The following is a 57,671-nucleotide window of genomic DNA, read 5'->3' on the forward strand; positions in this document are numbered from 1 at the left end:
TCATTCAAGCGCTGGTGGACCGGGATCATTCCGGCGCCGATTGAACGGGCAACCTATCTGTATATGACTGTGGCTATGACGGCATTGCTTGTCTTGTTCTGGCAGCCCATTCCGATTACGATATGGCATGTGGAGCCCAGGCTGGCGGCCAGTTTCATCTATGCCGGATATGCCGGCATATGGACGATGATGGTCGCGGCGACGTTTCACTTTGGCCATTTCGGTTTTCTGGGGCTCGCGCAAGCCTGGCAGAATTTTCGAAATACCAAACCCGCGCCATCCAACATGACCGCGCGTTATCTCTATGCGCTGGTCCGTCATCCGATCAGTCTCGGCTGGATGCTTGCGCCTTTCATGACGCCACATTTCACGGTCGGTCATCTGGTTTTTGCAGGGGCTACCTTTGCTTACATCCTGTTGGCGACACCGTTTGAGGAAGCGGACCTGATTGAGGAGATAGGAGAACCCTATCGCGATTATCGTGATCGTGTCCCGACTTTTGTCCCGTTTGCCAAGCGCAGATTGTTCAAAGCAGTTCCGGAGCATAGATCCCGACCGCCTGGCCGGTAAACAATTATTGGTCGGTGGAATCTGAAGTATAATAACCCATGACCGGCTCAACCTTCAAAAGACTTTTGATATGGCCCCAATCCCCCGATGCAACAATCCGATCATAATGTTCACCATGAAGTTCTTTTGATGCCCACACTTCCTGAAGCACGAAGACATTGGGTGTTTCAACATTCCGATAAACGATTGCGGAGACAAATCCCGGCTCCGAAGCCATGGCCTCGGACACACCGGCCATTATTTCTGAAAATTCCTTTAACCCCTCATTGCTCGCCTCGAAGTTAATGATGAGTGTTACGGGCGCTTCAGTATCAGAGGTTGCCGGTGCGTTTGCACAAGCTGGGAGTGTGGCGATGGAAAAGATTATCAAGAGGTATTTCAATAAGTTGAATGCTTGATTCTGAATCATTGGGGAGACTCCTTTTCTGTGGACCAGAGCGCCTGCGAAGCTTCGTCGGGTGCGGGACCTAAGCCAGCTACCGCAAGCAGCTCCTTGATAAAGTCTTCGTCCGGGCGGGCCTTGAGCGTGCCCGAGCTATGCAGCCCAACCCCGCCATGAACGAGCATCCAGTAACGCATCACAGCCCTGCGTTTGTCATCGTCGCTGCCTTGGTCGGGCGCAAGCACGGCTATCGACGTAGCGATCATTGCATCAGCACCGGTGCGTAACTCGGGCACATTTTCAAACTGTGCGTAGCTGCGGTTCATCATGATGGTGTAAAGGTGACCGTGGTTTAGTGCGAATGTCGCATAGGTACGGACAAATTCCGCCGCATTCCTGGTCTTTGCGAGAAGACCGGAAAGCTCATGATAACCACCAGCAGCTACTGCTGACAGCAATGCGTCCTTGTCGGCAAAGTGATTGTAAATCGCGCGGTGCGCCACGCCGATCTTGGTCGCCAGAGATCGCATACTAAGCTTCTCTGCGTCGCCTTTGTCAATGCGCCTGCGTGCAAGGTCCAGCACCGCCTGGCGCAAGTCCCCATGATGATAGTTATCGCGGGTTTTTTTGGTCAAGCTGCCGCCTTCGAGACATGCCAGTCGACTTGCATGGCGGTAACTTCTTCTTCTGCCTCATCACGCATGGAGACTTCCACTGCAAACTGGACCTTGCCAGCTTCATCCAGCACGCTCAGCAAATCTCCAGCGGGTTGAGACAGTTTTGCGAACGCGCGGATCGGACCCTTGGCCACTTTTACATATCGGATGGAGGCATTGGCAGCCACTGGTCTGACCGTCATCAGCACCGATACAAAACCCCCTGCCATCGCGGCACCAGATGCCGCTTCGCCGAGCGTGAACAACGCACCGGCATGTTGACTGCCAATATGGTTGAGCGTCACGTCCTGCGCAGGCAGCAATGCTTCGCCCACGCCGTCTTCTATTGAAATCAGCTCAACCCCGGTATGGTTGGCAAATGGAACGGTTTGGGAAATGCTTTCCCGGATCATGTCATATGGTGTCATAGCGGCCCTTATATATCCAGTGGATATATTTATTGCAAGCAGATGTTCGCTTGTCAATTGAAGACTTTTTAAAGGCCGGAACGAGAGAGGGCTACTCCAATTTCCTGACTTGGTGAATCAAGCCGCACTTACCCGCACTGGAATCGCGCTTTGCACCGCCTGACCGGTAATCGGATCGAGATGATCATTGTCGACAATCAACCGGTTGGTCGATCCGCCCTTGGTCATCACATCATCCTTGCCTGCCTCACTGTCGCCAAAGGCATGACTCATAGAGATGACGCCGGGGCGGACTTTTTCGTCTGCTTTGGCCATGCCGAAGATGGATGCAGTGGGGGAGGTGATTTCGATGATCGCGCCGTCGCTGATCCCCGCCTTCGCCATGTCGTCGGGATTGATAAAGGCCGGATTAGTCGGCATTTTTTCAACCAGTTTCGGGAAGGGGTGTCCGTTGCTGTTATAGCGATGTTTCGACCGGCGGGAAATCAGGCGGAAGTCGAAGCCGTCTTTTGCGGGGTCATTGGCGGCATAGTCGATCAGCTCACTTGGCATGGCTCCGGCATTGAGATCAAAACGGTTTTCGCTGTCCGGGTCAGCGGGACCAACGACCGGGTGCAGCTCGTCATATGTGATCGCCGCGCCCTTGCGCTCCAGCGCCGCTGCATCCGCTTTCGCCTTGCTGGGTTTCAGGAGCGAGCCTTCTGTTATCAGGTCAAGAACGGTCGCCTTGTCGGGGCATTCGTCCATCGATACCGCGCCGCCGGGATAGTTCATTTCTATGCCCATGTGCTTGGCGAGCCACCAGAGCATTTCATACTCATCCATCGTGTCGCCGGGCGCCGGAACCATCGCTTCGGTATAGTGGGCATAGGCTTCCTCCGTGAATGCATCGGAGACATTGTTGATGTCCTCGCGCTCCAGGCACATACTGGGTGCCAGGATGATATCAGAGCGCTTGGCGCTGGCGGACATCCACGGGTCAATCTGGATGAACAGCTCAACTTCATCGAGCGCGCGGCGGACCTTTTGCTGATCGGGGAAGGCGATCTCGGGATTGCCGCCGATGGAGATTAGCGCCTTGATCTGGCCTTCACCGGGGGTGAGGATTTCATCGGCCAGCACGTTACAAGGCATTTCCTTGCCCAACATGCCCAAGCCACGAATACGGGATTTGGCAAAGCCTTCGCCGAACATAGGGGTGGGGGGCGCGACTTGCGCTTTTTTGGGCATGCCGCTGAGCGGATTGAAAACCATCGGGGCGGAAACACGATCGCCTTCCTGATTGAAACGCGCGCACAGGATATTGAGTGAGGCTACGAGATATTCGGTCAATGTGCCATTGCCCGCCATTTCCGGGCCTGTCCCTGTGACAACGCGGCCTTTATTGGCACCGGCAAACATGCGGGCGGCCTTGACCAGCTCTTCCTTGTCCACACCGGCACGCTGTGCCGCGACATCAGGCGTCATCGGTTTGACGGCGGCTTCCAGTTCCTCGACGCCATCAACATGGGCGGCGACGAAATTCCGGTCATAGAGTTTTTCGGCAAAGATGACATTGAGCATGCCAGCGAGCAGGGCAGGGTCTTCGCCCGGTTTCACGGGCAGGTAAACGTCTGCCAGCCGCCCCATGTCGCTGACCCGCGGATCGGCAACGATCACCTTCAGACCACGTTCCTTGGCATCGCGCAGGCCGCGAGACGGCGAGGATGTCGGCATGCCCCCGGAATAGTGGGAGACGATCGGATTGTTACCAACAAACATCGCAACATCTGATTCCGTAAAGGCATTACCGCCACCCATCCACATGCCATAGCGGGCCGTGGTGAACACTTTGGCGGGTTGGTCAACCGTAACACTGGTATACCAGTTGCGAGAGCCAATGCCCTGCGCAAAGGCGTAAGATGTACCAAGCACAGCGCTATTCTGAAACGCATTGGTGCCGCAATAGACCGCTATGCTGTGGGGGCCGTGTTCCTCGACCATCTTTTTCATCTGCGCGCCGGCCAGTGCCAAGGCGTCTGCCGTTGCAATGTCCTTGAAAGTACCGTCTTCCTGACGAATTTTGCTGGTGATCATCCGGTCTGGCAGGTTGTGCATGTCGGTAAGCTGGCGGCCCTTGATGCAGGTATAGCCGTTGAATAGATGATCGTCCTTGTCACCGCGCACGGCAACGACCTTTTCATCCTCAACATCCACCAGCATTGCGCAGCTGGCATGACAAAAACGGCAAAAACTTCTCTTGGTCTCGACGGCCATAGTAACTCTCCTACAACCGCGAGTTTATCATGGGTTGCGATAGGAGCGACTGACAAAACTGTTTGGATCATCCGGCAGGAAAACCGCCGGTGTCGGTGCGCCTGTTTTCCCGATATCATATATGTTAGATGACGGACGGGAGATGGGAGCCGACAATGTCATTGATAAGCGACTTTATCGCGGGACGAACACCGCCGGATCTATATGAAAGCTATCTATCGGAGGGGCTGTTCATGCCTTGGGCCGATCCGCTTATCGAGGCTGTTGCGGCCTCGGGCACCTGTCTCGATATTGCCTGTGGTACGGGTGTTGTTTCCCGCAAGTTTTCTGATTTGCCTGAGGTAGCAACAATATCGTCAATAGATGTCGCACCACCAATGATCGCCAAGGCGAAAGCCCTGCAACGGGAAAAAGATTATGCGCCGCGTGCGAAGTTTCAGGTCGCGAGTGCTCTCGAATTACCCTTTGATGAGGACATTTTTGATGTGGCACTATGTCAGCAGGGGTTGCAGTTCTTCCCTGATAAAGTGCTTGCATTGCGTGAAGCGGCACGGGTGCTAAAGCCCGGGGGCCGTTTGGGAGCTGCTGTCTGGACTTCGGCGCATGATGGTAATCCGGTCTTTGGCGCTTTCGAAGACATATTGGCGCGCAACATCGGTAGTGATATCGTTCCGATCGCGCCGTTCTCTTATGGCGATCCGGAAGAAATCCGGTCGGTCGCCGAGCAAGCCGGACTGGATGTAAAAGCGGTTGAGCGCCGGGAGATGATCACGACTTTGCCAGCGGTGCGGGACTTTGTGCTGTTCGATGTAATCTTTCTTGGCCGTCCAGATGCCGATGGCGCGTTACAACCGGTCATCGATCCGGAAGATGATGCGGCGGACGAACTGATCGAGACGATTATCGCCGAGTTAACCGATGCGGTCCGCCAATATGTGCAGGATGATGGAACGTTAAAATCGCCAACCACCACTCATTTTCTTTTGGCGAAAAGTGCCTAAAACTCCACGCCCATGGCATCGGCGACAAAACCCATAAGCGGCGCAACCTTTTTAAACTGCGCCTCAACCGAGTCCTCAAACCTGGCTGATGTCGCGAGCTTCTCATCGGCGTCCTGCATGCTGAAAAAGCTTTTGCGGCGCAGGTCGTCGATCAAGGGATGGTCGGGATCGAAACCTTTGGGTGCGCGCACCAATTGATCACCGCGAAGATCAAGGTCTTCGATCGCTTCCTCCCAGCGGGCAGGCTTGTCGATGATACGCTGACGGATATTGCGTAGCGCTTCACCCTGTGGGCCCCAGACACCGCCGCCAAAGAAAACTTCCCCCGGGCCGAGATGGACATAAAAGCCAGGCGCATGAGCATCCTTGCCTGCTTCGTGGCGAAACTGGCAGCCGACATGGGTTTTATAGGGGCTCTTGTCTTTCGAGAAACGCGTGTCGCGATAAATGCGAAAACGGCTGCCGCCATTGGGACGGGGATCAACTGCTATATGGGGGCTGATCGCGGCGACACGTGGTGCCATGTTGACGATGAAATCGGTGACCGGATCGACGACTTCCGCTTCATAGCGTTTCTTGCGCGCCTTGAACCACTCGCGGTCATTATTTTGTTCCAGTTCCCGCAGGAAGTCAAAAAGTTCCGGGCCAATCATCACAGTCTCCCATTGGAAAACTAGTCTGTCAGCCCGGAAGGGGGGAGTCAATTCAGGTGGCTATCCCATTTTTCAAATTGTCGGTTTCCGACAAATCCAATTGCCTGAACACCGGATCGTTTGACGGTGGCTATGGTGTGATCAAATACCTCATAGCGCGCATTGGCATCGGTCTGCATATGGAGCTGTGGCTTGTCGGGATCCTTGATCATCCCCGCAAGTCGCGATTTAAGCTGCGTTTCATTTACAGCTTGGCCATTCCAAAGAGTTAGTCCTGCATTGTTTATGCGCAGAACATTAACCTTCGGCGGCTCACCGGTACCAGGGATCGGCGGTGGCAAGGCGATCTCGACTTTGTGGGTAGCGATGGGAATGGAGAGCATCAGCATGACCAAGAGGACCAGAAGCACGTCAATGAGCGGTGTGATATTCAGTTGCGACATCGGCTGGCTGTCGGAAGCGCGGATACCATGTTGGCGAAACTTTGGTCGATAAGTTGGCATTTTATCTCTCTCCCGTTTTGATTATTACTCCGATAAATTTTTGTAATGATATAACATCATACTTAAATTTATGAGTTATGCAAGTTTATCGGGCGATCGACTATCTTCCGGCCTAATGTTGTTCTAACGAGACACCTGTCGCAGGTTGCTATGCGTTCGGGTTGTCTTTTCGTCGAAACTCTTGCCGAGTGCGGAGCCCGAAACCGCGACTTTAGAGCTTTTTACATAGGTCCGCCCGTCTGGCGCTCTGGCGCAACTTGTTTGTAGATTAAACTGATTAATACGGGCAAAAATGACTGGCTTGAAAGATTTCGAGGCCGTCAGGCTGTAGGTTAATATTGCAGGAGCCTTTTTGTCCACTGTGACCCGTCCGGTCAGATGCTTGACAAATTTCTTGCTGGCCTTTTCTTCCGGGTCCGGTAGCGGCTTGAAGGCGTAGGTCGCAGTCGTGGCGGTTTGACTGACGAGCCGCGCGCTTGCCGGAATACTTTTTGCCATCTCGTTGCACCAAAAGCCCTTATAACCGTTATTTTCGATTTCCTTGACGGCTTTTTTGAACTTATCGGTCCAGGTGGATTTTGCCGGTCGGGACACTTTTACCCGCTGGCCGGCTGGCCGGCTGGGATTGATCCGCCCAGCTGCATTCATTTCGCGCGTCACATAGCTGATATCATAGGAATAGGCTGGACCGTTTTCTGCTGCGTTCAGCGCGCGCTTTAACGGTGTTTGAGCTGTGGCAGGGGCGGATGCAAACAAGCAGGATGAAATCAGCGCAAGATGCAGCGATACAGAGCGGAGAGAGAGTTTCATTGTGGCTTTTCCGTTTTTCAACTTGCAGATTTTGACCGCATATCAATAGAAACAGGACGAACCTGTAATGTCAAAACCGCAATGCGTTTGTCTAGAGTTATCTATTCCGGCTTGGTACCAGAGTGTTTGGTCGCGACAATGGTGCAATAAAACAGCTCAGATCGGCCTGTCGGGGTTTTCAATGGTTATGAAGTCCCTGATCTCTACCGAGCTGGGACCAAGAGTTATGGGGTTCTTCACACCGGGTAAGACGCAGATGTCGAACAGCTCCGTAATCGCACCGTCGAAACGCAACCATTGAGCAATATTGCCGCTGCCCAAGGATATCATTTGAATGCCGCACCACGGGTCAGCGCCCTTTTCTTTCATCCTGTTGTCGAGCTCCAGGCCTTCGAAACGTTCATGGCGTGGTTTGGATAATGTCACAAAGGCATGCTCATTGTGAAACGCCAGCCCTCTCAAAAAACCGGGGAAGAAAGCAAAGGGCGTGAAGCTGTTATCGATGGGATCCAGCCACCCCAGTTCACCCGTGCCTGAGTTTAACAGCCAGACCTTGCCATCATATACGCGCGGGCTATGCGGCATGGACAGCCCATCGGTCAGGATTTTGTTACTGCCAACATCAATGATAACTCCACCATCATGCCGGCGATCGCGCCAGCCATCAACCACATCGGATTGGCAAACAGCGCTCACATATTTGGGTTCGCCTTCGACCATCGCCAATCCATTGAGATGGCAGCGGTCCTCTGGCACCAGTTTAGAGATGAAATCCGGTTTCCAGATGGGTTTGAAACTGTGCGTTACACTGGGTTCGCACAGGCAGCTATGCCGCGTGTTTACGAAGATAATATGACCGTTTTTGCGGATACCGATTTCGTGAATATCAACATTGCCCGTGGTCTGCATATTCCGCGGAACATAGACTTTGTCATGTGTATTATTTGCCAACTGATCGGACGCCAGCACATTTTCCAGGCGAACCACCTGAGTCAGCGTGCCCAGATAAATGCGGTCGGCATTACCGGTTAATCCCATGGCTTGGGGGTAGAGGGCTTCGTGCAACGCCAGCCTTCCATTTGCCCCGTGACCGGCCAGATAAAGCCGACCGGTCTGGTAAGAGGTAAAACCTATCGAGATATTATTAGCCGCCAGAAATGCGGCCAGACCTTGCGAAAAACTAATGTCAATCTTACCGGCTTCCTCTGCCGGTGTGGGCGGTGCCTGGGTCGGTTTGTTGGTGCAGCCTGGCTCAAAGGTTTTTGTATCATTCACGCCAAGCCTCCGATCCCCAATCGCTTTCAGTTGGCAATGTGGTTAGGCAATAACCCCCATTAGGCAAGCCAAATTTCACTACCTAGCCACGGGCAGAGGAAAGGGAGTCCGGCGTCTGCATTGTCAATCGACATCCCGCCACCATTTTTTGTTCACATGCGGTTGATCTGCCTCAACCACCTCACCAATAGTCGGCGTCAGTATTTCAACTTTCTGTTCGGTGGCAGCTTTCAGGGCGCGGTCGATAGGCTCATCCCAATCATGAAGAGCCAGATTAAACGTCATCCAATGCACCGGAAGAAGACGTTTGCCACCCACATCCAAATGGACCTGGATAGCGTCTTCTGGCGTCATGTGAATATCTCTCCACGACTGACCGGGGCCGTAAGCGCCCACTTTTATAATATTCAAATCAAATGGACCCAGCCGCTTTCCTATTTTGGCGAAAAGTGTAGAATAACCACTATCACCGCTGTAGAAAACTTTGTGAGCTCCTCCCGAAATTACCCAAGAACTCCAGTGCGTCGCTTTATTGTCCAGCAGCCCGCGACTTGAATAATGTCTATTGGGCGTAGCAATAACTGTCAGTTCACCGATATTGGCACTTTGCCACCACTCCATCTCCACCACCTGGGGTGCTGGAATGTCCCAATCTTCAAGATATTGTCCCACCCCCAGTGGAACAAAAAATTTCGTACCTTGAGTCGCCAAATGCCGGACTGTCGCTTCATCCAGATGATCATAGTGATTGTGGGAAATTACCACCGCATCAATACCGGTCAGTTGTTCCAGCTCAAGCGGTGCTTTGTGCGTTCGTTTGGGCCCGATAAACTGGAAAGGTGAGACTCGTTGCGACAGCACCGGGTCGGTCAAAATGCGATAACCATCAATTTCCACCAATACGCTGGCATGCCCAAGCCAGGTAGATCGAAGACCCGGTCGAGGACTATTCTGCAAATCGCTGACATCTATAGGAGTTACCGGAACGGAACCTTCCGGTTCTCGCTGCTGCTCGCCAAAAAACTGTTCCCCAAGGAAATCCATGCCAAGCTCGTTTTCGGCCTGACGTTCCTCATTTACAAATGCACCATCGACATAATGCTCTGAATCTTGGAGTCGGGTTTTTCGTTCTTTTGAAATATCGGTGTGAAGATACCATGCCAATATTCCAACGAAGACCGCGATACCAAGAAACAGGAATGCGATCCATTTTAGAACATTCAGCAATTTTTTCATTTTCGGTTTCCTGCCCCCGCTTGATCTTGCGTTGTTCGAGCAAGATTTAGTGTTTCTAGCACGGTGATCACCATCTCCAAACACCGATGTTCCGTTTTGCGCCCGCAATTAGAAGCTCCGAAAGCAAAATGCTGCAGGGCTCCTGCCACATGCAAATTTCCACAAATTTCCTGTTCTGCAGGGCTGCTTTTGTGCAACCATGGAGCATGCCTGTGATGCGCCTATCTGATTCCCGAGTTCCATTCATCATCGAGATCGCTCGACTCAATCGAATTTCAGCCCCATATCGCGTATAATTTGTCTCCTTTCTGTGTGGAGTAACCTGCAATGATCGACCTTTATTTTGCTCCCACGCCCAATGGCTGGAAAATCAGCGTTATGCTGGAGGAATGTGAGCTCGATTATAATGTCAGATGGGTGAATATTGGCGCTGGCGAGCAGTTTGAACCGGAGTTTCTGGCAATCAGCCCCAATAACCGGATACCGGCGATAGTCGATCATGATCCGATCGAAGGCGATGAACCGGTCAGTGTTTTCGAGACGGGGGCGATTCTGCTCTATCTGGCGAACAAGGCAGAGAAATTCCTGCCGGCCGATCTGCACGGCCAGATTGCTGCAACCGAATGGTTGATGTGGCAGATGGGTGGGCTCGGCCCGATGATGGGGCAGCATGGGCATTTCAAACTCTACGCACCGGATCGTATTGCCTATGCCACCGAGCGCTATCGCAATGAAGTGCTACGGTTGTTCGGTGTGATGGATGGTCGGCTCGCGGGTCATGATTATCTGGCGGGAGAGGATTACAGCATTGCGGACATGGCCTGTTTCCCGTGGGTGCAAACGTACAAGCGGCAGGAAATCGATCTGGCAGATTTTCCGAGCGTGAAGCGCTGGTACGAGACGCTGAAACAACGTGAGGGATTGCGGCGCGGTATGGCGCTGGGTCGCGACAAGATTAATCGCAATCCACAGGATGATGCCGAAGTGCGCAAGACATTATTCGGAATAAAGGAATGAGCATGAATACTGTTGAATTTTACTTCGATCTTTCGTCCCCATGGACCTGTCTGGCCTTCCACAATATCCAACCGATCATCAAAGAAAACGGCGCAGACATTATCTGGAAGCCGTTTCTCGTCGGCGGAGTGTTCAACGCCGTGAACCAGAGCGTCTATGCCGCGCGCGAAAATCCCGATGATCCGAAATTCGTGCACAGCTTTCGGGTGATGAAAGACTGGGCGGCATTGGCCGGTGTGCCGATGAATTTTCCTAGCGAACATCATCCGGTGAAATCCGTGCACGCGATGCGCGCATGTTGCGCGCTGGAAGACGATCAACCGGCGCTGCATGAATTCGCGACTGCGGCTTTCAATGCTTATTATACCGATCAGCGCAATCTGGATGACCCGGCGGTATTGGCGGCAATTGCCAATGAAATCGGTATGGACGGTGAGGCGCTGGTTGCGCGAACGCAGGAACAGGCGGTGAAGGACAGGTTGCGCGCCAATACCGAGGAAGCAATTGCTCGCGGCGCCTATGGCTCGCCCAGCATTTTTGTGCCTTATCAAGGTGGCGAACGGATGTATTTTGGCAATGATCAGTTGCCGTTGGTTAATCGAGCGATTAAACTGGCGATTGAATAACTGAACGAATCCAATCATAGCCCAGAAATACGGGAGCCTAATCATGTCAGAACGCGTCACCATTTCGGTTGAAAATCATATTGCCGATGTCCGGTTTAACCGGCCGGACAAGATGAACGCGCTCGATCCCGAGCAGATTGATGCGATCATCGATGCGACCGACAAGCTTGCCGAGATGAAGGATGTGCGGGCGATTGTGCTGTCGGGCAATGGCAAAGGCTTTTGTGCGGGGCTGGACATGGCCAGCTTCACGCAGTCGAGCACGACCGGCAGTCTGGTTGACCGCAGCTATGGAAATGCGAATATATATCAGCATGTCGTGCTGCAATGGCGGCGGCTTCCCGCGCCGGTAATCGTGGCCATTCATGGCGCCTGTGTCGGCGGCGGCCTGCAATTTGCCTCGGCTGCGGATGTCCGGATTGCCACGCCGGATTCCAAATTGTCGATTATGGAAATGCGCTGGGGCCTGATCCCGGATATGGGCAGCTACTCGACCTGGCGCAGCTTTGTGCGGGACGATATCTTGCGCGAGCTAACCTACACCAACCGGATTTTCTCTGGCGAAGAGGGCAAGGAGCTGGGCTTTGTCTCGCATCTTGCCGATGATCCGCATGCAAAGGCAATGGAACTGGCGGCGGAAATCGCGGGCAAGAATCCCGATGCGATCAAGGCCGCCAAGCGGTTGATGAACCAGCTGCCGGACATGAACGAAGACGAGATCCTGATGATGGAAAGCGTCGAGCAGGACAAGGTGGGCAGGGCGCCCAATCAGAAAGAAGCGGTCATGGCCTTCATGCAGAAACGCGCGGCCAACTTTAACGACTAGAGCCTAGCCGCGCCGTACCATCTGGGCTTCGAGCACCGCCCGGAATTCGCCGTCAATCACCTTGGCACCCTCCGGGTTGGTCAGCACCAATGTCGTGGTGCAGGTGGCAACGCAGTGATTGCCTTGGAACGCGGCCGACAAGATATCCCAGGACGAATTGCCAATTCGGCCAATGCCGCTGCAAATCTCTGCATCCTCAGGAAAATGGGCCTCGCGCAGATAGTTGATCTGAACCGCAGCGATCAGCCAGCGGTCGCCCTCTGTGCGGTTTTCCATGCCCATGGACCGGTTGAAACGGACCCGGCCATTCTCGAACAGTTCGGCCATCGCGACATTGTTGATATGGCCGAGCAGGTCCATATCGCCAAAGCGCGTCTGGGTGACATTGGAAAAGGGATAGCTCGCCTTTGACAGCTGCCAGGGTTCAGGCTTGGACATAGGGTACTCTTTTGAATTTTACTCTGGACGCTTAGCTCATCTTGGCGAGCAGGTCTTTTTGCAGATGCTTGCAGAGCCATAGATAGGCAAGGCCGGAAAGCCCGTAAATCATGGCTGTGAAGCGCAATGCATCGCGCACCCCTTCGCCCGTGACCTGACGACATGCTTCCAGAACGGCCTGGCTACCAGCGGCCAATATGTCTGCATCGGTACCCTTGCAAAGTTCCAATGTCATCTGGCTGCCCAAGGCGGCATTGCTACTGACATAGGATGCTGACAAATAGTCACTTATCGCACCAACAAACAGAGGACCAAGACCATATCCGATCAGGTTGACCACGAATAGCAATATGGCGATTGCAGTCGCTCTTGCTTTCACATCGACCACGCCTTGCGCAATCGTATATTGTGAACCCAGATAGGTATAGTGCAGGAATGCCGCAACGATGAGCATCACCAAGGCGGTTGCCTGGCTGTCTGTTGAAAAGCCAATCCAATAGAGCGGCAGCGACAGGATAAGCGACCAGCCCGGGACCCATGCCACGGCGTTGACGAAGCGACCACTCAGCTTCTCGATCGCATATCCTCCTCCAAAGGTTCCGGCCGCTGCTGCGAGCGATACGGGAAGAACCAGCTGGAGGGCGGCATCGGCGATACTCAATTCATGCACGCGAACGAAGAACGACACCTGGAAACTGGAAACCCCGTAACCAACAAAGGCGACAATCGTCGCAGCCAAGGCGTTGATCCAGTAGCTGCGGTTTCCGCTCAGTCTTTTCAGTGTTTCACCAAAACCCAGTTTCTCAACCTGCGGTGTGCCCGGCGGGTCAGAATAGCCCCGCGGTGGCTCCTTAATCGTGAACAATACGATCAGGCCAATGACTACCCCGGGAAGGCCCAATATTATGAACGCTTCGCGCCAAGAAAAAGCTTCTGCAATAGGGCCGCCAAAAGCAGCAGCCAACGCGCTGCCCAGCGTCACGCCCATTGCGTAAATCGCGAGTGCCCGTGCCCGGCTTCGCGGCGGAAAATAGTCTGCGATGATTGAATTGGCTGGCGGTGTGCAGCCTGCTTCACCAATCCCTACACCAATACGAAATACCAAAAGCGCAAGAAAACTTCCTGCGAGCCCGCATAGCGCGGTCATGACTGACCACAAGATGACGCTGAATGCGATAATGCGAACGCGGTTATATTGTTCTGCAAACCGCGCGATCGGAATTCCGAAAAGCGTATAGGTCAGGGCAAATCCAAAGCCCGAAAGCAAGCCGAACTGCAAGTCCGTGAGCTGAAATTCCTGAATGATTGGTTCTGAGATAACGCCAATCAAGGCGCGATCGATAAAGTTGAGCGTGTAAACAACAAGCAATGAAAACAGAACGTAGTTTCGATAACCACTCGTACCAAATGCCTGTCCGGTATTTGTGGTGGGCGAGCCCTGGGCCTGGGTTGCGCTCATATCATCTCCTAAATCTGTTTTTTGAGATGATGGCCTGATCCGTCTTGCAAGTCCAGCACGCATTGTCTGGTTTTTCAATAAATTGCTTTGAATTATGTTACATTATGTTACATAAAGATATATCTCGGTAGGCTCATTTCCGCAGGCAGCGGTTGCAGCATTGTTGTTTCGGGCGAGGAATTGGACTGGTAATATTGCCGAAACGACGGGGGCGTCGCAACAAATGAATGATTATATTCTACCGGCTGTTGAGGTCGTACAAAAGGAATTGCTGCTTTTCGCAAGCTTGTGTTTCATCATCGGATCCATTGACGACATCATATTTGACATGATGTGGATTGTTCATTCCGCGAAACGAAAATTCCTGATCTACAGCCAATATGATCGTGCCGTTGTCGAGCAACTGCCGTCTTCGGACCAGGATCAACCGCTTGCCATATTTGTGCCGGCATGGCGTGAGGCCGCGGTTATAGGGATCATGCTGCGACGATGTTTGGTGCAATGGGGTCAGGGTAACTATCGTATCTACGTCGGCTGCTACCCCAATGATGATGAGACAATCGCGGCGGTAGCGGATGTGGCGGCCGGTGCGCGGAACATCCGTATCATTATCTGCGACCATGATGGCCCGACGTCCAAAGCGGATTGTCTGAACCGATTGTGGCGAGCACTATGCGAAGACGAGATTCTTGAATCGACCAGCTACAAGGCCATCATTCTTCAGGATGCGGAGGATCTTGTGCACCCCAATGCTCTGGAATTGTTCGACTATCTGATCGACCGCGCATCACTTGTGCAGATACCGGTCATTCCGCGCCGCGCTTCGCGCTCGACATGGGTGGCGGGTCATTATGGTGACGAGTTTGCTGAACTGCACGGCAAACAAATGGTGTTGAGAGAAGCTCTTGGTGTATCCATCCCGGCGGCAGGAGTGGGGTGTGCTTTCAGCCGGAGTGCTCTCGGTAAGCTGTCCGCCCGAACCCAGGGCAATCCGTTTGACGCGTCCAGTCTTACTGAGGATTACGAACTTGACATCAACCTTACCGAAGGCGACGCCCGCGGAATTTTTGCGCGGCTCAAAGACCGACATGGTCAATGGGTGGCTACACAGGAATTTTTTCCGGACAATTTTGAAGATGCGATAAGACAGAAAAGCCGCTGGATGATCGGCATAGCCTTGTCAGGGTGGGATCGGCTCGGATGGAAAGCCTGTTGGCGTGAAAACTGGATGCGCCTGCGCGATCGCAAAGCCAGTTTCGCGGCCATCATTCTGGCATTGGCCTACATCGCAATTCTGTTGACAGGATTATTATATGTTTTCGGCCTAACCGGCCTTTATCAGCCCGGGCCAGTTTCTGGTTTGCTGAAAACAATGCTTGCGTTCAATGCCCTGTTTTTGTTGTGGCGACTTGCGATCAAGGGCTATTTTGTATTTGCGCTCTATGGATTGCGCGAAGCCTTGCTCTCGGTTCCTCGAACGTTCGTCGCCAATATGATCAATATATTGGCGGCCAAGCGCGCGCTTGTTCAGTATCTGCAAATTCTCTCCGGTGCTCCGGCCAGATGGGACAAAACAAGCCATTTTCATCCCGATATTGCCAACGTCAAGCGGTTAAGAGCAACCGAAAACATCCGCCGGAGCCAATAAACCCATGTCCATCAATAAAGGTGCTCCTTTGAGAGCGCTCTCCACCATTGCTATCCTCTGGATAGCGGTCCGGATTGTTTGGGAAGCGATATTTCCCTCTGCGAATTTGCAGCCAGCAATGGCCGCAAAAATTGATGCTAGCGTGCCGCAAGGTGAAAACGCCGTCAAACCTTTGATCCCGCCACCGGCTGTTTTTGATAAAATTGCTTTAATCAGCCGTGAGCCGGAACCGCCGGGTGATCGAGGGCAGGGGCATGCCCGCTGTCAAAAGGTGCCGTCCTTGGCGGTGGGCATGTCCGGCAAATGGCTACAAAGGGCGTTACTCGTGAAAACACAATCTGAATCGTCAAAACCGCCCAACTCCACGGGTGTTGGGGAGCCGATACCGTCAATATCACAAATTGAGGTTTCGGCTTCAAAAAGAGCTGCTGGCTTGCCTCCGTCATCAAAGCCTCTATCTGGCTACCTCTGGGCCTTTGCTAGGCAAAATAACGGTCTGGCACAGTTCGGCGCGGCGGCACCAATTGCGCAATCGCCGGGCGGACAATATGGCGGGAGCCAGGCAGGAGCCATTGTGGCCTATCGACTGGCGGGAAACGAGCGGCGTAGCCTATCGACTTTTGTTCGCCTGTCGACTGCCCTGTCCACCGCTGGTGAAGAGGAATTGGCGATAGGCGTAAGCGCCAAGCCTTTCACCAAACTGCCCTTGTCCCTGTTTGCTGAACAACGGCTAGGTGCAAAGAATTTTCGCAATCGCGGGACATCGATCTACGTGGCGGGAGGAACCGGGCCGGATAGGTTGTTGGCCGATCTTAATTTGGAAACCTATGGGCAGGCGGGTTTTGTCTTTGCCGATGATAGCAGCTATTTTTTTGATGCTTCGGCGACCTTGCAGCGCAGGTTATGGGCGCGCGGTGACTATAAGGTTACGGCCGGGGCCGGGATCTGGGCTGGAGGGCAAGAAGGATTGACGCGCGTGGATGTCGGACCGCGGGCCAATCTTCATATCCCGCTAGGTAATTTGGATACGCGACTTTCATTGGATTGGCGGCAGCGAGTTGGCGGGAATGCACTGCCGGATTCTGGATTGGCAGTAACTGTCGCAACGGGGTTTTGATGATCTTGTGTTTCGGGTTTCTCAAAGATTCTTGACCATAGTTAGGTCAAGTCCCTTTATCCTGTAACGAAAAGGGATTAGTCCTTGGAAATATGGATATTTACCTCCCAATAGCCAATTTGTCGGTCGATGCGTTTGTTATCGTGTTGCTCGGCGGCCTGGTGGGTATCCTGTCCGGCATGTTTGGTGTTGGTGGTGGTTTCCTCACCACGCCGCTTTTGATCTTCTATGGCATTCCGCCAACCGTCGCTGCCGCATCGGCATCAACACAGGTTACGGGTGCCAGTATTTCCGGGGTTGCGGCCCACATGCGCCGGAAGGGCGTTGATTTTCGGATGGGAGCAATCCTGGTGGTTGGCGGGATTGTGGGTACCTTGATAGGCACCGGGCTGTTCCAGATTCTGCAGAGCTGGGGTCAGATTGATACCGTAATTTCCGTGTTATATGTTCTGATGCTCGGCAGCATTGGCGCGATGATGGCCAAAGAATCCTGGGGCAGCGTCAAGGCGGTTCGCTCCGGCAAGCCGTTGCCAGCGCGTAAAAGGCGGCATCATCCGTTGGTCGCAAACCTGCCGATGCGATGGCGTTTCTATCGTTCCGGGCTCTATATCTCACCCATCGCGCCTTTTGTGCTCGGCCTGATGACCGGGATATTGACAATGCTACTTGGTGTCGGCGGCGGATTTATAATGGTTCCGGCGATGCTGTATCTGCTCGGCATGGGCGCGCAGGTTGTGGTTGGCACTTCGCTTTTTCAGATATTGTTTGTCACCATTGCCTCAACCATGATGCACAGCATGACAACGAGAGCAGTAGACATCGTTCTGGCCAGCCTGCTGCTGATCGGCAGTGTTACCGGCGCGCAGCTTGGCGCGAAATTTGCGCAGCGGATGCGGCCGGAATATCTGCGGCTGGCCTTGGCTGTCATGGTGTTGTTGGTTGCTATTCGCATGGCGTTGGGACTCGGTTTCCAGCCGGACGAGATTTACACGGTGCAGTTGTTATGACCGGGCTGAGATCAAAATTCGCGACGATATTATGCGCTCTTGGTGTCCTGTTTTTAACTACCGCGAACACGCCGGTTCTGGTGCCTGATGTGTCCCAGGACAAGATCAGTATCCAGGGTGATTTTAACGGCGCGCAGCTGTTGTTATTTGGTGCGATTACTTATCCGCCGGGCACGCCCAACCGTGATCAGGCTGACATTGTCGTCGTGCTCAAAGGCCCGACCGAATCCATCGTACTGCGCGAGAAGCAGCAGGTGGCGGGGATCTGGATCAATGCGGCAAGCAGCGAATTTCGCTCCGCTCCCGGCTATTATGCCGTCGCTTCCTCGCGGCCGGTGGAAGAGATTGTCGATGACAAGACGGCCGATATTTATGAACTCGGCCTCGATCATCTGCAATTGTCACCCGCCAGTGCCATTGACAGCAGGGAACTGGACCGGTTTACCGACGGACTGGTGGATTTGAACACGCGCGGCAGATTGTACAAAAATCTGCCCAACAGCGTCGAAATTACTGATTCCGTCCTTTATCAGGCACGGATCAATTTGCCTGCCAGTGTGCCCGTTGGTAAATATTCTGCCGAGACGTTCCTGATCATTGACGGCCGCGTTGAAGCGGCTGAAATCAAAGACATTACCATCGAAAAAATCGGGTTGGGACGGTTCATCACCAACCTGTCGCAGGAAAACGGCTTTATTTATGGCCTTTTGGCGGTTCTGATTTCCGTCGTTCTGGGCTGGGCCGCAGGCTATTTGTTCCGGAAAATCTGATGCAAAGGCATAGTTCGCCAACAGTTTACCTTTTTGAAAGGCCGGTAAATCTTCCTTAACCATGATGGCTTAATCCTGCCGGTAGATAAACAATACAGGATTGTGCCTTCATGTCTGATATGGGTTCTCATAGTTTTCCAGCAGCTCGCCCGCTTCCTTCCGATGATGATGACGTAGCGGCCGAACCGGTGGCCACATCTGCGCCAACAGCGACGCCGAAGCGGTCAGAGGGGCACAAGATTGGCGAAGTCATTGAAATTGCCGGATCAGGCTCTCGCATCGTCATGGATGCAGCGGTTCTGGGCAGTTTGGCAGAACATCCCGACGCAACGGTAAAAATGGCCGGGCAGGTCGGTAGTCAGGTTAAAATCCGTGTCGGACAGACATGGTTGCTCGCCAACATCCGCACGCAAAAACTTTACGAAGGTCAGGCCGGCCTGATCATTGCCGAAATTGACTTTCTGGGTGAGGGTGATGAAGAACGGCTCACCGGTCATATTTATAATTTCCGCCGTGGTGTGACCCGTTATCCGGTTCCTGGTTCGCTGATCTATGCGGTTACGACCGCTGATCTGAAACAGGTTTACGCATCCGATGGCCGCGCCAATGTTGAAATCGGTACGGTGTATCCCACCGACGATATTCGCGGCGCGCTATATGTTGATGCCATGCTCGGCAAGCATTTCGCGCTTCTGGGATCGACCGGTACCGGTAAATCGACATCGGCCGCGTTGATCCTGCACAAGATCTGCGACATCGCGCCAGAGGGTCACATATTGATGATCGACCCGCACGGCGAATATTCGGCAGCCTTCAAAAATAATGGACGCCTGTTCGATGTGAACAATCTGAATCTGCCCTATTGGCTGATGAACTTTCGCGAGCATTGCGAAGTATTTGTGCAATCCACCGGTGATGCCAAACAGATGGATTGTGACATTCTCGCAAAATGTCTGCTGGCCGCGAAGGCCAAGAGCCAGGCCGCGCAGGGTGTGGCTAAGCTGACCGTAGACAGCCCGGTACCTTACCTGTTGTCCGATCTGACAACGATTATTCAAAATGAAATGGGTAAGCTGGACAAGTCCACCAATTCTGCTCCTTATATGCGGCTGAAGACGAAGATTGACGAGATCAAGGCCGATCCGCGATACAGCTTCATGTTCTCCGGCATGCTGGTTGGCGATACAATGGCAGACTTCCTGTCGAAAATTTTCCGTCTGCCATCTGATGGCAAACCGATTTCGATTATCGACGTATCAGCCGTACCTTCGGAGATTACACCGACTGTGGTCGCCGTCTTGAGCCGTCTGGTTTTCGACTATTCCATCTGGGCAAAAAATGAACCCCAGCGACCGATCCTGCTGGTCTGCGAAGAAGCTCATCGTTACATTCCCAATGATGATGTCGGCGGCGACAGCAGTGTCCGCGATATTTTGAGCCGGATTGCAAAGGAAGGCCGTAAATATGGCGTCTCGCTGGGCCTGATTACGCAGCGTCCATCGGATTTGGCCGAGGGTGTGTTGTCGCAATGTGGTACCATATTGTCCATGCGTCTGAACAACGATCGTGACCAAGCCTTCGTGAAAGCCGCCATGCCAGAGGGTGCACGCGGTTTTCTCGACTCCATTCCTGCACTGAGAAACCGGGAGGTTATTTGCTGCGGTGAGGGTGTCGCGATTCCTATTCGAGTATCGCTTGATACGCTGGTCGAAGAACGCCGTCCGGCGTCGGAAGATCCGATGTTCAGCGAACTGTGGCGCGAAAACGGCGGCGAGGAAGAGATTATCCAGCGGGTAATCAAGCGCTGGAGAAGTCAGGGGCGTTAATCCCCAAGCCCACTTTTATCTTTGTTCATAGGTTGTTGGTCGAACAGCAATGGCGCAGTCACGCTATTCGATTACATCTGTAGTCAATAGGTCGGGCATGATGCTCGGTCCGGTTGGATGGAGAACAGAGATGACCAACGGAAAATTTACGGGAGCAATTGCGGGACTGGCAGTCATTGCAATGGCATCGATAATCCCGCTTGCCGCCAGCAATGCGCATGATGGCAAGCACAAGTTCGACAAAAAATGGAGCGAAAACCTGGCTAAGAAGATCGAAGCCAAGGTTGCAGCGGGTATGGCCAAAGGCGCGATCGGCATGGAAAAGGGTGCGGAAAAAATGCTGCGTGGTGCCGACAAGATGGAAGCCTATGCCGACCGGCTGGAAAGTGATGCGGCCTTTCGCGAGGCTGAAGCGGCGAAGAGGAACAAATGGAACGAAGGCAACATGACGGCAGATGAACTGCTGGCACAAGCTCCCGAGTTTCGCCGCGGTGCAACCGAAATGCGCGAAGGTGCGGCAGAGATGCGAAAAGCGGCCGAGAAAATGCGGCGCGGTGACAGGAATTAAGGCTCGCCACTAGTGCTCCTCAATTTTGCCACAGCGGTCTTGTGTATTGGTTTTACGCAAAGGGCGCCAAGATTTCGAAGAGGCCAGTGAAAAAGTTGGAAATAGCTGCCTGTTAGATTAGGGCAGGCGATAATTATTCGCTACGCGTTTGAGTCCTTCTTTTAAGGTGATACCGCCGAAATTGATGAGTAGGCCCAATGGAAGTTTCATCAGCCGGAGGTAAGTCAGCGTTTGACGCGTATGAATAGGAACAAGCCGCTCCACGGCCTTGATTTCGAGCAACAGGCTGTCGTCGACCATTATGTCCACGCGAAAAGCATCGGGGAAATCCAAGCCATCAATCCGCGTACCGACCGGCATCTGCCGGTCAATTTTCATGCCTTGCTTGCGCAACCGGTTGGCCAGAACCTGTTCGTAAACAGATTCCAGCAAACCCGGCCCCAAATCAATATGCACGCCCATAGCGGTATCAATGACCCGGCTGGCTCTATCCTCAAGATCGACCACAAAACTGCCCTCTTGAAAATCTTAGCGCCCTTTGCGTGAATCTATTACCCCAAACGCGCAAGCGCCGCCTGCAGCCGTTCGGCCTCTGCGCTTTTGTCGGCGAGATCGGCACGGGCTTTTTCGACCGCTTCCGGTTTGGCTTTCTCAACAAAATTGGCGTTGCCTAACCTGCCTTCGAGAGACTTGGCTTCTTTGGACACGCCTTCCAGCGCTTTGCCGAGACGTGCTTTTTCGGCATCAATGTCAATCGCACCGGCCAGCGGCAGGACATAGGTAGCGCCATCGATAACAATCTGTGCGGTTGCGCCCTCAGGTGCTGGATCAAAGGAGAAACTCTCCAAACGACCAACCCGATCCAGAGCAGATGCCTGCCGCTCAATCCGCTGCTGCAGGGCATCATCGCCATCACGAACATGGGCAGTCATCTTCGTGCCCGGCGCGATATTGAGTTCGACCTTTGCTGTACGGGTCGCCGAGATCAGGCGGATGAGCCAGTCGACTTCTGCCTTGGCATCGGCATCGATTTCCGCCCTCGGTTCCGGCCATTTCGCGACAATCAGATCATAGTTCCGGCCACCGGTTTCGGAAGCCATGCTGTGCCACAGTTCCTCTGTGATAAACGGCATGAACGGGTGGAGCATCACAATGATCTGGTCGAGCACCCAACCGGCAACCGCCCGCGTTTCATCTGCCGCAGCGGCATCATCACCTTGCAGCAGCGGCTTGATCAGCTCCAGATACCAGTCGCAGAACCGGTCCCATGTGAAATGATAAATGGTATTGGCCGCCGCATCAAAACGCAGGTCACCCAGCGCCTTGTCGAGTGTGGCCAGCGTTTCGGTCACTTCGGAAATGATCCAGCGATTGACCGGCAGCTTGGCCTCTGGCCCGCGCAGTGTTTGGCTCGCCCCAATGCCGTTCACTTCACAGAAGCGCGAGGCATTCCAGAGCTTGGTCGCAAAGTTGCGATAGCCCTCGACCCGCTTGTCATCCATCTTGATATCGCGGCCCTGGCTTTCCATCGCCGCCATGAAGAAGCGCAGCGCATCGGCGCCATATTGATCAATCAGGCCGAGCGGATCGACAACATTGCCCTTGGACTTGGACATTTTCGAGCCGTCTTCGGCGCGGACCAGCCCGTGCAGATAGAGCCGCTTCCACGGCACGTCATTCATAAACTGTATGCCCTGCATCGCCATCCGCGCGTCCCAGAAGAACAGGATGTCAAAGCCGGAGATTAGCAGGTCATTCGGATAATGGCGCTTGAGATCTTCGGTTTCTTCCGGCCAGCCAAGTGTGCCGAAGGGCCAGAGGGCAGAGGAGAACCAGGTGTCGAGAACGTCAGGATCGCGGGTCAAGTTGACAAAGTCGGCAGATATTCCATCGGGAGTACCACCAATGGCTATCTCATAATTGTCTGGATAGTAAGCTCGCGCTTCCCGAATAATTTCCTCTTCACTGCTGCCAACGAAAATCTTATCGTTATTCCGCTGCGCAACCCCGTCTTCGATCGTGGGTCCAAACCAAGCCGGTATCCGGTGTCCCCACCAAAGCTGACGTGAGACACACCATGGCTGGATATTCTCCATCCAGTTGAACCAGGTTTTCTCCCAAGTCTTCGGGACGATCTCGATACTGCCATCGCGCACCGCCTTGATCGCTGGCTGCGCCAATGTCTCGGCATCGACATACCATTGGTCGGTCAGCCAAGGCTCGATAACCACACCGCCGCGATCCCCGAAAGGTGTCGCAATCGTGCGCGGCTCGGCATCATGCTCGACTTCTTCGCCATCTTTGTTTTTGGAAACATGCGGGATCAGGCAACCCATTTCCTTCATCCGCTGCACCACCAGTTCGCGTGCGCCATCGACGCCATCTTTCTTGAACCGATGCAGACCGATAAATTCTTCCGGAACCAGACCGTCCGCGGATTGGCAAACATTGGCCTCGCCATCGAGCATATTGAGCATCTCGCCGGCCGCAAAACCGGCCCGCTTGCCAACCTCGAAATCGTTAAAGTCATGGCCCGGCGTGATCTTCACCGCGCCGCTACCCAGTTCTGGGTCGGCATGTTCGTCTTCAACAACCTTGAAACGCCGTCCGGTAATCGGTTGCTCAATCTCTTTGCCGATCACGCTTTTATAGCGCTCGTCACTAGGGTGCACGGCAACCGCCATATCGGCGAGCATCGTTTCGGGCCGGGTTGTGGCAACTTTGATATAGTCTTGCCCATTGTCCAGCTTCACGCCATCAGCCAATGGATATTTGAAATGCCAGAAACTACCTTTCATATCGGTAGTCTCGACTTCCAGATCGGAAATTGCGGTCTTGAGGGCTGGGTCCCAATTGACCAGCCGCTTGTCGCGATAGATCAGGCCATCATTATAGAGATCAACAAACACCTTGAGCACGGCTTCGTTCATGCCGTCGTCCATGGTGAAGCGCTCGTTCGACCAGTCCATCGAACAGCCGAGACGACGGAGCTGGCCAGTTATGGCGCCGCCGGATTCCTCTTTCCATTCCCAGACTTTTTCGACAAATTCTTCGCGCGTATAGTTGGTGCGCTTGTCCTGCCGCTCTTCCATCTGCCGCTCGACAACCATTTGGGTCGCAATGCCCGCATGGTCCATGCCGACCACCCAGAGCGCATCCTTTCCCTTCAGCCGTTCGTGACGGATGATGATATCCTGCAAGGTGTTATCGAGCGCGTGGCCAATATGCAGACTTCCGGTGACATTGGGCGGCGGATTGACGATCGTAAATGGCTCCGCATCGCCGCGTTCAGGGCGAAACTGGCCGGATTTTTCCCAATGTGCATACCAGCGCGCCTCAATGGCCGCCGGATCGAAATTTTTATCTAATGTCATGCGCTGCCTTTGCCATTGCGGTTTCCGCTAGGCAAGCGTCACGTCAAAACTGTGGCCAGAATTCTGTCAGTAGGCTGGATTATGCTTGGACAGAAAACTTTCCATCTGCTGCAAAAGCAGCAACCGGTCGGGTTCGCGTGTGAAATAATGGTCGGCTTTGGGCAACAAGACGAACTCCACGGGCTTGCCAGCCTTTCGCATCGCCTTTTCCATGATGACCGATTGTTTGTAATCGACTGTCACATCCTTGCGACCGTGAATCAGCATCAGCGGTACCTCTATCTTATCGACTGAATAGATTGGTGATACCGCCTTGAAATCCGGCGTCATTTTATTCCAGCTATTCTTATGGGTTCTGGAATAGACGTTTCCACCAAAGTCATTCACTTCACGGCGGAGGTTGGACACCCCGGCGATAGAGATAGCGCAGCGATAAAAGTCGGGGTCTTTCACAACACCCCACATCGCCGCATAGCCGCCATAGGAAGCACCCACGATGCATATCTTTTTGGGATCGGCAATACCCTGGTTCACCAGCCAATTGACACCATCGGTAATATCATCCTGCATGGCAAAACCCATTTGCCCCTGGCCCTTACGCAAAAAGGTCTCCCCATAGCCTGTCGATCCCCTGAAATTCGGCTGGATAACGGCATATCCACGATTGGCCAGAAACTGTGCCCAATAATCATAGCTGAGCTTATCATGACCCCAAGGACCGCCATGGGGCATTGCAATAACAGGTAGATTCTTCGCCTCTCGCCCGCGGGGCAGCGTCAGAACAGCTTCAATTTCCAGACCGTCACGTGCGTCATATTGAACATATTTTGCCCGCGCCAGACGCTTGTTGCCAATAGTCTCGTTGATATCTGCCAACTTAGTCAGTTGGCCAGTGGTGCGTTCGAACATGTAAATCAGTCCGGGATTATCAGCAGTGCCGATGCGCACGATCATCCGGTTAAGGTCATTGTCGATGCTGATAATGCGAGCTTTCGCGTTTTTCACAGCCGTATTCAATCCTTCTTGCGCGCTTTTCAGCTGTTCATTTATCCATTGAATTGATTGTTCCTCATCATTGGTGTGAACACCCAACAGCTGGGTTTTATCGGCGGATAGCACAACGCTTGTAACGTCGGCCTTAGGCATTTCAAACTCGGTGGCAAGCTCCTCCTGCGTCATCAAGTTGATGCGCTTTACCACCGATTTGCCCGACTGATCCTCACGGATAACCAAGCCCTCATCCGATCCCGGCAGAATCATGAACGGCAGGGTCAGGTCCTCTTCCTGGCGGAGCTTTGCCTTTTCAATGGTTTGAAAAAGTTTGCCATCCCGTGATCTGTACAGCAGACGCTGCGTGCCCGTTCGATCATTGTAGGAAATTCCCATGCGGACGACGCCGCTGCTGTCGCTCATCCATGACAAAACGCCTGATCGACCGTCATCAACGCGCCGATATTTGCCGGTTTCAACATTGATGCGATAGACTGCCGGCCAGAACCCTTCGCGATTGCTATATATAGAATTCTGCGCAGCAGCGATTATCTCAACGCCGTTTTGGGTTGATGACCAGAGTAGGTTATCGCCGTTTTGTCCTCCCATTTTCGACAGGAGGCTGGTTATCTTCTTACTCTGCCTGTTGATGGCAAACATGCGGGATATGTACCATCGATCGGATTCAACCCGCATGAGCTTGTTCACCCCGATCACCAGATTATCATTGCCTGCCCACCGCAACCAACTCGGTTCTGTCTCGTCGGGAATCCCGACAAAGAATTTGGTTGTTCCCTCGCCATCATCCTTATCCAGTCCGATGATACCAATCACCTGGGTTCCGCCGAGGCCGAACAGCCCTGCAAGATATTTCCCATTGGGTGAGATGGTCGCTGTGGAGATGAATGGCAGTTTGGCAAAAGCCTCAACGGGCAAGAGATTTTTATTTTCCGCGGTCTTGGCGTTCTCAATATCGGAGGTGGCTGCAGCTGTGGTTGACGTGAAGCCCAGCGCAATCATGCAACTCAATATCAGACACTTCTCTATGACAGCACGAATCATCCAAAATACCCCCTAGATTCAGAAACGATCGATATCGATGCCAATCATTATCAATGAGTACAAGTAACTATTCAGAAATATTGCGATGAAACAGAATCTATTATTTTGGAGTCAACTAGACCGTCTTTGTCAATATTGCGTCAATTTCCGCATTGGCCTTTGCGCGCAATTGGCGCTTGCAGGCGGCGAAACCGGGTTGGGCATTTAACTCTTGCGCTTTTGCGATCGACCTTTCGATTAAATCTCCTGGCATAAGGGTCGCCTCGACCATGCCAGCGCCAATGGCTTCATTGGGTTTCAGCAACATGCTCGATAGCGCCAGACGCCGTCGCCACGAGGGTTCCAGCCAATGATCCAATATTGCTTGCGGCACGGGCGGGAAGGGGAGTCCGGCCTTGGCCTCGGGCAGTCCGATTTTATAGTGACCAGAGGCGGCATAAATCCAGTCAGCGCACAACATCATGATTCCGCCAGCACCAATGGCATTGCCATTAACCGCGCAGACAAAGGCGCAGGGCAGGCGATGGAGCGCGGCGGCATAGGCGTTGACAGCCGCGATAGCGCGCTCTTGGCCGGCTTCATCCAGAGAGGCGGCGATCTTGGTATCCATGCCGCAGGTGAAATGCTCGCCTGCACCAGTCAGTACGACGCCGCCTTTGGGTCTATCCTGCGCGAGCTTTTCAAAGACGCTTGCACCCTCTTCGAGCAAATCTGACGAAAGCGTGTTGCGCGGTGCATTGGTCAGGGTGACGACAACAGTGTCGCCATCAGTTTCGGTGGGGAAAAAGCTCATTCGCTCTGGCCCTCCTTCGTCCATTTGTCCATCCAGTCAAATACAGCATTGTGCCATTGGACGCTATTCTTACCCTTAAGTACCCAGTGATTTTCATCCGGAAAAATCAAGAGCTTGGATGGGATATTTCGTTCCTGTGCATAGGTGAACGGCATTATGGACTGGGTATAGGGAATACGGAAATCCTTCTCGCCATGGATGAACAGGGTCGGTGTCTTCCATTTGTCGATATGCTGGATCGGATTCCATTTTTCGGGATCAGCGCGTTCCCACCAGGGCCCACCATGATCCCACTGATCGAACCACAATTCTTCGGTGGAAAAGGCAAAGCTGCGCAGATCGAATATGCCGGCATGGTTGACGATGCAGTCAAACCGATCCGGCCATTGGCCCGAAATCCAGTTCATCATGTAGCCGCCATAGCTGGCACCCAGTGCGCAGGATCGTGTCCCGTCTATCTGTTTGTCAACTTTCAGTGCCGCTTCGTAACCCAAACGCAAATCTTCTAGTGGCTTTCCGCCCCAATCCTGGTTGATGCTGTCCATGAATTCCTGACCATAGCCCGATGACCCGTGGAAATCGATTGTCACCACGGCATAGCCTTGCGCGGCCATGACCTTTGGATTCCAGCGGTAAGACCAGCTATCGCCAAAGCTGCCCTGCGGCCCGCCATGCACCAAAAACGCCATCGGCAGCTTTTCCTTGGCGCCTTTCGGCTTGATGATCTGACCCCAGACCTGATGGCCTCCAGCACCTTTGAAGCTAAAGCGTTCCACGGCAACTTTGCTAATCTCCGCCAGCCTATCGCCATTAATATTGGTAAGCTGCGTAACCTTTCCATCAGTATCCCGGCGATAGATATCATCAGGTGCTTGCAGGCTTTTTCTGGTGAAAATCATCGATCCGTCTTTTAACGGCGTGATATTCCCGACACTGCCATTCCCGGTCAGACGAGTGACCTTGCCATCGGCAATGTCCACTCGAAAGGCTGCATAGTCGAGAATTTCCTGAGCCGTAACAATCAGCGCATTGCTGTCCGGTGTCCATGTGATTGAACTGACAGAGCGATCCCAGTCGCCGGTTAATATCCTTGGTTCCTCTTCGCCTTTACCCAGCAATTTGATGACCTTGCGATCACTTTCGTAACCCGGACGTTCCATTGCCGCCCAGGCCCGCCATTGGTCATCCGGAGAGAAAGCTGGCAAGGTATCTGTTGCGTCACTGTTTCCTGGCATGAGTTTCGGTTCGCCGCTGGAAAGGGCGACGCCGTAAATGTCGAGATCGGTTGACTTGGGTTCATTGCGATCTGCTTTGCGCAATGTAAAGGCTAAGCCTCTTCCACTTGGAGACCAGGAAATTTCCTCCCCGCCGCCAAAGGGTTTTGACGGACTATCGCCTATAAGCTCGCCATCTAGTGCAGTTCCATCGCCGGTGAGCTTGCCATCTTGCAAATCAAAGGCAAAAATCCGGCTGTAGTTGCCGGGCGTTTCCCAACTCGACCAGTGGCGCACGAATAGTTCTTCATATTCACGGCCTGTACCAGGACCGGGCAGGGCTCTATTACCATCACCACCTTCAGCTTTACCACAACCAAATGTCGGGCAATCTTTGGCGACATCTCCCCAGATCGCAACCTTGTCGCCCTTGGGGGATAGTTTGAAGCCAGCGATATCGGCTTGGAGGTTGCTAGCCTGCACCGGTTCGCCCTCCTGTCCACCAGAAGTTATCGTAGCCTTCCAAAGCTGTTCTGTTCCACCGGCATCGGAAAGGTAGTAGAGCAACCCTCCATCATTAGAAAAGGAAGGACTGTGTTCACTTGCGCTCGCTTTGTCGGCAATACGCAAGGGAACCGCATCTGGCTTGGTGAGGTCAAGCAGGTAAAGCCCCTTTGAGCGTTCATAGCTTTTCGGATCAGTTTCAGTTACGCCAAAAGCGGCCCATTTCTCATCGGGCGAAACAGTCACAGAACCAACGCGTTTCAGCGTGGCGAGATCTTCTGCTGTCATTGATCGAGCAAGAGCCATGGGGGTGGACAGAAGCGCGCCTGTGATCAACAAGGCGATACATGATGCTTTGGATAGATTGTTCATAAACGCCGGTTTAGCAGGCCTGCGCGCTATAGCAATTGGGATTGAAATTACTTGTCGTTCAGCCTTTGAATTTCACGAGCAACCATTTCCTCGACCAGCTTTGGTAAATTCTCATCCAGCCACTCTTTCAACATTGGTCTCATCAGGTCTCGGGTGAGATCTTCCAGAGAGGTGCCATGACTGGGGTTTGTTGGAGCCGGGGTGCTGGATCCCTCCATAGCGACCAACGCTGACAAGGACTGACGCATAGAATCGAGCTTCTGATCATTAATCAACCGTTCTTCCTTACGGCGATCTCCGAAAACACCTTGAGCCGAGGATGGTCCGGTGTCCTTCACCTCATTGGTTAGTTCGAGAACGCTGTCATCATCACCGGTTGTCTGCACAGTAGGTTTTTTGGTTTTACTGCTTTTGGTTGCAATATTTTTTGGCAGCGGTGCGATAGGTGTTACGTTGTTGGGAACAGGCTTCAAGTGCGATGCAGCATCTTCGCCTTGCTCAATATCTTCATTTTTTTCGGCAGAGCGGTCTGTGTCAATCGCCTTGTCCTCAGCGATGATTCGCTTAATCGACGACAGAATTTCTTCCATGGACGATTCTTTATTTTGTTCTGCCATTTGCAAAAGCCCCAAACTCAAAAAATGTTAAAGCCGCTAGTTGTCCAATCTCTTTAGCGCATTAACCTCTAGATCGGCAACCATTAGCCGCCCGGTCTTATTCGCTTTCTCTCGACTCCGGCAAGGGCTCTATGTCAGCCGTTTGTGCGGGTGTATCTACAGTCCGGGTCGCCTGGGGTTCAGGATTCGGGTCCGATTGAAAATCGTAGAACTGGTTTTTAACCCGGTCATAATTGACTTGCGGGTCATAGAGTGGACCGCCTTCAAGACCCAGATCACGAGCTTCCGCACGCCCCATGGCGGCGAGCAACGTAAAGCCCGCCACATAGCTATTGCGTCGCGCTGTTACCAATTGCACCTGTGCGTTGAGCAACTCCTGTTCCGCGTTCAAAATGTCGAGGATGGTTCTGTTGCCCACGCTATTTTCAGCTCTGACGCCTTCCAGGGACAGCGCGCTGGCAGCGACGGCTCGCTCCGACGACTGGATGACTCGCTCGGATGCGCGCCAACTGGAATAAGCGGCGCGTGTTTGCGCGATGATGTTGCGTTCTGTCTCTATAAGCTGTTCATAGGCCTGACCCGATCGCGCCTGTGCCTGTCGCACCTGCGCCGCTGGCCGTCCACCCTGATAGATTGGAACAGTCATGCGCACACCTGCTTCTGCGTTCGATTGCTCTTGAACAAAGTTCACGCCCGGAACATTGCCGCCGAGCGTGTTAAGGAAATTGACATAGCTACCCTGAGCAAAGGCCTCGACTGTAGGCTTGACCGCGCCTTTTGCAGTTTTGATATCGATTTCAGATGCTGCGCTTCGTTCTTTGGCTGCAAGCAGGTCGGGATTGTGTTGTAAGGCGATATCTACGGCTTCATCGGGTGATTCTGGCAGATTGGGAAGTGGTGGTGGTGATTGCAGCTCACCGGGAACCTGTCCTACTAAGGCAATATAATTTTCTTTGCTCGTGATCAGATTTGCGCGCGCAGATTCCAATTCTCCCTTGGCAACTTCCAGGCGCGATTCGGATTGGGCAACATCGGTACGCGTGAGATCACCGATTTCAAAACGGTCGCTGGTCGCTTCCAGGTTGACGGATAGAACACCGACATTGGCGCGATTGAGCCGCACAACGGCCTCATCTCGCATCACATCCATATAGGCTGCGACCACGTTGCTGAACAGGCTGGCCTCGGTACCTCGCAGGCTATATTGACCGGCGACAACCCGCGCTTTAGCAGCGCGCACAGCATTTTTAACCCTGCCTCCGGAATAGATCGGTACATTGAATTCGCCCCCTGCGCTGGCTTGCCGAAGAGGTGCGTTAAAACTGTTCGAGTTTCGAAGAAAATTTTCCTGAAAGGTGAAGCGGGACCCTGAATTCGGCCGCCCATCGGCTTTGGCGATAGCAACATTCTCATCTTCCGCGCGCTGCCCCGCTTGCGCCCCGGACAATGTCGGGTTCGTTTTGTAGGCAGCGACAAAAGCTTCACGCAGAGTGTCAGCATGGGCAGGAGTAGAGAACGTCGCAACGGCGACGGCGCTAAGCAACAGATGGCGCTTACACATTGAAAAACGTCTCCCTGGGAAGTTTTGCAGGAATACCTGCATCTTAGAAGCTGAAACTCTTGGCTTGTTCAAAGCCGGGCAGGGCGACGCCGCCGCAATCTGCGAAATATTGATACCCAATGGTGCCACCTGCCTTGTGCCCGATGACAAGACGCGCGACGCCGTTATCCATGATCGCTCCCACTAGCCGGCCTTCCGGTTGCAGTTGTTCGACCAGCGCGTTCGATATGGCATCAACGGTGCCGTCAATAATGATCACAGAATAAGGTGCGCTTTCAGCAAAACCATCACTATGGCTCGCTTTTTCAACCTGGACATTGTCGAGTTCGCTCAGGTTGTTTTTCGCCTTAGTCGCAAGCTTTGGTGACTGCTCTACGGCGACGACCGAACCCGCAAGTTGTGCGACTACCGCAGCGGTGTAACCTGTCGCGGCCCCTATCAGCAGAACATTGTCGTCCTTTTTCAGTTCGGCCGTATTCAGCAGACGCCCCGTGACGAGTGGCGCGTTCAATGCGCGCCCGTCGCCAACGGTTACACCACGGTCGGAATAGGCGACACTGCGTGATGCGGCAGGCACAAAATCTTCCCGTGCAACATGGCTCATCGCGGCAATGACACGAGGGTCGCTGACATCGGTTGTCCGCAGCTGGCTGACAACCATCGCTTTGCGCATTTCCTTGAAGTTCTCGTGACCCACTTTACCACCCTTGATGTGTTTTAATCTGTTTAAAAAATGAACCATGCCATCTCTGTATTATTAACGCAATACAGTATGGAAATATTCTGCTCGCTTCTAACCGTACTTGTCGACGCAGCCAAGACGGATTTCGGCGTTTTTCCAATGATAGCAACTTTTGCGTAACATCGTGAAACGCACACCGGGATAAGTTAGGGTTGACATTGCCGGCAAAGCGAAGCAATTGCGCCCCCTCTCCGGCCCGATGGCGGAGTGGTGACGCAGCGGATTGCAAATCCGTGTACGCCGGTTCGATTCCGGCTCGGGCCTCCAGAACTTTTCTCAACCACATGCCGTTTCTTGCCAAAAGGCAGAGCGGTTGCACGCATTGACGTGAACCCGCGCAAAGAGATGTAAGAGATGAGGTCAGGAAAAAATCCTAACCCTTTTCCAGACATACAACGGGCAGACAATCAACTAGGGTCTTTCAAATAGGCGATTACGTCCGCCCGCTGTTGTGCGTCCGGCAAGCCAGCAAAGACCATTTTTGTCTTTGGAATCACGCGCTGCGGTTTTTCCAGATACTGGAACATTTTTTCCTCGGTCCAGGTAATGCCGCTGTTCTTATTGGCATCGGTGTAGTTAAATCCTTCAACTGCACCTGCCTGATTGCCCATAATTCCTGCCATTGACGGACCAATGCGGTTCACTCCTGGGTCGGTAACATGGCAAGTGCGGCACTTGGTAAATACCTTTTTCCCGGCCTCTGCATCGCCGGTCAGGCTGGCATATTCAACACCATCAAGAGTCGTTACATCATCTGCGGCTGGTGTCCCCGCATCAACAGGCGCAGCAGTCTCTTCATTCACTTCTGATTCTGGCTCTGATGTTTTTGATTCGGTTGTCTCTGCTTGTGGGGTGGATTCTGATCCTCCACCGGAACAGGCTGCTGCGAGAGCCGACAAAGCAATCACCCCTGTTAGGGCTTTAAACTTGGGCATATTGTCTCCTCTTTCCTGATTTAAATGGCGTATTGATGTGCCAGCCGTGTAGTGCAGAATTCCTGCAAATAGAAGAAAGTTTTTGGCGCAAGCGGCATATCATTAATCAGGTCACCGGAGTTACCGGAAGTACAACTGCCTCGATGGAGTTATCTGACGCCGACATACCGTCAGACGTCAAAACTGTGATTGGGTTGTTCTTAAAGGCGTTTGCAAATCAAACAATCAGCTCATTCGAAGATAGATATTCCTCAAGACATTGCTTGTTTTGGATCCCCCGTGAGGATTCGAACCTCAATTGACGGAGTCAGAGTCCGTAGTCTTACCATTAGACGACAGGGGAGTACCGGGGCGCGCAATAGGCCCGGCATGCAAGCTGGTCAAGGTTTTTCAAATCCGCGAGATGGTGGGTCGTGTAGCGCTAAACTCTTGCACATCGAACGCCCCGGGGTTATCTCTGCAGTCAAGTACCGGCGGTATTACCCGATCCGGAGAAATATAAGAGTAACGGTTATGGTGGATGAATCATCCCCATCGCCGCAACGACAGGACGGCGGAAAACCGGCAAAGACGGCCCGCCCGAAACATGCGGCGACACATAAAAACGGGAGTCGAAATGCGCCTCCCTATCGAAATAATGGTGCTCGCTGGCCCAAATTGCGGTCTTATGCGGCGATTGATCTAGGTACGAACAACTGCAGGCTACTGGTCGCAAAACCTTCTGCTGACGGTTTTATCGTGACCGATGCCTTTTCCCGCGTCGTGCGGCTAGGAGAGGGCTTGGTCGAGACAGGGCGGATTAGCAACCGCGCGATGGACCGGGCTGTTGCGGCTCTTTCCATCTGTGCCGACAAGCTGAAACGCCGCAATGTAACACTCGCGCGTTCCGTGGCGACGGAAGCATGCCGAAGGGCGAGCAATGGCGACAAGTTTATCGACCGTGTGCGGCAGGAAACCGGCATTGCGCTTGATATCATTACAGCCGAAGAAGAAGCGCGTCTTGCCGTGTTGGGTTGCCAGATTTTGCTGGAACCGGGCGAAGGGCCAGCTTTGATATTCGACATTGGCGGGGGATCGACAGAACTGGTGCTGGTCGATACATCCGGAGCGGCACCCGAAATCATCGATTGGCTCAGCGCGCCGTGGGGCGTGGTCTCGCTGACGGAGAGCGAGAAATATGATGGTAGTGATGCGAAGGCGCGCGAACAGGCCTATGCCAATATGCGCGCACGGGTCACAGACAGTTTTGCAGAATTCGCCAGTCGCTTGCCATCTTCCGACAATAGTGATTTTCGCTTGCTGGGCACCAGCGGCACCGTGACCACGCTGGCCAGCCTGCATCTCAAACTGCCGCATTATGACCGAAAGGTCATTGATGGTTTGATTGTGCCAGCCGAATCAATGCGCGACATCAGTGCAATGCTGGCAGGATGTTCTCCGGAGGAACGGGCGGCGATACCCTGTATCGGCAAAGAGCGTGCAGATCTTGTGGTTGGCGGCTGTGCCATTCTCGATTCCATTCTGGACATCTGGCCTGCAAGCCGAGTTGGTGTAGCTGATCGCGGGATCAGGGAAGGTATCTTGCGTTCCTTGATGTCCTCCAACGAAAGAGTGCGGCGATAATGAAGAGGAAATCGCCATGAGCCGGGGCAGGTCGGGACAACGACAGCGGGTGAAAACCGCAAAAGGCCGGAAAATCGGTTCGACGCGCTGGTTGGAACGACAGCTCAACGATCCCTATGTCAAACAGGCAAAGGCGGATGGATATCGTTCGCGTGCGGCTTACAAGATATTGGAACTGGACGAGCGCTTCAAATTTGTCCGGAAGGCGAAAGCCGTCGTGGACCTTGGAATTGCACCGGGCGGCTGGTCTCAGGTCATCCGCAAATTCGTTCCGCAGGCGAAAATTGTGGGCATCGATCTGTTGCCGGTCGATGCAATCGAAGGTGTCACCATTTTCGAAATGGATTTTATGGATGACAGCGCGCCTGATAAATTGATGGATGCGCTGGGCTGCGCACCTGATCTCGTTCTGTCCGATATGGCGGCCAATACTGTCGGGCATCAACAGACCGACCATCTGCGCACCATGGGCCTGGTGGAAGCCGGAGCCTATTTTGCGATTGAAAACCTTCAGGAAGGCGGTGCCTTTGTTGCAAAGGTCCTGGCCGGCGGGACTGACAATGATTTGCTGGCCATGCTCAAAAAACATTTCAAGACTGTCAAACACGCCAAACCGCCTGCAAGCCGCAAGGGTTCATCCGAATGGTATGTGGTGGCTCAGGGTTTCAAAGGACGGCCGGAAACCGCCTGAAAAGCCAATGGCGGCGAAGTTTACAATGTTTACTGTGTCCTTTTGGCGACATTTATCCAGCAGACCGTCTTTCAAAGTTCACACAATTCTCACCGCCCTTTGCGTACGAAGTTTACAAAGTGCACAATGTCCTTTTGGCGATTTTCTGGGAGTGTCATCAGCCCAAGCGATGATCCAAAGTTCACACAGTTCTCACGGTAGCGAATGCGGGATCATAGCGGGTAGGGGGATATTCAAAACTGAGAAAGAGCCATCAGTTTTTATCACAAACAGAGGGCTGTAGGAAAGTGCGAGAGTGTTGGCAAACTCGGCTACAAACGGCATCTAACCTATTTCGACCCGCGTGCCTTGGCGATCATATCCTTGATACCATCATAGCCGACCGCGCCGACTTCGGTCTGGTTGCCCACCACAAAGGCCGGTGTTCCGGTAAACTGAAGCTTTCGGGCCACCTCGATGTTGTTCTGTAACTCCCGCTGAGCCTCTGGCGTCGCAATAAACTTGCGGGCTGCTGCCATATCCAGGCCGACTTCCTTGGCCGCGCTTTCGATTGTTGAAGGGGTGGGGCGTCCCGTAGCGAACATGGTTTTGTGGAAGGCGTAATATTTCCCTTGCTTGGCGGCGGCCAATGCCATCAGGGCTGCGTCATTACTCGCTTCGCTAAGGATAGGCAGTTCGCGAAACACAACCTTGATATTCTTGTCTTCTTTCAAGAGCCGGTCAATATCGGCCGTCGTCTGTTTGCAATAGGGGCAGGCAAAGTCGGAATATTCGACAATGATAACATCACCATTGGGGTTTCCCGCAAAAGCCGCTCCCGCAAAAGGCGCTTCGATACCGGAGCGGATTTCATCAATTGCAGCAGTCTTTTGCCTAGTCTGCAATATCTCGACAGCTTCGGGAATGATTTCCGGATTTTTGAGAATATAGTCGCGGACAATGGCCTCGATGGCCGCCTGTTGTTTGCCGTCAATGCCCGCTGCCAGTGCGGCCTGCGCAGTTTCGTCGCTGGCGGACGTTCCGCCTGTTTGCATGAACCAGACGGCTGCAGCCGCTGCTATGGCCAAACCGCCACCTGCCATAATCATCCACTTTCTATTTGTATTTTCCACGTTCTTCCATTCCAAAAGACGAAGCCTCCTTGTCGAAGCTTCGTCCCTTTGTCCACAATTGTTACAGGGGAGATTTGATTTTGCCTGTCAGCGTTGCTTGCAAACCAGCTTAGCGGCGACGCCGGTCTGACCGTTCAAACTCATTTTTCGCGATCAGAGATATGTCCTGCGCGCGGATCCATTCCGGTGTGTTTTCCTTGATTCCTGCCATAGCGATTTGCGAGCTGCGGATCGCACTGCCATAATTGCGCTGCAGCAAGGCACTTTCTGCGGTTGCCAATTGCGCGCGCGCGGTATCGCCTTGTTGGGAATAGACAACGCCTAGTTGATACCAGGCGAAAGGATTACGGTTGTCCTTAACCACGGCGGCCTTCAGGACCCGCTCTGCCTCTTCAAAATGCGTTTCATCCTCCGTCGCAATCAGTGCATGGCCGAACAGGCTGGCGATCAGAGGCTGGTTATTGGTCAGGCGTACGGCCTTTCGAAGTGAGGCGATAGCCTCTTTCGGTCTACCGGATTCCAGCAGAATCTGGCCGTGCAGTTCCAGAAAATAGGGATCATTCGGCGCATCTTTGAGGAGATTATTGACCTCCAGCAAAGCGCGGTCGGGATAAGCACTTTTATGCCAGGCATAGGCGCGCGCATACCGAGCAGGGATACTCTGGTCGCTTTCCGGGAATTTGCGCAACGTAGTAGTCGGTTCATTGGTGAAACCAAGTAATTTTGCCTTAACACGCTGAAAACGTTCTTCGATTTCCGGATCTGGTGGCGTGTCCCATGCCGGGTCGGCCTGGTAGACGTCTCGGAGCAGCGTCACACGTTCGCCAGAGAGCGGGTGGGTGCGGCCATAGCTGTCTTCTTGCGGAATGCCGAGACGGAACTCATAATTTTGCAGTTTTTTGAAGAAATCAATCGAACCCCGGCCGGTGATCCCGGCGGCGGAAAGATAGCGTGCGCCAGCGGAGTCTGCTGCCCGCTCCTGCACACGGCTAAAAGCCAGGAACTTCCCGGTTGCCGCCTGCTGACCTGCGGCCAATATCCCGGCGCCTGCATCGCCAGCACCTGCGGCAATGGCGGCGGCACCCAGGATCAGGCTGAGAATGGTAATGCCGGTTGCGGTCTTGATACCTTCATCAAAGCGGATGATATGACCGCCAGTAATATGACCCAGTTCGTGTGCCATGATCCCCTGAATTTCGACCGCACTGTCGGCGGCCTCGATCGTACCGGAGTAGAAAAACATGCGCTGTCCGCCCGCGACAAAGGCGTTGATCTGACTACTGTTGATCAGAATGACTTCGACATCTTTTGCATCCAGTTCGGACACTGCGACCAAAGGTGATACCATATCGCTGAACAGCGCTTCAGTCTCGGCATCGCGAAGAATGGATTGCGCGGCAACCGGTTGAACGGTGATCGCGACCATCGCGAGAAACGCGGTGATGAGTTGTCCGATGCGGGAGAGAGAAAGGTGAGCAAACGGTTGGCGCTTGGTATCATTCGGCGATGACATAGATTTCCTTCGGGACGTCCTCTGGATGAAGTTCTGACGAATTCGCTTGTCCATTACCACAAACAGAGTGAACCTGCGATGAAATCTATCTATTCCTCTGCAAACCGGAATTTGTTCGGCAAAGGCCAAAACGGTCGAGATGGAATTATGGGCCTCTGTATACGCAGAGGCCCATATTCAAGCAATCAATCGCCAACAATCAACCAAAGGTCCGTTGCCACCATCCGCCGCGCGGCGATTCCGCCTTCTGGCCGGCTTTGTCGGCCGTATCATCGGTTTTTTTAGTGGCCTTACTTTCCTTTGCAGCGCTCTCATCAACTTTTTTTGCAGCCGACTTCTTCGCTGCTGTCTTTTTGGCGGGGGCCTTCTTGGCCGGTTTTTCAGCGGCTTCCACGCCGTCCGCATCAGTTTTTTTTGCCCTGGAGCGGGTCGTCTTTTTGGCCGCCGGTTTTTCCGCCTTGGCGTCATCGGTCGTTTCCGCCGCAGCATCTGATTTTTCAGCTGCTTTGGTTTTGCGCGGTGCGCGGCGACGCTTTGGTTTCTCTTCGTCGTCTTTCGCTAAGCCGTCATCGGCGGCTGGTGCACTGTCCGTTTCATCAACTGGCGTTTCCGCTTTCTTGCGTGAGCGGCTGGCCCGCTTCGGTTTTTCCGCTAATTCAGCATTGTCATCGGAACCAGTCTCTGCTGCTTTTTCATCATCCGACTTCCGGTTGCGTCCACCTCTGGAGCGTCGCGATTTTGGCTTTTCGCCATCATCGCTGCCTTGCTCAGCGGTTTCCGTTTTACTGTCTTCGTCGGACTGTTTATCGGCGGCTTGGTCGCGGTCACCTGTTTCGACCTTGCTTTCGTTGTTACGATCTCCGCCGCGTCCGCGCCGTCCGCGCCGCCGCCGCCGCTTGCGAGGACGTTCTTCTGTCTCTTCATCCTGTTCAGCGGTGTCGACAATATCGTCATCATCTTCATCGACGATAGGCTCGAATTTCGGAACATTTTTGGGAGGGCCGCCAGAGCCTTTGACCTCCATCCGTGCGCCTTCGATCTCTCCGTCAGGTATGATCTCTACCGAAACGCCATAGCGTTTTTCAATTTCGTCAATCTCGTGCCGTTTACTGTTCAGCACATAGATTGTCGCTTCCTGACTAGCCGTCAACGTAATCTGTTTGGCTTTGCCTTTGGCCGCTTCTTCTTCGATCAGACGCAGGGCTGAAAGCGCAGAAGAGGACGCCGTACGGACAAGTCCTGTACCTTCACAATGCGGGCAGACTTTGGTCGAGGCTTCCAATACGCCGGTGCGCAGGCGTTGGCGACTCATCTCCAGCAATCCAAAGCTGGAAATCCGGCCCACCTGAATGCGAGCCCGATCATTTTTCAACGCGTCGCGCATCGCGCGCTCGACCTTGCGGATATTGCCGTGACGATCCATGTCGATGAAATCGATAACCACTAGTCCAGCCATATCACGCAGTCGTAACTGGCGCGCAATTTCCGCGGCGGCTTCCAGGTTGGTCTTGACCGCTGTCGCTTCAATGCCATGTTCCCGCGTGGAACGACCAGAGTTGATGTCGATGGACACCAAAGCTTCGGTCGGGTTGATCACCAGATAACCGCCGGACTTCAGCTGAACCTCGGGCTGATACATGGCCGAAAGCTGATCTTCGACACCATAGCGCTGAAACAGCGATACCGGGTCGGCATAGCTTTTTACGCGGCGGCTGTGGCTGGGCATTAGTAATTTCATGAAGTTTTTGGCCGCTGTATAGCCATCTGCACCCTCGACGAGCACTTCTTCAATTTCGCGATTATAGATGTCGCGGATGGCGCGCTTTATGAGATCGCTGTCGCTGTGGATCAACTTGGGAGCGACTGCACCCAATGTATTCTCCCGAACCTCATCCCACAGCCGGGCAAGATAATCGAAGTCGCGTTTGATTTCCGGTTTGGTCCGCGACAGGCCTGCAGTGCGAACGATGCAGCCCATTGTGTTGGGTAGGTTAAGATCGGCGATGATCGATTTTAACCGCTTGCGATCACCGGCATTGTTGATTTTCCGGCTGATACCGCCGCCGTGAGACGTATTGGGCATCAGCACACAATAGCGGCCGGCCAGACTCAGATAGGTGGTGAGAGCCGCGCCTTTATTGCCGCGCTCTTCCTTAACGACTTGCACCAAAACAACCTGGCGGCGCTGGATAACATCTTGAATTTTGTAACGCTTGCGCAGGGCCATGCGCTTTTGGCGCGCCTGATCGCTGGCTTTGGCTACGTTTTTGCCGCCACGACCGCCACGTCCACGGTTGCGGCCCTTACCGCGTCTGCTGCGACCTTTGGTTTCGGTTTCTTTGTCGCTGTCTGCCGATGCATCGTTATCATCGTCGGCTTCGTCTTCAGTTTCACCGTCTTCCTCATCGCTGCCATCTTCGTCGCCATCTTCGTCGTCGTCACTGTCATCGCCATTGAAATCTTCGGCTGGCACTTCGCCTTCCGTGACATCAATTGTATCGACGCTTTCGTCTTTCTCGACTTCGACCAGTGCGGTATCGAGCTCTTCGGTCGCTTCGCTGCGCACCATGTCTGCGGGCGCATCTTCTTCCTCTTCCTCTTGCGCGCGCAGGGCCGCTTCTTCGGCGGCATGCTCCGCTTCCTCGGCGAGCAGGCGTTCGCGGTCTTCTTTTGGAATCTGGTAATAGTCGGGATGGATTTCGCTAAAGGCCAAAAACCCGTGACGATTTCCGCCATAGTCCACAAAAGCGGCCTGTAGCGACGGTTCGACCCGCGTTACTTTTGCTAGATAAATGTTGCCTTTTAGCTGTTTATGTTCGGAAGATTCAAAATCGAATTCTTCAATTTTGTTCCCTTTTACGACCGCCACCCGGGTTTCTTCCTGGTGGCGCGCGTCGATTAACATGCGCGTTGTCATTCAATATACTCCTGGCATGATGCGGCGGGAATGCTCCCGGCGGGACCATGCAATATAAAAGGGACGACGTCTTCTTGCGCGCTGCCGAAATAGGGGGAGCGGGCGGCGTCATCCGGTTAATTTCAAATATCTCTGAAAAAAATGTGTCTGCGACAAATGCATGGCCCGGGCCGTTAGCCAGGGTCTTTCCGTCCATAGAAACACTTCCCTGTGGAAGAGTTTCGGAGCCGGAGATGTCATGCCTCATGTCGCTTCAACCTGTATATGCTGGATAAACATCCAGCTTAGCTCGTGCCATTTTTAAAAATTTCTGACGGCACAAATGGGGTGCTAGCACCGCAATAGCAAATCGGCAACACAAACTATCACCGTATCGGACCACCGGTATCTTATTGTTGCGAATAGAAGCTAAGTTCATCGTAAGTATAGTAAAAATGCTGTTAACCAAGTCATTTTACCGGCGCTTATAGGCTTATCCTTAATAGGGTTTTTACCGCGTTTTGTGGTGGGAAACCGAGGATGATGCCGCCGATATGAATTTTAACTGGACCGACATGGCTGGCACATTGCATAAGGCGGCCATGCCATTCGCAGCAATTTTAGCATCCTCGCTATTGGCCCTGAACCCTGCAGATGCGGGCTCTGTAAGCCGCATACATAGCAGCGATGGTCAGATAACTGTTTCTTTCGACGGTCTGGTGGAGGGTGCGTCGACATTCTCTCTAGTTGGTCCCGATCGCATTGCCGTAGACATCAAGGGCGGCAAAGCCGGGCGTGGCGGTCACGCTGAAGGGATGGTAAAATCCGTGCGTCAGGGGCAGTATGACCCCAATACGGCGCGGATCGTTTTCGATCTCGATCGTCCTGCAGTCATTACCGGGGGCGGTTTTTCCGCCGATGGAAAAAGCCTGAAACTTAGCATGCAATCAGTTGGCGGTGCTGCGATCAAGAAGGGGCGTAAGACCTTCTTTCCGCCGGTTAAATTCCGGGCGGAACCTCCGAAGAAAGCCTACAGCGTGAAGGTGCCCCTCGGAAAACCGCAAGACACTGTGGATCTCCCGAAAATCAGTGGTTCTGATGATCCCAGCCGGCCGCTGGTTGTTATTGATGCCGGCCATGGCGGCCATGACCCTGGCGCGATTTCTCCGCATGGAAGTCAGCGCGAAAAGAACATCACTCTCGCCATTTCACGCGCTGTTCGCGATCAGCTGGTCGCCAGTGGCCGGGTGCGTGTGGCGATGACACGCGACAGTGACAAATATCTTGTGCTCGAGGAGCGTTACGGCATTGCCCGCAGGCTGGATGCGGATCTGTTCATCTCTATCCATGCCGATGCTGCAGGCAATGAATCAGCCGCCGGCGCTACCGTATATACCCTTTCCGAAGTGGCGTCGGACCGGGAAGCGGCCAAATTGGCCGCACGTGAAAATCGGTCGAATATCATCAATGGCGTCAATCTTGGCGGATCCAATCGCGACGTATCATCGATATTGATCGACCTGACGCAGCGCGAGACGATGAATGTATCCGCCGATTTTGCAAAATTGCTGATCCGCGAAGGGCAGCGGATGATAAAGTTCCGCGCCAATCCCCATCGCTTCGCGTCTCTGGTGGTATTGAAAGCGCCTGACACACCGTCGGTTTTGTTTGAAAGTGGCTATCTGACCAATAAAGAGGATGTCGAACTGCTGAGCTCCCGTGCCGGCCAGTCGAAGGTTGCCATTGGTATCGCCAACGCAATCGAAGCGCATTTCGCGCGGAAACTGGCACAGCGCGGATCGCAAAGCTCTGGTGCGGGGTCCAAATAGCGGATATCGTAACACTGACTTTTGTAACATCATGTGTCGGTAAAGTTTTTCGTCGATATTCTCTGGAAAATGCTCCTGATACTGCTAGATAGCGCAGTATATGGTCGAAAATACACCCGATAATCAAGGCACTAGCGCGCCCGAAAGCCTTGCCTACAAGCTGGAACGCAACACTGGCGGTTTTCTCAATCGCGTTGAAAAACTGTGGCAAAATCGCTGGTTTCGGCTTTTTCTGGCCTTTATCGCATTATGCTTGCTGGGCTGGTTGCTGATCTGGGTTATTTTCGCTCGCGACCTGCCTGATGCGAAGACCCTTCAGCAATATGAGCCGCCATTGCCTACAATGGTGCGCGCTTATGATGGCGAACCGGTTCACAGCTATGCCCGTGAACGCCGAGTACAGTTGGAATATGCCGAATATCCTGCGCTATTGATACGCGCTTATCTGGCCGCAGAAGACCGGACATTTTTTGAACATGGCGGTCTCGACTATCCCGGCATCGCAACAGCGATTGTGACCAATATCTCAAGCAGCGGACGGCCGGTCGGTGCATCCACGATCACACAACAAGTTGCCAAGAACCTGCTTTTGACCAATGAGGTTTCCTATCGCCGCAAGGTACGGGAAGCCTTGCTGGCTTACCGGATCGAAGAGGTTCTGACCAAGCAAGAGATTCTGGAGCTCTATCTCAACCAGATATTTCTTGGCCGGAACGCTTATGGTGTGCAGGCCGCTGCCCAGGCTTATTTTGGCAAGGACGTAGATGAACTGGCACTGCATGAAATGGCGTATCTGGCGATCCTGCCCAAGGGGCCCTCCAACTATCGGCCTGAAAATAACGAACAGCGGGCTATCAATCGGCGCGATTGGGCATTGGGTCGGATGCTGGACAATGACTGGATCACTCAGGAACAGCATGATCTGGCGGTTGCTCAACCTTTGGGTGCGATCCGGTCCCGCGGTGCGCGCTTTCAGCGTGTGGGTGGCTATTTTATCGAGGAAGTCCGGCGCCAGTTGATTGAGCAATTTGGCGAGAATGAAGAAGCCGGGCCTTATAGTGTCTATTCCGGAGGCCTGTGGGTTCGCACTTCGCTGAACCCTGAGTTGCAAGATTATACCAAAGATGCTCTGCGCAACGGCTTGCTGCGTTATAGCCGCGGCAAAAGCTGGAGCGGACCGATCAACAAGATCGAGATGGATGATAAATGGGCGCAGCGCCTGGCCTCAACTTTCATCAATACCGACCACGCTGACTGGCGCATAGCAGTCGCTTTGAACCGTTCGGGCAATGGTGCTGAAATCGGATTTACCGACGGGACAACCGGGCGCATCGGGAACGCGCCGAGTAAGCTGGCCGCAGGTGATATTATCGCGGTAAGCCCGGCAGGTGGCAGCAGCTATGTGCTGCGTAATGTTCCCAAGGTTTCGGGCGGAATGGTAGTGCAAAACCCTCGCAACGGCCGGATATGGGCAATGCAGGGCGGGTTTGATGACCGGATGAGTTCGTTTAACCGCGCAACGCAGGCAGAGCGCCAACCGGGTTCCACAATCAAGCCGTTTGTTTATGCCACCGCGCTAGACCAAGGCATGACACCAGCTACGATTATCGTTGATAGTCCCTTTTGTGTTTATCAATCGGCTGCGTTGGGCCGCAAATGTTTCCGCAATTTCGGCGGTTCTCGCGGTGCAGGTGAGCAAACGCTGCGTTGGGGAGTGGAGCAATCCCGTAACCTGATGACCGTACGCGCCGCGAATGATGCGGGAATGGACAACGTGGTAAAGACCATCAAGACAATGGGTATAGGCGATTATAAACCCTATCTGGCTTTTGCGCTTGGCGCCGGTGATACGACCGTTGAAAAACTGACCAATGCCTATTCCATGCTGGTAAATCATGGACGGGAGTTGCAGCCGACTGTCATTGACTTTGTGCAGGACCGTCAGGGCAAGGTCATTTTCCGTGCCGATAAAAGGATTTGTGAAGATTGTAATCGGGATGATTGGGACGGCGAGGCAATGCCGCGTCCGCGTCCGGCCGGGAAACAGCTTATGGATCCAATGACGGCTTATCAGATGGTCAATATTCTTGAAGGTGTGATCACCCGCGGTACCGCGCAGAATCTGAAAAGCCTGAACCGTCCGCTGTTTGGCAAGACCGGAACAGCAAGTGGTCCGACCAACGTGTGGTTTGTCGGTGGCTCCCCAGATATGGTCGCTGGTGTCTATATGGGCTTTGACCAGCCTGCTAATATGGGCGGCTATGCCCAGGGCGGTACTTTGGCCGCACCGATTTTCAAGGAATTTGCTCAAAAAGCCATGGCCGGAATGCCAAAAACGCCGTTTGTTGCGCCGCGCGGTATCCGTATGGTCAGGGTGGACCGAAAGAGTGGCAAGCGGGTCTTTGGCGGCTGGCCGTCCGATGACCCCAGGTCGGCCGTGATTTGGGACGTATTCAAACCGGAAACCGAACCAAGGCGATCCATCCGCAAGGAAGAACTGCTGGCACGTCTGGAAGCCCAAAAGGCACAAATAAGAGCCGCGAAACTTGCAGCACGCGAACGTGATGCCAACAACCGCAACCGGCCAGCACAAAATGATGCTGACTTCCTTCAAGATGAGGGCGGAATCTACTAGCAGCGGCAGTCCGCGAACCCGCAGAGCTGGTGATGCACCGGTGCCACAATTTACGACGAACGGTGATAGAATCACCCAAAATCGGCCCATTTTGCGATGGGCCGAGTTGCCATCTTCTTGAAATAATCAGGCGCATGCCCAATTCACGCGAGCGGGGCAACACCGAACAGGGGTTTGGAGTTGAATATGCGTAGTTCGTATAAACTATTTGCAGTCCTTGCCGCAGGAACGTCTCTTGCGTTCAGCGGCGCCGCACATGCCGGAGAGCCTTATGTAGGTGCATCGGCAGGACTGAATTTACCAAGTGATTCAAAAAATCGCGGAGAATTTGAGGGCGATGTAGCAGCAACGGCTGACTTTGACGCTATTCCATCGGGTACTGATCTCGATTGGACGACAGAGCTCAATAACGGCCTCGATCTGAATCTGTTGGCTGGCTATCGTTTTGACAATGGCTTCCGGGTGGAACTGCAAGGCTTTTACAACAAGGCCAATGTTGATTTGCATCGGGATTTAGCCGTTGGTGGAACCGTGATTGACGGCTTAGATTCCGCGATACTGACCCGCGGTGCCGCCAATGCGGCCAATCCGACCGTAGGCGCGGTATTGAGTACCGATGACGGCCAGATCAAAAACTATGGTCTGTTTGCCAATGCTCTCTATGATTTCAAGATCAGTGAAAGTCTCGTGCCTTATGTGGGCGCGGGCGTTGGCTTTACCAGACAGGATGTCGAATATGCGCCATCGGGAATCGATGTGGTTGATGATAAGAAGACCCGGTTCGCCTATCAGGGTATAGCTGGTGTGACTTACAGACTGAGCCCGTCCTTCGAGCTTTTCGGTCAATATACTTATCGTGCCACGGATCGCGGCGACTATGATGTCAATCTGTTGCCCGCGACTTTGGGCGTGAAGAGTGAGCAATCATTGTTCAATGTCGGCTTCCGCATTCCTCTTGGCGGCGGGAACTAGTTCCGGGTGATATTTCCCCGATAATATAGAAATATGCGCGCCGTCCGAACGACTATGTTCAGGCGGCGCGCATTTTACGCGTTTCCCTGCTGACAGCGGCGAAAACCCCTGCTATCGGCGCGGACATGACTGAACGTTCCCATATTCGTAATTTCTCGATCATCGCGCATATTGACCATGGCAAATCCACGCTTGCGGATCGCCTGATCCAATATACTGGCGGTTTGACCGAGCGCGAGATGAGCGAACAAGTGCTCGACAATATGGATATCGAGCGGGAACGCGGTATTACGATCAAGGCGCAGACGGTGCGGCTCAACTACACCGCCAAAAATGGCGAGGCCTATGAGCTGAACCTGATGGACACACCGGGTCATGTCGATTTTGCCTATGAGGTATCGCGCAGCCTGGCCGCCTGTGAAGGCGCGTTGCTGGTGGTTGATGCGGCACAGGGCGTGGAAGCGCAGACGCTCGCCAACGTGTATCAGTCGATCGAACATGATCACGAGATTGTTCCGGTGCTGAACAAAGTCGATCTGCCTGCAGCGGAGCCGGAGCGGGTCCGTACCGAGATTGAAGAGATTATCGGTCTTGATGCTTCCGAAGCGGTGCTGGCATCCGCCAAGTCCGGCATTGGTATCGAAGACATATTGGAACAGGTCGTCGAGAAGATACCGGCACCCGGCGGCGACCGCGATGCGCCGTTGAAGGCCATGCTGGTCGATAGCTGGTATGACCCTTATCTGGGCGTTGTCATTCTTGTCCGTGTGATTGACGGTGTGCTGACTAAGGGGCAGCGGATCAAGTTCATGGCGCAGGGCACCGAGCATCTGGTTGACCGGGTTGGTTGTATGCGGCCGAAGATTGAGCAATTGCCGGAATTGGCTGCGGGTGAGATCGGTTTTATCACAGCGCAGATCAAGGAAGTATCCCAGACAGCAGTTGGTGACACGATTACTACCGTTAAAGGCGGAGCGGAAGAAGCATTGCCGGGCTTCAAGGAAGTGCAATCCGTCGTGTTCTGCGGCCTCTTCCCGGTCGATGCCGCGGATTTTGAAAAGCTGCGTGAAAGCATCAGCAAACTGCGGCTTAATGACGCCAGCTTTACCTTTGAAATGGAAACCAGTGCCGCGCTGGGACAGGGGTTCCGTTGCGGTTTCCTTGGCCTTTTGCATCTGGAGATTATTCAGGAACGCCTGACCCGTGAATATGACCTCGACCTGATCACAACGGCCCCATCTGTTGTTTACCGGATGGTGATGAACGACGGGACCGAACAATTTCTCCACAACCCTGCCGACATGCCGGACGTCGTAAAGATATCCAATATTGGCGAGCCGTGGATTGAGGCAACCATCTATTGCCCGGACGAATATCTCGGCGGTATCCTCAAACTCTGTCAGGACCGGCGCGGTGTGCAGAAGAACCTGACCTATGTCGGGGACCGCGCACAGGTTGTGTACGAGTTGCCGCTCAACGAGGTCGTATTCGATTTTTACGATAGACTGAAAAGCATATCACGCGGCTATGCGAGCTTTGACTATCATCAGGTTGGTCTGCGGACGGGTGATCTGGTCAAGATGAACATTCTGGTCAACGGCGACCCGGTTGATGCGCTCAGCATGATTGTCCACCGCGATGCAGCGGAATCGCGCGGCCGCCATATGTGCGAGCGGCTCAAAGACCTGATCCCGCGTCATCTTTTCAAGATCCCGGTGCAAGCGGCGATAGGCGGCAAGGTCATAGCGCGCGAGACAATCGCAGCGATGCGCAAAGATGTGACCGCCAAATGCTATGGCGGTGATATCAGCCGAAAGAAGAAGCTGCTCGACAAGCAGAAAAAGGGTAAGGCCAAAATGCGTGAATATGGCAATGTCAGTATCCCGCAAGAGGCGTTTATTGCAGCTCTGAAAATGGGTGATGAAAGCTAGCTAAGCGCCTATAGTATATATTATTGAACACGCATAATGCCCGGGGTGCAGGGCTTGAGGGCTCAAATACATATACGAAGCTTTTTACTTTTCTAACTCGCAAGCCTTGATCTTGCCTGGCAGCAGCGCTTTGCCTACCGGGCGAAAGCGTGCGAAATAGCCGCCAAGTTCCGGTCGCTCCATAAAGCCGATCAGTTGATAACCAACCGCTTCAAATTCGCAGAATAGCTGTTTGGGCCGAATACCATGCTGGACAAAGGGGCGATCGACATCGACAACAATCACTTCGCCGCCATCATAGCTGCCACCATTTGCATCCCGGCGGATGGAAGGACGCAGGCGTGACAGAAAAGCGTAAGGTTCCCGCACCTCATGGTACATGTGGACCAGAAAAATACGGTCAAAGCTGTCTTCGGGGAGGCGCGGATCATCTGGCGCACCCAGCTTTATGGAGACATTGTCCAGCGCATCGCGAGCGACTCGATCGGCGAGCCGTTTTATTGCGTCCTTGTCGATATCCTGTGCCAATACCCGTCCCTCGGCACCGACTCTTTCAGCCAACCGGACAGTATAATAACCCTCACCGGCGCCAATATCGGCCACTGTCATACCGGGTTCCAGTCCCGCTGCTTTCATGATCTCTTCCGCTTCACCAACCTTGTCGCGTGCGGTTTCGGTCGACCATTGATTGCCAGCAAGTTCGGATACCGGCCGAGACGCCGGCGGATAGGCCAGCGCGGTTTCCGGACGGTTGGCATCAGCATCGGGTATTCGTTTGCACCCTGCCAACGGAGTGGTGGCCGCCAATGCAGCGATTGCAATGACGGGAAGAAAGAAATGATTGCCAGTAAAAATACTCATGTCGAAAGATTTAGGCGAGGGATGCGACGGGGGCAATGGGGTTAATGGATGTCGGGATCGTAAATGCGGTTAAACGCGGTTCTTGGACTGCCGATGTCCGCTTTGGGTGCAGAAACGGACATCACTTCTAACGCAAATAGTGCAGCCTGATACCTATTGAACCTGGCTTAAGGCTGGCTTGATGAAATTTTGGTTCATCATAGGCGCTTTTTGCGTGCGAAGTGCCGTAGCCTTCAGAAGGATATCCACCTGACAGGTCAAAATTTTGATTGCCATTTTCATCATGGAATACTGACATGGCATAGGGCTTTCCGGCAAGGTCTGGAAAATTGACGTTCAAGGAGCCCTCCTTCGCCGGCAGTTCCACAAATCCGACAGCTCGATCATAATCATGGCTATTGAACGCATCTGCATTGTCAAATAGCGCGATATAGATTTTTCCGCGATTATTGCGAATGCCGTTAATCGACACTTGCATTGTCTTGCCGGAACGTGCCTGTACTTGCGCTTCTTTCTGTGAAACCCGAACCGGTTTGCTCGATGGTTCTCGCGGCTTGGTCTGAGATGAGGTTGGTGTAATGTTCCCCACCTCGATAGCATCCGTACCGCTGGCGTTGGCAGGCGATATCAGACTGGCAAGCCAACCTCCTCCAAGGACGATGGTTGCGGTTGCAGCAAGGGCAGCGATACGTTGTTTATTCGTCGGCATGAGGATATCCGTTTTCCAGATTTGTTAGTTCGATGATCGGTCTTGTGGGACTTTCGCCGGTTCAAATTCCGGTGGGCCGAAGAAATAGCCGAGCTTGTTGCGCCACTCCTTTGCTGTGACGACATTTTTACCGACGCGATAGATGCCATGGAAGAAGGCGACCAACGGATTGTTGCTGTTGATCGGCTTGACAAGACCATAAACGACGGGCGCTTTTTCTTCGGCAAAGGTGCCAAACATCCGGTCCCAGACAATGAATATTCCCCCATAGTTGGTGTCCAGATATTCAGGGTTTGAGCCATGATGGACGCGATGATGGGAAGGTGTGTTGAAGATCAGTTCAACCGGGCGTGGCAGTTTCTTGATCGTCTCTGTGTGCAAAGCTGTTTGATAGAGTTGCACCATGATCTCGGCAAAAGCGACAACAATCGGATGGAACCCGAGCAAAACCATGATCACGGTCCCGAATATCGGCCAAAGCCCATCCATCGGACCAAAGCGATAGGCCACGGAAATGTTAAAATGCGGTGAGCTATGATGGACGCTGTGTGTTGCCCAGGCAAAGTTGAACCGGTGCATGCAGCGATGTTCCCAATAGTATAGTAGATCGGCGACAATGATGCAGATAGCGATGGTGCCGAGGTTGGTATCAATATCGAACAGCGCAAAATCCTGCGATCCGTACACAAAGACATAGTAAAGCCCGCCCAGAACCAGAAAATTGATGCCAATGAACATGGCCAGGGTGATGTAGTTGGTAATCGTGTCGCTGATGATATCCCAGTTGAGACGTCCTTTCAGACGATAGCGGACGAATTCCAGCGCGAGGAAGATTAACGCGCCGACGAAAAACCAGTCGTTGATCACGGCATCCCAATATTCAACCCAAGAGGGGTCGATGCTCTCAAACAGGAAATCCAAATTTTTGCTCCGAATCATAAATTATCAGACTTGATAATATTGAAATAGAGAGTTATATTAAATTGTCAATGTTGATAATTTAATGGAGATTCCATGCCGCGCCCTGCACTGAAAGAAGAACGCCGCGAACAAATCCTGCAGGCCTTTGAGCGCTGTGTGGCCCGTTATGGGATAGAAGGTGCAACTCTGGAGAGGATTGCCGAAGAAGCGAGCTTGGCACGGGCGCTAATCCGTCACAATGTCGGCAATCGGGACGATCTTGTGCTGGCCTTGATTGAGCGGTTTTTTGCGCATTCGGATAACCAATGGGCGGCACTGACTGAGGCTCTTCCCGAAAAGAACAAAACCAAAGCGCTGATCGAATATCTGTTCGATTCCCGTTATAGCGACTCCCAACAGGTTCTGATAACGGAGGCGCTGATTGCCGGAGGAGCGCAGGACAAGCAACTTGCGAAGCGACTGCGCGACTGGATCGATCAATCTCTTGACGTGATTGCAGACATAATAAGGCAGGATTTCCAAGAAGCGGCGTCAGACAGGGTGGAAGCCTGCGCTGCGGGAATCCTGGGCATCTATTTCAATGTCGATAGCTTTGCCCTGATCGGTGATATGTCCCGTCTGCGCGGTGCATCCAGGGCCGCCGCCCTGACTTTGGTAGACAATCTTGAAAAGGGAGTGAACCGATGATTTTGCTGCCTCGCGAGGCCTATGTCGAAATGAGTTGGCAGAAGCGTGAGAAATCGAAAATTTTTTCCGACAGCTGGTCCTTTGTGGCACTGGACAGTGATCTGCCAGAAGAAGGCGATTTTCGAGCGCTTATGTGCGGAGACTATCCGCTTCTGGTGCTCCGGCTGGCCGATGGTTCCTTGGCGGGATATCAAAATATCTGCCGTCACCGCGGGACACTGTTGGTGGAAGGAGGCAAAGGGAATATCGGTAAAGCCATGATCTGTCCATATCATCGCTGGACCTACAGTCTGAACGGTCAACTCCGTGGAGCACCGAACATGTCATCATGCTTTCCGGATATGGATCGCTCAAAGATGGGATTGAAGCCTGCATCTGTTGGTGTGTTTCAGGATATGATTTTTGTCCACCCCGATCCCCAGGCAGATTTTGAAAGCTGGATCGCACCTATCGCCGATAAAGCCTGGCCTCATGATTTGAGTGCAAGCGATCTGCGGGAAAGCAAATCGCTTACCTACGACATGAAGTGCAACTGGAAGGTGTTCGTCGAGAACGCCATTGACGGCTATCATCTGGCCTATCTGCATGAGAATACGCTTGGCGGGCCAACGCCTGATGAAAATATCTGGAAGCGGCATGGCGACCACATGATCTGGTATGCGATGGATGAAGAAGGCGTCCGCCACTCACTACCCGCCAAAATACGTAAGGAATTTGCTGATTGGTGGTCAAAACCGGTGAAATCAGCTGAAAATATTGAATTTGGCGGTGTCTATTTCCTTTTCCCAAACATACTGATTACCGCGACGCCCTATAGTTTTAGCCTGTCATGGCTTGAACCCGTTTCTACTTCACGTTCTCTCCTTCATGTCCGCCATTGGGCTGGCACAGAACAAGCACGGGACGAACGCAAATTTATTCCCGGTTACAATGGTGACAGTGACATTATCTCATCCGACAACTGGAAGCAGCATCCGCTTGAAACCGGAGATTTCCAGACGGAAGACGTTTGGATTTGTGAGCGCAACCAACGCGGACTGGAATCGCCTGCGTTTGAAATCGGTGCGCTGGCCGAAGGACCGGGTGCAGAGGAACCGATCAGATGGTTTCATGAAACATTGGCTGAAGCGATGTCTCTTTAGTGTCTACTTCCGCAACAAAGCGGACCTTCCCATCAACCTCTATAATTTTTCCCGATATAGCGGGTCAGCGGCGTATCGCTTTTGATCGTCGGACCACGCGGATTCATTGTGTCGTAGACGACTGCATTTTCCAGCACGCGTTTGACGTAATTGCGGGTTTCGGAAATCGGGATGTCTTCAATCCATTTCAGCCAGTCGATACCGCCTTGCCGCGGGTCGCCATTGCGCCGCAGCCATTTGTTCACATTGCCGGGCCCTGCATTATAAGCCGCAGCGGCCAGTGGATAGCTGCCGCCATAATAGCTCAGCATCCGCTGGAAATAACTGCTTCCTAGCCGGATGTTATATTGGGGGTCGCCGGTCAGACCGGACAGATTATAGGACAATCCTATTTTGCCGGATTGTTCTCGCGCAGTGCCGGGCATCAGCTGCATCAGACCGCGCGCACCGGCATGGCTGATCGCGCCTTGTGCAAACTGGCTTTCTTGCCGCGTGACCGCGTGAATGATGGTCCATCTGCTCTGATGACCGGAAGGAACCGGCATGGTCGGGAAAGAGGTTTCATCAATCGGGCCGACGCCTGCGCCAAGCGCGCTAATTCCCTTGATCACGCCAAGATCACGGGCACCGATACGCTTTGATAAGTCACTGATCAACAAATAGTCTTTTGAACTGTCGGCCTCATAGGCCAAGGCGCGGTGGAAACGAATTTGTTCTTTCCATGGACCAGTCCGTGTGGAGGCCTTTGTGGCGATGACCAGAGGATTCTGGTCATAGGTGCGCCGGTCTTCGTCGGTGATCTCGATGGCCGGTTTCCGGTTAAATTTGGGAAGGGGCCGGCCCAATCGTTCCAGCGACAGTTGACCGTAAAAATGATCGGGGAAGGCCGCAGCCTTCTCAAAAAAGCTTGTCGCTTCAGCGGTTTGCCCCGCTTCGGCAGCTGCACGGCCGGCCCAATAGTAGCCTTTTGAGCGGATGTTGGGACTGTTATAGGAACGCGCATAGCGGTCAAACATGGCGACCGCCTTGGCCGGATTACGCTGACCCCAGAGGGCGGCATTGCCGGCCAGCCAGGTGAGGTCGGAATATTTGTCACGGATCCGGCTGCTCTGCGCTGCAATATCCGCTGGCCCGGCATAGGCATCATCGACTTTCGATGCGATATTATAAGCTATTGTCCATTGCCGGTCGTTATATGCCGCTCGCGCGTTGATCAGATTCGCATCATACCAGGTCGCGATCTGGGAATCGCTAGTGGGGCGAATCCGCAATACCGGCCGATTGGCCATAAGCTGACGCGCATTGTAGCTCTGTCCTTTGTTACGCAAATAGCGTGCGCGGTCGGCGATATAGCCAGCATCATACTGGCCCAAGCTATTGACTGTTGCGGCTTTCGCATTGGCATCCGGTGCGTTGGTCAGTTGCGCCAGACGGGCGGCAAAAACCGCGCGACGCCCGGATGATGCAAAACCGAGCTGCCGGGCTGCGTCTTGCGTCGCCCGTACCCATAAAAGCGCATCCATCCTCGCATCATGATCATCCACTGTAAGGGCGGAGCTAAACCGGCTGAGCAGGGCTGCTTCATCTTCGTCGGTTAACGTGCCGCCACGCCAGGCCTGCTGCGCCATCGCATTGGCTTTCAGCGTTTCTCCCCTGGATTGCAGGGCAACGGCATATTTTGCCGCCCCGGCATTGGTTAGCGGTGCGAAGCGGTCAAAAAAGGCAATCACCCGGCCAGCGGAGAAATTGTTGATATCAATTGCCTGCTCTGCATTGCGCTGCATACGCGCGCCGTCTGGCCAGTCAGGATAAGTGACAAGAAAACCGGCATAATCTTCAAAAGAATAATTGTCGGATTGCGTCAAAACACGCCAGCGTTGCAGGCCGAGTACGGCATTTCCACCAGTCGGGTCAGACAGTGTCGCACCGCCACTTTGCTCTGCAGCCATGCATGTTACTGGTGTTAAAAGCAGGCTTGCGAGAATAATTCTTGATACCATACTGGACATTTTGGGGGTAGGCTCCTTATCAGGCGCTGAACGAAGAACTATATCATTGTTAAGCTTGAGTAAGCCTTGGCAATTTCTTAGCCAAATTTAAAGGAGTATTTCCATGTTTTCCGGCTCAATTCCGGCCCTGGTGACTCCCTTTCGCGACGGATCGTTTGCGGAAGGCGAATTTCGGGCCTTGGTAGACTGGCAAATCGAGCAAGGTAGCAGCGGCCTGGTCCCCTGCGGGACAACCGGTGAATCCTCGACTTTGTCCAATGCCGAGCATCATCGTGTTATCGAAGTGTGCATCGAACAGGCCGCCGGCCGAGTGCCTGTCATTGCCGGTTGCGGTTCCAATGACACTACCAACGCCTTGCTCCATTTGAATTTTTCCAAGAAATGCGGTGCAGCGGCCGGACTGGTCGTGGCGCCTTATTACAATCGGCCCAACCAAGAAGGCATTTACGCTCATTTTGAGACGCTGACGACCAAAAATGATTTGCCGCTGGTGCTATATAATGTGCCTGCGCGCACCGTGACGGATATATTACCGGAAACGGTGGCGGCCTTGGCCAAATTGCCGAGTGTCATAGCAATCAAGGATGCTAGCGGCGAAATTGACCGGGTGACCGATCACCGGCTTGCCTGTGATGATGATTTCTGCCTGTTGTCCGGTGTGGATGAATTGTCTCTCGCCTTTAACGCATCAGGTGGTGCCGGATGTATTTCCGTGACCGCCAATGTTGCGCCAAAACTGTGCGCCGAATTTCAGGCGGCTTGCGCTGCCGGCGACTATGAAAAAGCGCGTGAGTTGAATGACAAGCTCTATCCGCTTCACAAGGCGATGTTCGCCGATGCATCGCCCGGGCCAGTGAAATATGCCTTGTCCCGGGTCGTTGACGATTTTCCGGTTGATTTGCGCTTGCCGATGACGCCGCCTTCCGATGCCGCCCGCAAAGCCGTGGACGCCGCGCTGGAGGGAGCTGGTTTGATCTGATGGCGAAGCCTCGTCCTCTTGAATTCGACAAACAAAAGATCGTCGCCGAAAATCGGCGTGCGCGCTATGACTATCATCTGGATGAGAAGTTTGAAGCGGGCATCATGCTGACAGGGACAGAGGTGAAGTCCTTACGTTTCGGCTCTGGGACTATTGCCGAAAGCTATGCCGAGGTGAAAGATGACGAGGTCTGGCTGATCAACGCCAATATCCCGGAATGGAGTCACGGGAACCGTCATAATCACGAACCCAAGCGGCCGCGCAAATTGCTGTTGAACCGGCGGCAAATTAATAAATTTTATGGTGCGGTGATGCGTAAAGGCATGACCATAGTGCCGCTGTCGATCTATTTTAACGGGAAGGGGCGAGCCAAGATTGAGCTGGCATTGGCCAAAGGTAAAAAGGCCCCCGATAAGCGGGCGACTGAAAAGGACCGCGACTGGAAACGTCAACAGGGGCGGTTGTTACGCGAACATGGCTGATCCGAATTCACCAGACAAAGATTGGGGCGCGCGCACGATCAAGCGGTTTTACCGCTGGTTCGCAGAAAAAATGCCGACCCGCGCCGGGATGGCCAATAACCGCTATCTCAAGCCGATTGCCCATCGGTTTCTGCGATCTGATCTGTGGCGTTTTACGCGGCGGTCGGTACCGCGCGGAGTTGCGTTGGGTCTGCTGACCGGATTTGTGGTTCCACTGGGCGGCCAGACATTCGTGGCATTGTTCCTGGCTTTGCCGATCCGTGCAAACGTTCCGATCGCGGCCGTGACGACATTCATCACCAATCCCTTTACCTATCCGTTCTGGTTGGCAATTGCGAACCAGTTGGGCCGGTTTGTCCTACGCATGGATGGTATTGCCAGCGGCATATCAGGGGATGGCCAGGTCAATGGTCTGGTTGAATGGACGACATGGATCATTCGGGAAGTCGGCGTGACCTTTTTTGGCTTTGTCTTGCTCGGGATCATATTTGGCGGGATTGGTTATGTGATCAGCTCTTTTGGCTGGCGATGGTGGACGGCCCGTAAGTGGAAGAGGCGGATAGAGAAGCTCGGCCTGGATAGAGATTTTGATGGCAAGTGAAGCCCGCGATAATATCGGTTTATTGAACCCCAGCACGCGCAAGACGGCCAATGATGTACGGATGCGTATCGTTATTCTGGTGGTTGCGATATCGGTGTCGCTCGGGCTGTTATACTGGCAGGTTCAGAATACGGCACTGCTTTTGGCTTTCCTGGCACTGGCAATGACGATTGGTGCAGTGGTCTATTTCCTGCGTCCGAAAAATGCCGCAGCAGACGAAGAAACAGCATCAATTGCGGATTGGGCAGTCACCCGGCTGGTTGCCGATCAATCCGAAATTGGTCTGGCCATCACAGATCGAGCGGGCCGTCTGGTTTGCGCCAATGAACTGTTCACGAAATGGTTTAACGGTCCGGCGATTCCGCCGGAACTGCCGTTACAGGATGGTGGAAACGAGTTGCTGACCACCGCTGGGCGGAATGCGTGGCGAGATGGCCGCGGTTATGCCGAAGGGCTGAAGCGCGGGGTGGCGGAATATAATGCCAAGGTTGTGCGTGCGGGGCAGGGCGATGAATATCTGCTGTGGCAATTCAAGCCGCAGCGCCGCAACGACGTGCTGGACGATACGATCCGTATGGTTGGCGGAGCGACAGGCCGGGCGCTGTCCGGAGCGGGTGTGCTGGCGACGGTTATTGGTGGCGAGGGCCGGATCAGGGCTTCCAACCAGGGTTTCGCCTTGAGAGCTACCGGCCGTGAAGAAGCCAACATATCCGGCCGCAACTTCATCAATTTCCTGCGGTCTGATGACAAGGGCACGATCTTTTTCGAGCGTGATGGCCGACATGGCACACCGGTTCGCCTGTTCCATATCCCGCTGGACCGCGAACAGGAAAAAGGTCCGG

Annotated in this window: 50 protein-coding genes and 2 tRNA genes (2 of these 52 running past the window's edge); 24 read left to right on the plus strand and 28 right to left on the minus strand. The window is 53.5% G+C overall.

Annotated features, from left to right (window positions below; genetic code table 11):
- Window positions 1–570: the 3' portion of an isoprenylcysteine carboxylmethyltransferase family protein gene (locus tag DK507_RS12115; RefSeq protein WP_109356628.1), read on the plus strand. 225 nt of this gene lie to the left of the window's left edge; only the last 570 of its 795 coding nucleotides appear in the window; the start codon falls outside the window, past its left edge; it ends in the stop codon at window positions 568–570.
- A gap of 4 nt (window positions 571–574) precedes the next feature.
- Here the strand turns inward: DK507_RS12115 and DK507_RS12120 are convergent, their stop codons facing one another.
- The 4 genes from DK507_RS12120 to DK507_RS12135 form a co-directional block, all read right to left on the minus strand.
- Window positions 575–979 (minus strand): putative quinol monooxygenase, encoded by a 405-nt coding sequence (locus DK507_RS12120; RefSeq protein ID WP_109356629.1) that lies wholly within the window; start codon window positions 977–979, stop codon window positions 575–577.
- On the minus strand, window positions 976–1,587 hold the full coding sequence (locus DK507_RS12125) for a TetR/AcrR family transcriptional regulator (protein WP_109356630.1): 612 nt from the start codon (window positions 1,585–1,587) through the stop codon (window positions 976–978). The genes DK507_RS12120 and DK507_RS12125 overlap by 4 nt, the downstream gene beginning before the upstream one ends.
- Entirely contained in the window at window positions 1,584–2,036 is a 453-nt protein-coding gene (locus tag DK507_RS12130) for a DUF4442 domain-containing protein (protein ID WP_109356631.1), read from the minus strand. The genes DK507_RS12125 and DK507_RS12130 overlap by 4 nt, the downstream gene beginning before the upstream one ends.
- Window positions 2,037–2,153: 117 nt before the next feature.
- Window positions 2,154–4,292: a molybdopterin-dependent oxidoreductase gene (locus tag DK507_RS12135; protein ID WP_109356632.1), complete on the minus strand. Its 2,139-nt coding sequence runs from the start codon at window positions 4,290–4,292 to the stop codon at window positions 2,154–2,156.
- 155 nt (window positions 4,293–4,447) lie between these two features.
- Between DK507_RS12135 and DK507_RS12140 the strand changes: the two genes are divergently transcribed.
- Entirely contained in the window at window positions 4,448–5,293 is an 846-nt protein-coding gene (locus DK507_RS12140; protein WP_162559032.1) for a class I SAM-dependent methyltransferase, read from the plus strand.
- Here the strand turns inward: DK507_RS12140 and DK507_RS12145 are convergent.
- The 5 genes from DK507_RS12145 to DK507_RS12165 all read right to left on the minus strand — a co-directional run bounded on the left by DK507_RS12145 (window position 5,290) and on the right by DK507_RS12165 (window position 9,770).
- Window positions 5,290–5,946, minus strand: a complete 657-nt coding sequence (locus DK507_RS12145; protein ID WP_109356634.1) for a DUF2461 domain-containing protein — start codon at window positions 5,944–5,946, stop codon at window positions 5,290–5,292. The two genes, DK507_RS12140 and DK507_RS12145, sit on opposite strands and share 4 nt — an antisense overlap.
- Before the next feature lie 47 nt (window positions 5,947–5,993).
- The gene (locus DK507_RS12150) at window positions 5,994–6,449 is read right to left on the minus strand and encodes a biopolymer transporter ExbD (RefSeq protein WP_109356635.1); all 456 of its coding nucleotides are present in this window, start codon (window positions 6,447–6,449) and stop codon (window positions 5,994–5,996) included.
- Between the two features lie 123 nt (window positions 6,450–6,572).
- Window positions 6,573–7,259, minus strand: coding sequence for a hypothetical protein (locus DK507_RS12155; protein ID WP_109356636.1), 687 nt, complete (start codon window positions 7,257–7,259; stop codon window positions 6,573–6,575).
- A 156-nt stretch (window positions 7,260–7,415) separates the two neighbouring features.
- Window positions 7,416–8,534: a TIGR03032 family protein gene (locus tag DK507_RS12160; RefSeq protein ID WP_254054368.1), complete on the minus strand. Its 1,119-nt coding sequence runs from the start codon at window positions 8,532–8,534 to the stop codon at window positions 7,416–7,418.
- Between the two features lie 123 nt (window positions 8,535–8,657).
- Window positions 8,658–9,770: an MBL fold metallo-hydrolase gene (locus tag DK507_RS12165; protein WP_109356637.1), complete on the minus strand. Its 1,113-nt coding sequence runs from the start codon at window positions 9,768–9,770 to the stop codon at window positions 8,658–8,660.
- Between the two features lie 327 nt (window positions 9,771–10,097).
- Between DK507_RS12165 and DK507_RS12170 the strand changes: the two genes are divergently transcribed.
- The 3 genes from DK507_RS12170 to DK507_RS12180 are packed head-to-tail and all read left to right on the plus strand — an operon-like array spanning window position 10,098 to window position 12,239.
- Window positions 10,098–10,787: a glutathione binding-like protein gene (locus DK507_RS12170; RefSeq protein ID WP_109356638.1), complete on the plus strand. Its 690-nt coding sequence runs from the start codon at window positions 10,098–10,100 to the stop codon at window positions 10,785–10,787.
- Between the two features lie 2 nt (window positions 10,788–10,789).
- Window positions 10,790–11,413, plus strand: coding sequence for a 2-hydroxychromene-2-carboxylate isomerase (locus tag DK507_RS12175; RefSeq protein ID WP_109356639.1), 624 nt, complete (start codon window positions 10,790–10,792; stop codon window positions 11,411–11,413).
- A 43-nt stretch (window positions 11,414–11,456) separates the two neighbouring features.
- Window positions 11,457–12,239, plus strand: a complete 783-nt coding sequence (locus tag DK507_RS12180) for a crotonase/enoyl-CoA hydratase family protein (RefSeq protein ID WP_109356640.1) — start codon at window positions 11,457–11,459, stop codon at window positions 12,237–12,239.
- Between the two features lie 3 nt (window positions 12,240–12,242).
- On the opposite strand, the gene DK507_RS12185 is transcribed toward DK507_RS12180, so the two are convergent.
- Window positions 12,243–12,677, minus strand: coding sequence for a thioesterase family protein (locus DK507_RS12185; RefSeq protein ID WP_109356641.1), 435 nt, complete (start codon window positions 12,675–12,677; stop codon window positions 12,243–12,245).
- Between the two features lie 31 nt (window positions 12,678–12,708).
- The gene (locus tag DK507_RS12190; protein WP_109356642.1) at window positions 12,709–14,136 is read right to left on the minus strand and encodes an MFS transporter; all 1,428 of its coding nucleotides are present in this window, start codon (window positions 14,134–14,136) and stop codon (window positions 12,709–12,711) included.
- Window positions 14,137–14,359: 223 nt separating this feature from the next.
- On the opposite strand from DK507_RS12190, the gene DK507_RS12195 reads away from it, so the two are divergent.
- From DK507_RS12195 to DK507_RS12220, 6 genes are all read left to right on the plus strand, one after another.
- A complete protein-coding gene (locus DK507_RS12195) occupies window positions 14,360–15,784 on the plus strand; it encodes a glycosyl transferase family protein (protein ID WP_109356643.1) in 1,425 nt (474 codons plus the stop codon).
- A 4-nt stretch (window positions 15,785–15,788) separates the two neighbouring features.
- Window positions 15,789–16,901 carry a hypothetical protein gene (locus DK507_RS12200; RefSeq protein WP_109356644.1) on the plus strand — a complete coding sequence of 371 codons (1,113 nt, stop codon included), beginning with the start codon at window positions 15,789–15,791 and terminating at the stop codon, window positions 16,899–16,901.
- Between the two features lie 92 nt (window positions 16,902–16,993).
- Window positions 16,994–17,908, plus strand: a complete 915-nt coding sequence (locus tag DK507_RS12205) for a sulfite exporter TauE/SafE family protein (protein WP_109356645.1) — start codon at window positions 16,994–16,996, stop codon at window positions 17,906–17,908.
- Window positions 17,905–18,678: a TIGR02186 family protein gene (locus DK507_RS12210; RefSeq protein WP_109356646.1), complete on the plus strand. Its 774-nt coding sequence runs from the start codon at window positions 17,905–17,907 to the stop codon at window positions 18,676–18,678. The genes DK507_RS12205 and DK507_RS12210 overlap by 4 nt, the downstream gene beginning before the upstream one ends.
- Window positions 18,679–18,797: 119 nt before the next feature.
- Entirely contained in the window at window positions 18,798–20,504 is a 1,707-nt protein-coding gene (locus DK507_RS12215; RefSeq protein ID WP_109357662.1) for an ATP-binding protein, read from the plus strand.
- 130 nt (window positions 20,505–20,634) lie between these two features.
- Window positions 20,635–21,072: a hypothetical protein gene (locus DK507_RS12220; RefSeq protein WP_109356647.1), complete on the plus strand. Its 438-nt coding sequence runs from the start codon at window positions 20,635–20,637 to the stop codon at window positions 21,070–21,072.
- Between the two features lie 117 nt (window positions 21,073–21,189).
- On the opposite strand, the gene DK507_RS12225 is transcribed toward DK507_RS12220, so the two are convergent.
- The 8 genes from DK507_RS12225 to DK507_RS12260 form a co-directional block, all read right to left on the minus strand.
- Window positions 21,190–21,579 (minus strand): GxxExxY protein, encoded by a 390-nt coding sequence (locus DK507_RS12225; protein WP_109356648.1) that lies wholly within the window; start codon window positions 21,577–21,579, stop codon window positions 21,190–21,192.
- 44 nt (window positions 21,580–21,623) lie between these two features.
- Window positions 21,624–24,446 carry a valine--tRNA ligase gene (locus DK507_RS12230; protein ID WP_109356649.1) on the minus strand — a complete coding sequence of 941 codons (2,823 nt, stop codon included), beginning with the start codon at window positions 24,444–24,446 and terminating at the stop codon, window positions 21,624–21,626.
- Window positions 24,447–24,512: 66 nt separating this feature from the next.
- Window positions 24,513–26,498, minus strand: coding sequence for a S9 family peptidase (locus DK507_RS12235; protein ID WP_109356650.1), 1,986 nt, complete (start codon window positions 26,496–26,498; stop codon window positions 24,513–24,515).
- A 115-nt stretch (window positions 26,499–26,613) separates the two neighbouring features.
- Window positions 26,614–27,291 carry an enoyl-CoA hydratase/isomerase family protein gene (locus tag DK507_RS12240; protein ID WP_162559033.1) on the minus strand — a complete coding sequence of 226 codons (678 nt, stop codon included), beginning with the start codon at window positions 27,289–27,291 and terminating at the stop codon, window positions 26,614–26,616.
- Window positions 27,288–29,381 carry a S9 family peptidase gene (locus tag DK507_RS12245; protein ID WP_109356652.1) on the minus strand — a complete coding sequence of 698 codons (2,094 nt, stop codon included), beginning with the start codon at window positions 29,379–29,381 and terminating at the stop codon, window positions 27,288–27,290. Before DK507_RS12245 ends, DK507_RS12240 begins: the two co-directional genes overlap by 4 nt.
- A gap of 47 nt (window positions 29,382–29,428) precedes the next feature.
- Window positions 29,429–29,998 (minus strand): DUF2497 domain-containing protein, encoded by a 570-nt coding sequence (locus DK507_RS12250; protein ID WP_254054442.1) that lies wholly within the window; start codon window positions 29,996–29,998, stop codon window positions 29,429–29,431.
- Between the two features lie 97 nt (window positions 29,999–30,095).
- Entirely contained in the window at window positions 30,096–31,559 is a 1,464-nt protein-coding gene (locus DK507_RS12255) for a TolC family outer membrane protein (protein ID WP_109356653.1), read from the minus strand.
- A gap of 43 nt (window positions 31,560–31,602) precedes the next feature.
- The gene (locus DK507_RS12260; protein ID WP_254054369.1) at window positions 31,603–32,301 is read right to left on the minus strand and encodes a protein-L-isoaspartate O-methyltransferase; all 699 of its coding nucleotides are present in this window, start codon (window positions 32,299–32,301) and stop codon (window positions 31,603–31,605) included.
- A 193-nt stretch (window positions 32,302–32,494) separates the two neighbouring features.
- Between DK507_RS12260 and DK507_RS12265 the strand changes: the two genes are divergently transcribed.
- Window positions 32,495–32,568, plus strand: a tRNA-Cys gene (locus tag DK507_RS12265).
- Window positions 32,569–32,708: 140 nt separating this feature from the next.
- Here DK507_RS12265 and DK507_RS12270 read toward each other — a convergent pair.
- Together DK507_RS12270 and DK507_RS12275 are read right to left on the minus strand one after the other, a co-directional pair.
- Window positions 32,709–33,236 (minus strand): cytochrome c family protein, encoded by a 528-nt coding sequence (locus DK507_RS12270; protein WP_109356654.1) that lies wholly within the window; start codon window positions 33,234–33,236, stop codon window positions 32,709–32,711.
- Window positions 33,237–33,505: 269 nt separating this feature from the next.
- Window positions 33,506–33,579, minus strand: a tRNA-Gln gene (locus tag DK507_RS12275).
- Window positions 33,580–33,749: 170 nt separating this feature from the next.
- Between DK507_RS12275 and DK507_RS12280 the strand changes: the two genes are divergently transcribed.
- Both DK507_RS12280 and DK507_RS12285 read left to right on the plus strand, forming a co-directional pair.
- Window positions 33,750–34,859: a Ppx/GppA phosphatase family protein gene (locus DK507_RS12280; RefSeq protein ID WP_109356655.1), complete on the plus strand. Its 1,110-nt coding sequence runs from the start codon at window positions 33,750–33,752 to the stop codon at window positions 34,857–34,859.
- A 16-nt stretch (window positions 34,860–34,875) separates the two neighbouring features.
- Window positions 34,876–35,550 (plus strand): RlmE family RNA methyltransferase, encoded by a 675-nt coding sequence (locus DK507_RS12285; protein WP_109356656.1) that lies wholly within the window; start codon window positions 34,876–34,878, stop codon window positions 35,548–35,550.
- A gap of 329 nt (window positions 35,551–35,879) precedes the next feature.
- On the opposite strand, the gene DK507_RS12290 is transcribed toward DK507_RS12285, so the two are convergent.
- The 3 genes from DK507_RS12290 to DK507_RS12300 all read right to left on the minus strand — a co-directional run bounded on the left by DK507_RS12290 (window position 35,880) and on the right by DK507_RS12300 (window position 41,092).
- Complete coding sequence (locus DK507_RS12290; RefSeq protein ID WP_254054370.1) at window positions 35,880–36,638, minus strand: DsbA family protein; 759 nt, start codon at window positions 36,636–36,638, stop codon at window positions 35,880–35,882.
- A 133-nt stretch (window positions 36,639–36,771) separates the two neighbouring features.
- On the minus strand, window positions 36,772–38,088 hold the full coding sequence (locus DK507_RS12295) for a M48 family metalloprotease (protein ID WP_254054443.1): 1,317 nt from the start codon (window positions 38,086–38,088) through the stop codon (window positions 36,772–36,774).
- A 286-nt stretch (window positions 38,089–38,374) separates the two neighbouring features.
- Window positions 38,375–41,092: a ribonuclease E/G gene (locus tag DK507_RS12300; RefSeq protein ID WP_109356658.1), complete on the minus strand. Its 2,718-nt coding sequence runs from the start codon at window positions 41,090–41,092 to the stop codon at window positions 38,375–38,377.
- Window positions 41,093–41,592: 500 nt separating this feature from the next.
- Here DK507_RS12300 and DK507_RS12305 point away from each other — a divergent pair, with 500 nt between their 5' ends.
- The 4 genes from DK507_RS12305 (at window position 41,593) to lepA (ending at window position 48,438) form a co-directional block, all read left to right on the plus strand.
- Entirely contained in the window at window positions 41,593–42,900 is a 1,308-nt protein-coding gene (locus DK507_RS12305) for an N-acetylmuramoyl-L-alanine amidase (RefSeq protein WP_254054371.1), read from the plus strand.
- Window positions 42,901–43,000: 100 nt separating this feature from the next.
- Window positions 43,001–45,535: a penicillin-binding protein 1A gene (locus DK507_RS12310; RefSeq protein ID WP_109356659.1), complete on the plus strand. Its 2,535-nt coding sequence runs from the start codon at window positions 43,001–43,003 to the stop codon at window positions 45,533–45,535.
- Between the two features lie 186 nt (window positions 45,536–45,721).
- Complete coding sequence (locus tag DK507_RS12315; protein ID WP_109356660.1) at window positions 45,722–46,507, plus strand: outer membrane beta-barrel protein; 786 nt, start codon at window positions 45,722–45,724, stop codon at window positions 46,505–46,507.
- Window positions 46,508–46,632: 125 nt separating this feature from the next.
- On the plus strand, window positions 46,633–48,438 hold the full coding sequence (gene lepA / locus DK507_RS12320; RefSeq protein WP_109356661.1) for a translation elongation factor 4: 1,806 nt from the start codon (window positions 46,633–46,635) through the stop codon (window positions 48,436–48,438).
- 84 nt (window positions 48,439–48,522) lie between these two features.
- Here the strand turns inward: lepA and DK507_RS12325 are convergent, their stop codons facing one another.
- From DK507_RS12325 to DK507_RS12335, 3 genes are all read right to left on the minus strand, one after another.
- The gene (locus tag DK507_RS12325) at window positions 48,523–49,299 is read right to left on the minus strand and encodes a class I SAM-dependent methyltransferase (protein WP_109356662.1); all 777 of its coding nucleotides are present in this window, start codon (window positions 49,297–49,299) and stop codon (window positions 48,523–48,525) included.
- A gap of 127 nt (window positions 49,300–49,426) precedes the next feature.
- A complete protein-coding gene (locus tag DK507_RS12330; RefSeq protein ID WP_109356663.1) occupies window positions 49,427–50,008 on the minus strand; it encodes a DUF2141 domain-containing protein in 582 nt (193 codons plus the stop codon).
- Between the two features lie 24 nt (window positions 50,009–50,032).
- Complete coding sequence (locus DK507_RS12335) at window positions 50,033–50,929, minus strand: sterol desaturase family protein (RefSeq protein ID WP_162559034.1); 897 nt, start codon at window positions 50,927–50,929, stop codon at window positions 50,033–50,035.
- Between the two features lie 93 nt (window positions 50,930–51,022).
- Between DK507_RS12335 and DK507_RS12340 the strand changes: the two genes are divergently transcribed.
- Window positions 51,023–51,616, plus strand: coding sequence for a TetR/AcrR family transcriptional regulator (locus DK507_RS12340; RefSeq protein WP_109356665.1), 594 nt, complete (start codon window positions 51,023–51,025; stop codon window positions 51,614–51,616).
- Window positions 51,613–52,758, plus strand: a complete 1,146-nt coding sequence (locus DK507_RS12345) for an SRPBCC family protein (protein WP_109356666.1) — start codon at window positions 51,613–51,615, stop codon at window positions 52,756–52,758. Before DK507_RS12340 ends, DK507_RS12345 begins: the two co-directional genes overlap by 4 nt.
- A 32-nt stretch (window positions 52,759–52,790) precedes the next feature.
- On the opposite strand, the gene DK507_RS12350 is transcribed toward DK507_RS12345, so the two are convergent.
- Window positions 52,791–54,767 carry a lytic transglycosylase domain-containing protein gene (locus DK507_RS12350; RefSeq protein WP_109356667.1) on the minus strand — a complete coding sequence of 659 codons (1,977 nt, stop codon included), beginning with the start codon at window positions 54,765–54,767 and terminating at the stop codon, window positions 52,791–52,793.
- Between the two features lie 103 nt (window positions 54,768–54,870).
- On the opposite strand from DK507_RS12350, the gene dapA reads away from it, so the two are divergent.
- The 4 genes from dapA to DK507_RS12370 form a co-directional block, all read left to right on the plus strand.
- Window positions 54,871–55,746, plus strand: a complete 876-nt coding sequence (gene dapA, locus DK507_RS12355; RefSeq protein ID WP_109356668.1) for a 4-hydroxy-tetrahydrodipicolinate synthase — start codon at window positions 54,871–54,873, stop codon at window positions 55,744–55,746.
- The gene (smpB, locus tag DK507_RS12360) at window positions 55,746–56,228 is read left to right on the plus strand and encodes an SsrA-binding protein SmpB (RefSeq protein WP_109356669.1); all 483 of its coding nucleotides are present in this window, start codon (window positions 55,746–55,748) and stop codon (window positions 56,226–56,228) included. The genes dapA and smpB overlap by 1 nt, the downstream gene beginning before the upstream one ends.
- Window positions 56,221–56,829, plus strand: coding sequence for a DUF2062 domain-containing protein (locus tag DK507_RS12365; protein WP_254054372.1), 609 nt, complete (start codon window positions 56,221–56,223; stop codon window positions 56,827–56,829). The genes smpB and DK507_RS12365 overlap by 8 nt, the downstream gene beginning before the upstream one ends.
- A 61-nt stretch (window positions 56,830–56,890) precedes the next feature.
- Window positions 56,891–57,671, plus strand: the start of a protein-coding gene (locus tag DK507_RS12370) for a response regulator (protein ID WP_109357668.1). 1,586 nt of this gene lie beyond the right edge of the window; the window shows 781 of its 2,367 coding nt (coding positions 1–781); the start codon lies at window positions 56,891–56,893; its stop codon lies beyond the right edge, outside the window.

The organism is Sphingorhabdus sp. EL138, from assembly GCF_900258045.1.
Lineage (GTDB): Bacteria > Pseudomonadota > Alphaproteobacteria > Sphingomonadales > Sphingomonadaceae > Parasphingorhabdus.

Bases quoted from the DNA above. Each gene is read 5' to 3' on its own strand.
- DK507_RS12120 (WP_109356629.1), bottom strand. From the start codon at position 979: ATGATTCAGAATCAAGCATTCAACTTATTGAAATACCTCTTGATAATC.
- DK507_RS12130 (WP_109356631.1), bottom strand. From the start codon at position 2,036: ATGACACCATATGACATGATCCGGGAAAGCATTTCCCAAACCGTTCCA.
- DK507_RS12135 (WP_109356632.1), bottom strand. From the start codon at position 4,292: ATGGCCGTCGAGACCAAGAGAAGTTTTTGCCGTTTTTGTCATGCCAGC.
- DK507_RS12140 (WP_162559032.1), top strand. From the start codon at position 4,448: ATGTCATTGATAAGCGACTTTATCGCGGGACGAACACCGCCGGATCTA.
- DK507_RS12145 (WP_109356634.1), bottom strand. From the start codon at position 5,946: ATGATTGGCCCGGAACTTTTTGACTTCCTGCGGGAACTGGAACAAAAT.
- DK507_RS12150 (WP_109356635.1), bottom strand. From the start codon at position 6,449: ATGCCAACTTATCGACCAAAGTTTCGCCAACATGGTATCCGCGCTTCC.
- DK507_RS12155 (WP_109356636.1), bottom strand. From the start codon at position 7,259: ATGAAACTCTCTCTCCGCTCTGTATCGCTGCATCTTGCGCTGATTTCA.
- DK507_RS12165 (WP_109356637.1), bottom strand. From the start codon at position 9,770: ATGAAAAAATTGCTGAATGTTCTAAAATGGATCGCATTCCTGTTTCTT.
- DK507_RS12170 (WP_109356638.1), top strand. From the start codon at position 10,098: ATGATCGACCTTTATTTTGCTCCCACGCCCAATGGCTGGAAAATCAGC.
- DK507_RS12175 (WP_109356639.1), top strand. From the start codon at position 10,790: ATGAATACTGTTGAATTTTACTTCGATCTTTCGTCCCCATGGACCTGT.
- DK507_RS12180 (WP_109356640.1), top strand. From the start codon at position 11,457: ATGTCAGAACGCGTCACCATTTCGGTTGAAAATCATATTGCCGATGTC.
- DK507_RS12185 (WP_109356641.1), bottom strand. From the start codon at position 12,677: ATGTCCAAGCCTGAACCCTGGCAGCTGTCAAAGGCGAGCTATCCCTTT.
- DK507_RS12190 (WP_109356642.1), bottom strand. From the start codon at position 14,136: ATGAGCGCAACCCAGGCCCAGGGCTCGCCCACCACAAATACCGGACAG.
- DK507_RS12195 (WP_109356643.1), top strand. From the start codon at position 14,360: ATGAATGATTATATTCTACCGGCTGTTGAGGTCGTACAAAAGGAATTG.
- DK507_RS12200 (WP_109356644.1), top strand. From the start codon at position 15,789: ATGTCCATCAATAAAGGTGCTCCTTTGAGAGCGCTCTCCACCATTGCT.
- DK507_RS12205 (WP_109356645.1), top strand. From the start codon at position 16,994: ATGGATATTTACCTCCCAATAGCCAATTTGTCGGTCGATGCGTTTGTT.
- DK507_RS12210 (WP_109356646.1), top strand. From the start codon at position 17,905: ATGACCGGGCTGAGATCAAAATTCGCGACGATATTATGCGCTCTTGGT.
- DK507_RS12215 (WP_109357662.1), top strand. From the start codon at position 18,798: ATGGGTTCTCATAGTTTTCCAGCAGCTCGCCCGCTTCCTTCCGATGAT.
- DK507_RS12220 (WP_109356647.1), top strand. From the start codon at position 20,635: ATGACCAACGGAAAATTTACGGGAGCAATTGCGGGACTGGCAGTCATT.
- DK507_RS12230 (WP_109356649.1), bottom strand. From the start codon at position 24,446: ATGACATTAGATAAAAATTTCGATCCGGCGGCCATTGAGGCGCGCTGG.
- DK507_RS12235 (WP_109356650.1), bottom strand. From the start codon at position 26,498: ATGATTCGTGCTGTCATAGAGAAGTGTCTGATATTGAGTTGCATGATT.
- DK507_RS12240 (WP_162559033.1), bottom strand. From the start codon at position 27,291: ATGAGCTTTTTCCCCACCGAAACTGATGGCGACACTGTTGTCGTCACC.
- DK507_RS12245 (WP_109356652.1), bottom strand. From the start codon at position 29,381: ATGAACAATCTATCCAAAGCATCATGTATCGCCTTGTTGATCACAGGC.
- DK507_RS12250 (WP_254054442.1), bottom strand. From the start codon at position 29,998: ATGGCAGAACAAAATAAAGAATCGTCCATGGAAGAAATTCTGTCGTCG.
- DK507_RS12255 (WP_109356653.1), bottom strand. From the start codon at position 31,559: ATGTGTAAGCGCCATCTGTTGCTTAGCGCCGTCGCCGTTGCGACGTTC.
- DK507_RS12260 (WP_254054369.1), bottom strand. From the start codon at position 32,301: ATGGTTCATTTTTTAAACAGATTAAAACACATCAAGGGTGGTAAAGTG.
- DK507_RS12270 (WP_109356654.1), bottom strand. From the start codon at position 33,236: ATGCCCAAGTTTAAAGCCCTAACAGGGGTGATTGCTTTGTCGGCTCTC.
- DK507_RS12280 (WP_109356655.1), top strand. From the start codon at position 33,750: ATGGTGGATGAATCATCCCCATCGCCGCAACGACAGGACGGCGGAAAA.
- DK507_RS12285 (WP_109356656.1), top strand. From the start codon at position 34,876: ATGAGCCGGGGCAGGTCGGGACAACGACAGCGGGTGAAAACCGCAAAA.
- DK507_RS12290 (WP_254054370.1), bottom strand. From the start codon at position 36,638: ATGATTATGGCAGGTGGCGGTTTGGCCATAGCAGCGGCTGCAGCCGTC.
- DK507_RS12295 (WP_254054443.1), bottom strand. From the start codon at position 38,088: ATGGTCGCGATCACCGTTCAACCGGTTGCCGCGCAATCCATTCTTCGC.
- DK507_RS12300 (WP_109356658.1), bottom strand. From the start codon at position 41,092: ATGACAACGCGCATGTTAATCGACGCGCGCCACCAGGAAGAAACCCGG.
- DK507_RS12310 (WP_109356659.1), top strand. From the start codon at position 43,001: ATGGTCGAAAATACACCCGATAATCAAGGCACTAGCGCGCCCGAAAGC.
- DK507_RS12315 (WP_109356660.1), top strand. From the start codon at position 45,722: ATGCGTAGTTCGTATAAACTATTTGCAGTCCTTGCCGCAGGAACGTCT.
- lepA (WP_109356661.1), top strand. From the start codon at position 46,633: ATGACTGAACGTTCCCATATTCGTAATTTCTCGATCATCGCGCATATT.
- DK507_RS12325 (WP_109356662.1), bottom strand. From the start codon at position 49,299: ATGAGTATTTTTACTGGCAATCATTTCTTTCTTCCCGTCATTGCAATC.
- DK507_RS12330 (WP_109356663.1), bottom strand. From the start codon at position 50,008: ATGCCGACGAATAAACAACGTATCGCTGCCCTTGCTGCAACCGCAACC.
- DK507_RS12340 (WP_109356665.1), top strand. From the start codon at position 51,023: ATGCCGCGCCCTGCACTGAAAGAAGAACGCCGCGAACAAATCCTGCAG.
- DK507_RS12345 (WP_109356666.1), top strand. From the start codon at position 51,613: ATGATTTTGCTGCCTCGCGAGGCCTATGTCGAAATGAGTTGGCAGAAG.
- DK507_RS12350 (WP_109356667.1), bottom strand. From the start codon at position 54,767: ATGTCCAGTATGGTATCAAGAATTATTCTCGCAAGCCTGCTTTTAACA.
- dapA (WP_109356668.1), top strand. From the start codon at position 54,871: ATGTTTTCCGGCTCAATTCCGGCCCTGGTGACTCCCTTTCGCGACGGA.
- smpB (WP_109356669.1), top strand. From the start codon at position 55,746: ATGGCGAAGCCTCGTCCTCTTGAATTCGACAAACAAAAGATCGTCGCC.
- DK507_RS12365 (WP_254054372.1), top strand. From the start codon at position 56,221: ATGGCTGATCCGAATTCACCAGACAAAGATTGGGGCGCGCGCACGATC.